This window comes from Paenarthrobacter sp. NPDC092416 (assembly GCF_044755025.1).
GTDB lineage: Bacteria > Actinomycetota > Actinomycetes > Actinomycetales > Micrococcaceae > Arthrobacter.
Genome location: NZ_JBIVQG010000006.1, coordinates 224,754 through 280,818, shown reverse-complemented (window position 1 = coordinate 280,818; position 56,065 = coordinate 224,754). Strand labels below are relative to the sequence as shown.

At 63.3% G+C, this 56,065-nt stretch carries 53 protein-coding genes and 1 pseudogene (2 of these 54 only partly in view); 28 read left to right on the top strand and 26 right to left on the bottom strand.

Translation table 11 applies throughout. The features are described 5' to 3' along the window. A protein-coding gene (locus ACIQC5_RS13795; RefSeq protein WP_400283140.1) for a sulfatase crosses the window boundary here: on the bottom strand, positions 1-1,273 show its 5' portion. It extends 74 nt beyond the left edge of the window; the window shows 1,273 of its 1,347 coding nt (coding positions 1-1,273); the start codon lies at positions 1,271-1,273; the stop codon falls past the left edge of the window. 5 nt (positions 1,274-1,278) lie between these two features. Beyond that, complete coding sequence (locus tag ACIQC5_RS13790; RefSeq protein ID WP_400283138.1) at positions 1,279-2,325, bottom strand: hydroxyacid dehydrogenase; 1,047 nt, start codon at positions 2,323-2,325, stop codon at positions 1,279-1,281. A 131-nt stretch (positions 2,326-2,456) separates the two neighbouring features. Here ACIQC5_RS13790 and ACIQC5_RS13785 point away from each other — a divergent pair, with 131 nt between their 5' ends. Further along, the gene (locus tag ACIQC5_RS13785; RefSeq protein ID WP_400283135.1) at positions 2,457-3,629 is read left to right on the top strand and encodes an ROK family protein; all 1,173 of its coding nucleotides are present in this window, start codon (positions 2,457-2,459) and stop codon (positions 3,627-3,629) included. 70 nt (positions 3,630-3,699) lie between these two features. Here ACIQC5_RS13785 and ACIQC5_RS13780 read toward each other — a convergent pair whose 3' ends face one another. Continuing rightward, entirely contained in the window at positions 3,700-5,718 is a 2,019-nt protein-coding gene (locus ACIQC5_RS13780; protein ID WP_400283133.1) for a hypothetical protein, read from the bottom strand. A gap of 165 nt (positions 5,719-5,883) precedes the next feature. Beyond that, the gene (locus tag ACIQC5_RS13775) at positions 5,884-6,816 is read right to left on the bottom strand and encodes an NAD-dependent epimerase/dehydratase family protein (protein ID WP_400283130.1); all 933 of its coding nucleotides are present in this window, start codon (positions 6,814-6,816) and stop codon (positions 5,884-5,886) included. A 139-nt stretch (positions 6,817-6,955) separates the two neighbouring features. Here ACIQC5_RS13775 and ACIQC5_RS13770 point away from each other — a divergent pair, with 139 nt between their 5' ends. The 7 genes from ACIQC5_RS13770 (at position 6,956) to ACIQC5_RS13740 (ending at position 13,737) form a co-directional block, all read left to right on the top strand. Beyond that, positions 6,956-7,678, top strand: a complete 723-nt coding sequence (locus ACIQC5_RS13770) for a TetR/AcrR family transcriptional regulator (RefSeq protein ID WP_400283128.1) — start codon at positions 6,956-6,958, stop codon at positions 7,676-7,678. Positions 7,679-7,701: 23 nt separating this feature from the next. After that, complete coding sequence (locus ACIQC5_RS13765; protein WP_400283126.1) at positions 7,702-8,502, top strand: oxygenase MpaB family protein; 801 nt, start codon at positions 7,702-7,704, stop codon at positions 8,500-8,502. Next, positions 8,495-9,391 carry a DUF817 domain-containing protein gene (locus tag ACIQC5_RS13760; RefSeq protein WP_400283123.1) on the top strand — a complete coding sequence of 299 codons (897 nt, stop codon included), beginning with the start codon at positions 8,495-8,497 and terminating at the stop codon, positions 9,389-9,391. The genes ACIQC5_RS13765 and ACIQC5_RS13760 overlap by 8 nt, the downstream gene beginning before the upstream one ends. Before the next feature lie 254 nt (positions 9,392-9,645). After that, positions 9,646-11,508, top strand: a complete 1,863-nt coding sequence (gene dnaK, locus ACIQC5_RS13755; protein ID WP_400283120.1) for a molecular chaperone DnaK — start codon at positions 9,646-9,648, stop codon at positions 11,506-11,508. A gap of 2 nt (positions 11,509-11,510) precedes the next feature. Next, positions 11,511-12,149, top strand: a complete 639-nt coding sequence (locus tag ACIQC5_RS13750) for a nucleotide exchange factor GrpE (RefSeq protein WP_400283117.1) — start codon at positions 11,511-11,513, stop codon at positions 12,147-12,149. Between the two features lie 177 nt (positions 12,150-12,326). Further along, positions 12,327-13,304 (top strand): DnaJ C-terminal domain-containing protein, encoded by a 978-nt coding sequence (locus ACIQC5_RS13745; RefSeq protein ID WP_400283115.1) that lies wholly within the window; start codon positions 12,327-12,329, stop codon positions 13,302-13,304. Positions 13,305-13,314: 10 nt separating this feature from the next. Next, on the top strand, positions 13,315-13,737 hold the full coding sequence (locus tag ACIQC5_RS13740; protein WP_400283112.1) for a heat shock protein transcriptional repressor HspR: 423 nt from the start codon (positions 13,315-13,317) through the stop codon (positions 13,735-13,737). Between the two features lie 155 nt (positions 13,738-13,892). On the opposite strand, the gene ACIQC5_RS13735 is transcribed toward ACIQC5_RS13740, so the two are convergent. After that, positions 13,893-14,453 carry a hypothetical protein gene (locus tag ACIQC5_RS13735; protein WP_400283109.1) on the bottom strand — a complete coding sequence of 187 codons (561 nt, stop codon included), beginning with the start codon at positions 14,451-14,453 and terminating at the stop codon, positions 13,893-13,895. Beyond that, a complete protein-coding gene (locus ACIQC5_RS13730; RefSeq protein ID WP_400283107.1) occupies positions 14,428-15,270 on the bottom strand; it encodes a hypothetical protein in 843 nt (280 codons plus the stop codon). The genes ACIQC5_RS13735 and ACIQC5_RS13730 overlap by 26 nt, the downstream gene beginning before the upstream one ends. A gap of 213 nt (positions 15,271-15,483) precedes the next feature. Here ACIQC5_RS13730 and ACIQC5_RS13725 point away from each other — a divergent pair. After that, positions 15,484-15,652 (top strand): annotated as a pseudogene (locus ACIQC5_RS13725) (DnaJ C-terminal domain-containing protein); the annotation flags it as partial. 62 nt (positions 15,653-15,714) lie between these two features. On the opposite strand, the gene ACIQC5_RS13720 reads toward ACIQC5_RS13725, so the two are convergent. Then, positions 15,715-16,113 (bottom strand): YybH family protein, encoded by a 399-nt coding sequence (locus ACIQC5_RS13720; protein ID WP_400283104.1) that lies wholly within the window; start codon positions 16,111-16,113, stop codon positions 15,715-15,717. A gap of 185 nt (positions 16,114-16,298) precedes the next feature. Here ACIQC5_RS13720 and ACIQC5_RS13715 point away from each other — a divergent pair, with 185 nt between their 5' ends. From ACIQC5_RS13715 to ACIQC5_RS13665, 11 genes are all read left to right on the top strand, one after another. Further along, positions 16,299-16,577: a DUF3040 domain-containing protein gene (locus ACIQC5_RS13715; protein ID WP_400283101.1), complete on the top strand. Its 279-nt coding sequence runs from the start codon at positions 16,299-16,301 to the stop codon at positions 16,575-16,577. Between the two features lie 48 nt (positions 16,578-16,625). Continuing rightward, entirely contained in the window at positions 16,626-16,952 is a 327-nt protein-coding gene (locus tag ACIQC5_RS13710) for an ArsR/SmtB family transcription factor (protein WP_400283098.1), read from the top strand. Beyond that, positions 16,949-17,683 (top strand): cation transporter, encoded by a 735-nt coding sequence (locus tag ACIQC5_RS13705; RefSeq protein WP_400283096.1) that lies wholly within the window; start codon positions 16,949-16,951, stop codon positions 17,681-17,683. Before ACIQC5_RS13710 ends, ACIQC5_RS13705 begins: the two co-directional genes overlap by 4 nt. After that, complete coding sequence (locus ACIQC5_RS13700) at positions 17,683-18,015, top strand: hypothetical protein (protein WP_400283093.1); 333 nt, start codon at positions 17,683-17,685, stop codon at positions 18,013-18,015. Before ACIQC5_RS13705 ends, ACIQC5_RS13700 begins: the two co-directional genes overlap by 1 nt. Positions 18,016-18,249: 234 nt before the next feature. Beyond that, positions 18,250-19,299 (top strand): iron ABC transporter substrate-binding protein, encoded by a 1,050-nt coding sequence (locus ACIQC5_RS13695; protein WP_400283090.1) that lies wholly within the window; start codon positions 18,250-18,252, stop codon positions 19,297-19,299. 4 nt (positions 19,300-19,303) lie between these two features. Continuing rightward, positions 19,304-20,902 (top strand): ABC transporter permease, encoded by a 1,599-nt coding sequence (locus ACIQC5_RS13690; protein WP_400283087.1) that lies wholly within the window; start codon positions 19,304-19,306, stop codon positions 20,900-20,902. Then, the gene (locus ACIQC5_RS13685) at positions 20,899-22,065 is read left to right on the top strand and encodes an ABC transporter ATP-binding protein (protein WP_400283085.1); all 1,167 of its coding nucleotides are present in this window, start codon (positions 20,899-20,901) and stop codon (positions 22,063-22,065) included. The genes ACIQC5_RS13690 and ACIQC5_RS13685 overlap by 4 nt, the downstream gene beginning before the upstream one ends. A 73-nt stretch (positions 22,066-22,138) precedes the next feature. After that, the gene (locus ACIQC5_RS13680) at positions 22,139-24,745 is read left to right on the top strand and encodes an AMP-binding protein (RefSeq protein WP_400283082.1); all 2,607 of its coding nucleotides are present in this window, start codon (positions 22,139-22,141) and stop codon (positions 24,743-24,745) included. A 186-nt stretch (positions 24,746-24,931) separates the two neighbouring features. Next, positions 24,932-25,402: a hypothetical protein gene (locus ACIQC5_RS13675; protein WP_400283079.1), complete on the top strand. Its 471-nt coding sequence runs from the start codon at positions 24,932-24,934 to the stop codon at positions 25,400-25,402. A 188-nt stretch (positions 25,403-25,590) separates the two neighbouring features. Next, positions 25,591-26,637, top strand: coding sequence for a LacI family DNA-binding transcriptional regulator (locus ACIQC5_RS13670; RefSeq protein ID WP_400283076.1), 1,047 nt, complete (start codon positions 25,591-25,593; stop codon positions 26,635-26,637). 31 nt (positions 26,638-26,668) lie between these two features. Then, complete coding sequence (locus ACIQC5_RS13665; RefSeq protein WP_400283073.1) at positions 26,669-27,667, top strand: aldo/keto reductase family protein; 999 nt, start codon at positions 26,669-26,671, stop codon at positions 27,665-27,667. 206 nt (positions 27,668-27,873) lie between these two features. On the opposite strand, the gene ACIQC5_RS13660 is transcribed toward ACIQC5_RS13665, so the two are convergent. From ACIQC5_RS13660 to ACIQC5_RS13600, 13 genes are all read right to left on the bottom strand, one after another. Beyond that, positions 27,874-28,683 carry an aspartate dehydrogenase domain-containing protein gene (locus ACIQC5_RS13660; protein ID WP_400283071.1) on the bottom strand — a complete coding sequence of 270 codons (810 nt, stop codon included), beginning with the start codon at positions 28,681-28,683 and terminating at the stop codon, positions 27,874-27,876. Positions 28,684-28,760: 77 nt separating this feature from the next. Next, complete coding sequence (locus ACIQC5_RS13655) at positions 28,761-29,333, bottom strand: MarR family winged helix-turn-helix transcriptional regulator (protein ID WP_400283068.1); 573 nt, start codon at positions 29,331-29,333, stop codon at positions 28,761-28,763. A 191-nt stretch (positions 29,334-29,524) separates the two neighbouring features. Beyond that, positions 29,525-30,661: a Rieske 2Fe-2S domain-containing protein gene (locus tag ACIQC5_RS13650; RefSeq protein ID WP_400283065.1), complete on the bottom strand. Its 1,137-nt coding sequence runs from the start codon at positions 30,659-30,661 to the stop codon at positions 29,525-29,527. 3 nt (positions 30,662-30,664) lie between these two features. Then, positions 30,665-30,886 (bottom strand): recombinase-like helix-turn-helix domain-containing protein, encoded by a 222-nt coding sequence (locus ACIQC5_RS13645; RefSeq protein ID WP_400283062.1) that lies wholly within the window; start codon positions 30,884-30,886, stop codon positions 30,665-30,667. Further along, a complete protein-coding gene (locus tag ACIQC5_RS13640; RefSeq protein ID WP_400283059.1) occupies positions 30,879-31,514 on the bottom strand; it encodes an alpha/beta fold hydrolase in 636 nt (211 codons plus the stop codon). Before ACIQC5_RS13640 ends, ACIQC5_RS13645 begins: the two co-directional genes overlap by 8 nt. Then, positions 31,515-33,221, bottom strand: coding sequence for a thiamine pyrophosphate-binding protein (locus ACIQC5_RS13635; RefSeq protein WP_400283056.1), 1,707 nt, complete (start codon positions 33,219-33,221; stop codon positions 31,515-31,517). A 30-nt stretch (positions 33,222-33,251) separates the two neighbouring features. Then, a complete protein-coding gene (locus tag ACIQC5_RS13630) occupies positions 33,252-34,127 on the bottom strand; it encodes an SDR family oxidoreductase (RefSeq protein ID WP_400283053.1) in 876 nt (291 codons plus the stop codon). A gap of 46 nt (positions 34,128-34,173) precedes the next feature. Further along, entirely contained in the window at positions 34,174-34,917 is a 744-nt protein-coding gene (locus tag ACIQC5_RS13625) for an SDR family oxidoreductase (protein ID WP_400283050.1), read from the bottom strand. Next, on the bottom strand, positions 34,914-35,759 hold the full coding sequence (locus ACIQC5_RS13620; RefSeq protein WP_400283047.1) for an alpha/beta fold hydrolase: 846 nt from the start codon (positions 35,757-35,759) through the stop codon (positions 34,914-34,916). Before ACIQC5_RS13620 ends, ACIQC5_RS13625 begins: the two co-directional genes overlap by 4 nt. After that, complete coding sequence (locus tag ACIQC5_RS13615) at positions 35,743-36,729, bottom strand: VOC family protein (RefSeq protein WP_400283044.1); 987 nt, start codon at positions 36,727-36,729, stop codon at positions 35,743-35,745. Before ACIQC5_RS13615 ends, ACIQC5_RS13620 begins: the two co-directional genes overlap by 17 nt. A 43-nt stretch (positions 36,730-36,772) precedes the next feature. Continuing rightward, positions 36,773-37,735 carry a PDR/VanB family oxidoreductase gene (locus tag ACIQC5_RS13610; RefSeq protein WP_400283041.1) on the bottom strand — a complete coding sequence of 321 codons (963 nt, stop codon included), beginning with the start codon at positions 37,733-37,735 and terminating at the stop codon, positions 36,773-36,775. A 20-nt stretch (positions 37,736-37,755) separates the two neighbouring features. Then, a complete protein-coding gene (locus ACIQC5_RS13605) occupies positions 37,756-39,360 on the bottom strand; it encodes an aldehyde dehydrogenase (RefSeq protein ID WP_400283039.1) in 1,605 nt (534 codons plus the stop codon). Positions 39,361-39,417: 57 nt separating this feature from the next. After that, entirely contained in the window at positions 39,418-39,774 is a 357-nt protein-coding gene (locus ACIQC5_RS13600; protein WP_400283036.1) for a hypothetical protein, read from the bottom strand. 361 nt (positions 39,775-40,135) lie between these two features. Here ACIQC5_RS13600 and ACIQC5_RS13595 point away from each other — a divergent pair, with 361 nt between their 5' ends. Then, complete coding sequence (locus tag ACIQC5_RS13595) at positions 40,136-41,515, top strand: MFS transporter (protein WP_400283033.1); 1,380 nt, start codon at positions 40,136-40,138, stop codon at positions 41,513-41,515. Between the two features lie 176 nt (positions 41,516-41,691). On the opposite strand, the gene ACIQC5_RS13590 is transcribed toward ACIQC5_RS13595, so the two are convergent. Genes ACIQC5_RS13590 through ACIQC5_RS13580 form a run of 3 tightly spaced genes read right to left on the bottom strand, consistent with a single transcriptional unit; the run spans position 41,692 to position 45,013 of the window. Continuing rightward, complete coding sequence (locus ACIQC5_RS13590; protein WP_400283030.1) at positions 41,692-43,293, bottom strand: amidohydrolase; 1,602 nt, start codon at positions 43,291-43,293, stop codon at positions 41,692-41,694. After that, on the bottom strand, positions 43,290-44,801 hold the full coding sequence (locus tag ACIQC5_RS13585; RefSeq protein ID WP_400283028.1) for a sodium:solute symporter: 1,512 nt from the start codon (positions 44,799-44,801) through the stop codon (positions 43,290-43,292). Before ACIQC5_RS13585 ends, ACIQC5_RS13590 begins: the two co-directional genes overlap by 4 nt. Beyond that, positions 44,798-45,013, bottom strand: a complete 216-nt coding sequence (locus ACIQC5_RS13580) for a hypothetical protein (protein ID WP_400283025.1) — start codon at positions 45,011-45,013, stop codon at positions 44,798-44,800. The genes ACIQC5_RS13585 and ACIQC5_RS13580 overlap by 4 nt, the downstream gene beginning before the upstream one ends. Before the next feature lie 165 nt (positions 45,014-45,178). On the opposite strand from ACIQC5_RS13580, the gene ACIQC5_RS13575 reads away from it, so the two are divergent. After that, positions 45,179-46,165, top strand: a complete 987-nt coding sequence (locus tag ACIQC5_RS13575) for a LacI family DNA-binding transcriptional regulator (protein ID WP_400283022.1) — start codon at positions 45,179-45,181, stop codon at positions 46,163-46,165. A gap of 7 nt (positions 46,166-46,172) precedes the next feature. Here the strand turns inward: ACIQC5_RS13575 and ACIQC5_RS13570 are convergent, their stop codons facing one another. Beyond that, positions 46,173-46,808, bottom strand: coding sequence for a TetR/AcrR family transcriptional regulator (locus ACIQC5_RS13570; RefSeq protein ID WP_400283019.1), 636 nt, complete (start codon positions 46,806-46,808; stop codon positions 46,173-46,175). Between the two features lie 113 nt (positions 46,809-46,921). On the opposite strand from ACIQC5_RS13570, the gene ACIQC5_RS13565 reads away from it, so the two are divergent. Continuing rightward, a complete protein-coding gene (locus ACIQC5_RS13565) occupies positions 46,922-47,965 on the top strand; it encodes an agmatine/peptidylarginine deiminase (RefSeq protein ID WP_400283016.1) in 1,044 nt (347 codons plus the stop codon). Further along, positions 47,965-49,683, top strand: coding sequence for an amidase (locus ACIQC5_RS13560; RefSeq protein ID WP_400283014.1), 1,719 nt, complete (start codon positions 47,965-47,967; stop codon positions 49,681-49,683). The genes ACIQC5_RS13565 and ACIQC5_RS13560 overlap by 1 nt, the downstream gene beginning before the upstream one ends. Positions 49,684-49,797: 114 nt before the next feature. Here the strand turns inward: ACIQC5_RS13560 and ACIQC5_RS13555 are convergent, their stop codons facing one another. Further along, positions 49,798-50,424 carry a hypothetical protein gene (locus tag ACIQC5_RS13555; RefSeq protein WP_400283011.1) on the bottom strand — a complete coding sequence of 209 codons (627 nt, stop codon included), beginning with the start codon at positions 50,422-50,424 and terminating at the stop codon, positions 49,798-49,800. Positions 50,425-50,524: 100 nt separating this feature from the next. Between ACIQC5_RS13555 and ACIQC5_RS13550 the strand changes: the two genes are divergently transcribed. The 4 genes from ACIQC5_RS13550 to ACIQC5_RS13535 all read left to right on the top strand — a co-directional run bounded on the left by ACIQC5_RS13550 (position 50,525) and on the right by ACIQC5_RS13535 (position 54,095). Continuing rightward, complete coding sequence (locus ACIQC5_RS13550; RefSeq protein WP_400283008.1) at positions 50,525-50,887, top strand: hypothetical protein; 363 nt, start codon at positions 50,525-50,527, stop codon at positions 50,885-50,887. Positions 50,888-51,304: 417 nt separating this feature from the next. After that, on the top strand, positions 51,305-52,105 hold the full coding sequence (locus ACIQC5_RS13545; RefSeq protein ID WP_400283005.1) for a GNAT family N-acetyltransferase: 801 nt from the start codon (positions 51,305-51,307) through the stop codon (positions 52,103-52,105). Between the two features lie 149 nt (positions 52,106-52,254). After that, a complete protein-coding gene (locus ACIQC5_RS13540) occupies positions 52,255-52,920 on the top strand; it encodes a GntR family transcriptional regulator (RefSeq protein WP_400283003.1) in 666 nt (221 codons plus the stop codon). Next, positions 52,917-54,095 carry an MFS transporter gene (locus ACIQC5_RS13535; RefSeq protein WP_400283000.1) on the top strand — a complete coding sequence of 393 codons (1,179 nt, stop codon included), beginning with the start codon at positions 52,917-52,919 and terminating at the stop codon, positions 54,093-54,095. Before ACIQC5_RS13540 ends, ACIQC5_RS13535 begins: the two co-directional genes overlap by 4 nt. A 59-nt stretch (positions 54,096-54,154) precedes the next feature. On the opposite strand, the gene ACIQC5_RS13530 is transcribed toward ACIQC5_RS13535, so the two are convergent. Then, positions 54,155-56,065, bottom strand: the 3' portion of a protein-coding gene (locus tag ACIQC5_RS13530; RefSeq protein ID WP_400282997.1) for an SNF2-related protein. It continues 1,647 nt past the right edge of the window; 1,911 of the gene's 3,558 nt are visible here — the last part of the coding sequence; its start codon lies off the right edge, out of view; it ends in the stop codon at positions 54,155-54,157.

Below are 56,065 nucleotides of genomic sequence, written 5' to 3'. Positions count from 1 at the left end.
TGAGGAGGGGATCGCCGCATTCCCGCATCCAGTCGAAGAGGGCAGCCGAAAGATCCAGGAAGATCTCCGACTGGTCCGGATTACCGGCGATGTTGTCCAGTTCCTCGGGGTCAGTTGTGAGGTCGTAGAGTTCCACCGCGGGGCTGGTGCCGATGGTTGGCCCGCCCAGGTCTGCCGGCAGGCTGCGGTGGATCCACGATTGTGTGGGATCCATGGCGCGTGGTGCGTTGGAGAAGTTGACGATCAGTTTGTGCGTGGATGTTCGCGCTGACCGTTTGGGGTCGTAGTACGTGTGGTAGGTGAGCTGGCTGAAACAGTGGCTGCGTGGCGCTTCATCTGTTTCGACCGCAGGCCGCAGGCTGGTGCCGGCCAGGCCGTCGGGAAGCGGCAGCCCGGCCAGATCCAGCAAGGTGGGCAGGACGTCCACGTGACTGACGATGTCCGCCACGCGTCTCCCGGCCCACGCCGTGTTGCTGGGATGGCGAACCATCAGCGCAACGCCCAGCCCGGCGTCGTACAGTGTGCATTTGGCGCGGGGGAGCGCAAGGCCGTGATCGGTGGTGAACACCACCAGCGTCTCGTCCCGCAAGCCGAGGGAATCGAGTTCGGCGAGGATGCTGCCGACGCCCTGATCCATGTGCTTCACGGCGCCCTGCAGCTCGGCGATTTCCTCGCGTGCGCCGTCGTCGTCAACCAAGTGGGCAGGCACGGTGTGTCCCAAAGAGACGTCCGGCTCCACGCCGTCGGCCAGGAAGCCCATGACCCCGGGACGGTCGCGCTCGGACGGTACGCGGTGCGGTTCGGTGAAGCCTACCTGCAGGTAGAAGGGCCGATCGCTGCCGGACATGCGACGCAGCGCGTCGGTTGCGCGACTCACGACGACGTCCCGGGCACCTCCCGTGCGGGCGCGGTCAAACCCGAGCCGGCTGGCCACCACGTCATCGGCCAAAACCCGCGATTCGTGGTGCACACCAACCAGTTCGGTTTGGTAGCCGACAGCTCTCAACCTGGAGGCAATGTGCAGGGACGGCTCCTTGAGATCCCAGCCAAAGGGCTCGTGAGTCAGACCCAAGACCCCATTGGTCTGGGGATACGTGCCGGTGAAGAGAGAGGCACGGGCCGGACTGCAGTGCGGGGCAGTTGCGAAGGCCTGCTCGAAAAGCGAGGATTCGTCAGCCAAGGCATCCAGGTTCGGGGTGGAGACGGTTTCCACTCCGTACGTGCCCAGGAACCGGCCGAGGTCGTGGCAGTGGATCAGGAGGATGTTGCGCATGCTGGCTATCCCATCCTTTCGAGGTCGGTCCGGGAGAGGGCATGTTCCATGGGGTCGCCGCTGATGAAGCGGCGGAGTTCGTCCACTATGATTCCGCCGGCCCGGCGCCTGGAATCCACGGTGGCTCCTCCAAGGTGGGGCGTGAGGAGCGCGTTCGGCAGGGAGCGCCAGGGGTCGTCGGCAGGCAAAGGTTCTTCGTCGAAGACATCCAGCGCAGCATCGATCCGGCCTGAATGAACCTCTTTGTAGAGGGCTTCCATGTCCACGATCGTGGAGCGGGCCGTGTTGATCAACGCGGCACCGTCCGCCAGCAGTGAGAGTTCGGCGGCGCCGATAAGTCCTTCAGTTTCCTTGGTGGCCGGGGCATGGACGGCTACCACATCGCTCGTGGCCATTACATCGTGGAGGGTGGCGGCGCTTGCCGAGAGCGGATCGCCCTTAAGTAGGTACGGATCGTAAACACGGATAACTGCACCAAGTGCCCTGCAGGCGTCGATGTAGCGGCGACCTGTGCGGGATGCGCCCACCACGCCGATCCGGGCACCTGAGATTTCGCGGGCCCGTGGGACGTTCCTGGCGTCTACCCAGGTGACGCCGGTGCGGAGACGGTGATCGAGTTGGTGGACGCGGCGCAGCAGATTCAGTGTGAACGTGAGCGAGAGTTCAGCGACCGCCGGAGCCATCGCTGCGCCGGCCTGGGTGATGGGGATGCCAGTGGCCCAGAAAGCGTCGCTGACCAGCGCGTGCAGAGATGACGCGGCGTGGACAACGCACTTGAGATGCGGAGCGAGGGCGAGGTGCTCGGCGTCGAGCCGCGGGAATCCCCAAGCGGTGATGAACGCATCCTTATCCGCGGCGGCAGCGGCGAAGGCTTCCAAGGTCTGGAGTTCGGCCGGGGCGATTTCAGTGATCTCGCCGAGGTCGTTCAGTGCCTCCCGGATTTCGGGGGAGATGAAGGCCGCCCGTTCCGTGTCCGGGATGCTCAGCAGAATCCTCAGCCGGGGTGTGGTGGGTGGCGAAGGTGTCGATGCAACGCCGTTGTTGTTGTTCATGGGTCGAGATTGCCAGCTGTACTTACTTTTGTCAATGACTAAAGTAAGTACAATGGAAGTGGGAAAGCATCCGGCTGTGGATGCCAGAATGGGGGAGGTCCCATGCGGCGCAACAAGAGGAGCCACGAGCAATGAAGCCACGCGCAGGCAGCAAGGCCCTGATCCGTGAGATCAATGAGGCGCTGGTGCTGGATATCGTCCGCACGCAAGCGCCTGTGTCCCGGGCCAGGATCGCCGTCCAGACCGGGCTGAGCGCGGCCAGTGTGACCGGCATTGCGGGCAAGCTCGTCCACGCCGGATTGCTGGTCGAAACGGAGATCGTGCACGGTACGGGAGGTCGGCCTGCCCGCCTTCTCGAGCTCGGCCGCGAAGGTGTGTTCGCGGCAGGGGTGAGGCTGTCCGCTACAGAGGCGCACGCTGTCGTCGTGGATCTGCGCGGTGAAGCCGTGGCCACGCACAGCGAGCCATTGGCGTCGACTGACCCTGGCGACGCCGCCGCTGCCGCCGCCCGAGCAGTCCGCGCTGCCGCCGGTGGCATGGCGCCGAGGCTGATCGGCATCGGGGTGGCCCTCTCCGGCGTGGTGGACCAAGCCAGCGGCCTTGTGCGGCACAGCGGGGCCATGGACTGGACGGATGTTGCGTTCCAAGGGCTCCTTGAAGACGTCGCTGACCAGCCGGTCATCATCGACAGCTACGTCAACGCCTACGCGCGCGGGCTGCTCTTCGACGGCTCCTTCAAGGGCCGCGAGCTGATCATCTTCAGCGTCGGCACCAGCCTGGGCGCCGCCGTCGTGGTTGAGGGTCGCATCCAGCGCGGCTTCAATGGCTCCGCGGGAGGCTTCGCCCACTCGCGCGCCATCACCGGACCCGAGCCCGCCAGGCCGTGCCACTGCGGCGCCGAAGACTGCTTTGAAACCCGCGGCAGCCTCTGGGGCATGCAGCGGGAACTGGAGCGCAACGGCCACAACCGGGAGGTAAATCCCGACGCCGATTCCAGCCTGATTGCCGACGCCGCCCTCCACTTGGGTATCGGCATGGCGAACACCGCGAAAGTCCTTGGGCCTGAACAAGTTGTGGTCGGCTTCGCTCCAGAAGCCGACCTGGGGAGCTTTGCTGAGCAGACCAAACAGGCGTTTCTGTGTCAGTACGACCACGCGAATACTCCGCCTCCATTGTTTGATACTGCCGTTGCCCACCCCGTTGCGTTAGCCAGGGGAGCTGCGTGCTCGGTGCTGGCAGGACTGTTTACAGCCAGGGAGTCGCAGCCAAGCGACACCGAGGCGGGCGAATCTTTGCCAGCGTGACTGGTCAGCGGTTGTTGTCGTTCTGAGCTTTCGCTCAAAACGACAACAACCGTCAGGTGCAGGGGGTGGGTCAGGCCTTCTGCCTCATGGTTTGCATGAATCCTTTGTCATCAATCCGGACCAGGTTGGGGCCCTGCAGCGTGTACAGGAAGCCATCCTCGTCAGCGGTGATGTGCGGCCCGCTGTACCAGCCGCCGTTGATGCCGGGCACCACAACGGACACTGCGAAGGTGATCGGATCGATGCGGAAAACGGTGGTGTCCGAGACGCCGTAGACGGTCCCGCGGCTGACCTGAAGGGCCCCGAAGTCCGTGCACACGCTGCTCAGATCGCCTTGGTGAACCACTTGGCGGGTGTCCAGGTCAATGACGAAAAGGCCGGCAGCCCGCCGGGACATGCCATAGAGGTACTTTCCCTGGATGGCCAGCGCGGCGATGCCGGCAGTCTGACCGGGGTCAAGGCGCCACAGTTCCTGATTGGCTACCGGATCCCAAGCGACTACAGTGCTCCGCGGACCATCGGAGTAGATGTTGTCCCCGCCGAGGTAGGCCACGCCGTCCTTGGTGGCCACGGCGCGGACCATCTGAAGTGAGTCGATCGGGTTGACCTTGGTGGTGACCTGCGTTGTGACGGGGTTGTAGGCGGCGAAGCATCCGCCACCGCCGGTGTCATTCTGGGCGCCCGCGATCACCAGACCGTTGACGGCGTCCCAGCACACGTCCAGTGGGCGGTTTTGCCCGGCGGGGAGAGCAGCTACTTGGTAGGGGAGCTGGCCGGTTGAAGGATCGTAGGAGTAGATACCCCGGGAGTTGTATTGTCCCGTGAAGAGAACCCCGCCAACCACCACCGCGTCCTTGGCCTCGCCCGTGGCCCGGAGGTAAGACACCTGTTCCGTGGCCAGTTGGTGCCGGGCAATGGTTCCGGTACCACCCACGTAAACGTCGCCGGCGCCCGCTGCGAGGCCCATGCAAAGTTGCGGCCCGCCAGGTGCCCCTGCCTGCGTCAGGTCATACTTGGCCGCGGTCTTCGTCACGGGATCCACCTCAATGACGTCGTAGGAGGACACCGTCAATGCCTTGCCGTTGTAGACGTCCAGGCCCCACATTGCGCCGACGTCCTCCGTGAGGATTTGCGTGATCTTCTTGGTGGTCATGTTGTAGGACCAGACGCCAGGTTCCTTGACGAAGAAGACCTGATTCCCCAGCTGACGGAACATCACGCCGGTCTTGGCGATGATGGTGTACTTGGAGGGATCGGCCAGGTTGATCAACACCGACTTGCCGGGGCCCTTCACGCCGACACCCAGTTGCCCGTCCAACACGCTCAGGGAGGTGACGGAAACGCCTGTTGCTACCTCTGCCGGGAGAATGTTGGTGGATGTCTTGGTGGCTCGGTCGAACGCGAACAGCCGGCCCGGGCTTGAGCCGTTGCCACCACCCAAAGTGCTGCCTGTGCCGAAGTACACGGTGGTGTCGGTGGCGGCCACAGCCTGCGCAATCGTGGCTCCCGGATCCGGAACGCCCCAGCTGGTCACGGCATTCGTGGCGGGATCGTATTCCCATAGGGACGGTGCATTGGTGGTCAATCCGCCACCGGCAGCGTAGACCTTGCCGTCAGGAGCCACGGTCAGGGCACGGATGTCCCGGTCGCCGGTTTCGCCTACTCCCACCGCCGGCTGGTTGGGAGTGCTCAGGTCCCAACGGTAGATATTCGGTTTTCCGTCAATTCCATCGCGGAGCACGCCGGCGTAAAGGTAGCGGCCCGTGGGGTCAGCAGCCAGGGCTTGGATGCTGTAACCCGAGCCAAGGTCTGTCCGCGAGGTGATGGTGCGGGTTGGGAGGTGGAAGCCGATGATCCGCACAGGGTTCAGGTTGCGGGATCCGATGTAGACGGTGTCGCCAACCAGCAGCGAACTCATAAGCGAGAACTGAACTACTGCGGGTCCGAGGTCTGTGATCTGCGGGCCGATTGCGGTCTGTGGCCTGGCTGCCTGGGCCGCGCCTGAGGACATTGCTGACAGTGCTACGGCAAGCCCGCCGATGCCCCCGGTCTGCAGCAATTGACGACGATTGATGGCGAATGTGGACATGGAAGATCTCCTCATTGAGTGTCCCGTTGGGGGGGTGTTTCCAAGAGTGGCTTAGTGCAGTCCGGGACGTTCCGGAGACGTCCTGTGCACTGCCCCCAGCGTTTCAGCCAGTGACGGGGAAATCCATGATTCGAACATTTTCAGACATTCGCACGCCGCTGTAACCTATTTCGGCTGCCGGACGGCGTCCCTCCACCACGCCACCGACGCCGCCGCAGCGTCTTGCAAAGGGGTTGGGTCCAGGCCCAGGAGCCTCTGGCTTTCCGAGGAATCCATGACGAAGGGCCGCTCGAACTGGTACAGCAATTCGGCCAGTTCCCGCATGTCGACGGAGAAGACACCAAGAGCCCGGAGCATCCACCCCGGGATGGCACTCACCTTGGGTGCGGAAACGCCGGCGGCTGCCGCGAACGCCGCGGCAAGCTCGCGCTGAGTCACGGCAGGTCCGGTGGGCGCATGCAGCACTTTGTTCCAGAGCTTGGGATTCTGCGCAGCGGCGATCATGGCGGCCACCAGGTCAGGGACGTACGTGAAGGAGTGCGGCTGGGCGGTGCTCCCGACAACCTGCAGTGGCTTCCCCGCCAGGATCGGCGACACCATCCGCTCGCCGCCATGCGCCATCTTCACCCGGGGGCCGAAGAAATCTCCCGCAACCACGCTCACAGTGTCCGCCGCATGGGCCTGGCGTGCCTTCAGCAACCCGGTCCGAACGCCGCGCTTGCCACCCGACGCCTCGCGCGGACCCGCCTCGGTCATCACAAGGTCAGGCTCGCTGTAGGAGTAGAGGCTTTCGGGAAAGACGACGACGGCGCCCGCGGCTGCCGCTGCATCCATCACCACTTGCTCGGCCCGGGGGAGTTCGGCCGCCCACGCAGCGGCGCGGTAAGCCGAGCCGTGGATGCAATGGAAGACTGCCTCGGCGTGATCGAAGGCTTTGCTGAGTTGGGCGGGATCCGAGACGTCCACCCGCAGGCGTTCAACAAGCGGGTGGTCCGGTCCGCTCCCGGAGCGGGTCAGGATGCGGACTTGGTGTCCCTGTTCGGCGAGTTGCTCTGCGACGGTCCAGCCGACGGGGCCTGCTCCTGTGACGACGTACATGGGGTGCTCGCTTCCTGATCATTTTGGCTTCTAAAGGAGAGCACTGCTCTCTCAATTCAGAATGATCCGTTGATCATCAAAAGTCAAGAGCACTGCTCTCATTTGTTGACGGCGCTCTCTGTTGTGGCAAGCTGGGTCCATGACCTCCGCCGAAACCAAGGCCAAACCGCCCACTCCCCGCGAGCGTGCACGGACCCGGACCATCGCCGACATCGTGCGCTTGGGGCGCGAACATTTAGCCGTCCACGGAGCCGCCGCATTGTCGCTGCGTGCCGTCGCCAGAGACCTGGGCGTGGTGTCCTCGGCTGTTTATCGCTACGTGGAGAATCGTGATGAGCTCCTGACGCTGCTCCTGATTGATGCCTACAACGAACTGGGCGACGAGGTGGACGCTGCCGTTGATGCCCTCCCCGCAGAAGACTTCGCCGGCCAATTCAGGGCACTCGGTAACGCGGTCCGGTGGTGGGCCCTCCGCGAGCCTGCCAGTTACGCATTGCTCTTCGGTAGCCCGGTGCCCGGGTATCAGGCCCCCGGCGAGCGGACCACGGGTCCCGGAACGCGGGTCATTTTGAAGCTCGTGAGCATCTTCGACGCCGCCTATCGCGCAGGCGCCCTGACCGCGGAAGTGCCGCCCGCCGTCGTACTTCCGCCAAAGTTGGCCGAAGACATGGTGAACATCCGCACCCAACTGGGCCTCGCTGTGCCTGATGCGTCGTTGGCGCGCGGTGTGCTGGTGTGGACGTCGGTGTTCGGGGCGATCAGCTTCGAAGTGTTCGGGCAATACGGTGCTGACACCTTCGCCGCGCGAGACGAACTCTTCGCCCACCAGCTGGGCGTACTCCAGGGCGTCGTGGGGCTCTAAGCCGCGGACGGTAAAGTATCAGGATGGCTCGAGGACTGGCGGATATCGGTGCGGAGGGCGTCCTGCTCGCCGGTGCCGGTCGTGCCATCCTGCTGCAGATTGCCGATCCCAAGGTGGGGCATGGTGTGGCCGAGCATAGCAATTTCGCCGAGCGGCCCATGGATCGGCTGCGCGCAACCATGACGTATGTCTACGCGGTTGTCTATGGCTCGGAGGAGCAACTGACCGCGGTTCGCCGGGCCGTGAACCGTGCCCACGCGCCGGTTCGCCGCGCCGCTGAGGGTGCATCCAACGGCTACAACGCGTTTGACGCCGAGTCCCAGCTTTGGGTGGTGGCCACCCTCTACGACACCGCCGTCACCGTCTACGAACAAATCCATGGCCCGCTCGACGGCGATACCGCCGATCGCATCTACCGTGAGTACGCGAAAATCGGCACCGCGCTGCAACTTCCTCCGCAGCTGTGGCCAGCGAACCGGGCAGCCTTTGCCGAGTACTGGACGTCCTCTGTTCAACGGCTGCAGCCGGATGAAAAAGCGAGGAGGGTTGCCCAGGACCTCCTCTATCCCGTGGGTGGTCCGGCGCTCATGCGGCTGGCCATGCCTCTTGCCCGTTTCCTTACTGCGGGGCTGCTTCCTGATCACCTGCGCGAAGGCTTCGGCTTTACGTGGAGTCCCCGCCATGCCCGGAGTTTCGGTCGGACCATGCGGCTCGTAGGGCTGGTTTATCCGCGATTGCCGCAGCGGATCCGGCACTGGCCCAAGGACTACTACCTTCGCCAGCTGGAGCCGGCGGTTACGAAGCCCGGGGTGAAGCATGCGTAGCTCCACGTCCGTTGAGCAGGCAATCGACCGCCTCGCCCACCGCTACCTGGACCGCGCCCGCGGTGGCCGCCTGCGTTCCGGGCTCACTGAGTTCGTGGTGTTTGGGCTCAAGCAGGCGTGGGCATGCGTCTTCGGTGCCGCGCTGTTGGCTGTGATCATCGGGGTGCGCCTCTGGTATCCGGCCGATGCCGGGCTTGCCAGCAACGACTTCCTGACCATCGCCGCCGTGGTCATCCAGATCCTGATGATCTCCTTCAAGCTGGAGACGTTCCGGGAGCTGCGGGTGATCCTGCTGTTCCACGTGGTGGGTACCGTCATGGAGCTGTTCAAGACGGACGTGGGTTCCTGGATGTACGACGCCGAAGGGGTGCTGAGGATCGGCGCCGTTCCGCTGTTCAGCGGATTCATGTACGCCGCCGTGGGGTCCTACATGGTGAGGGTTTACCGGCTCTTCGACCTCCGTTTCGATCGTTACCCCCACCGCTGGATCACGGCCATTGTTGCCGGTGCGATCTATGTAAATTTCTTCTCGCACCACTTCATCGCCGACGCGCGCTGGGTGCTGCTTGCCGCCGTCGTACTGGTTTACGGAAGGTGTGTGATGCACTTCCGGGTGTTCCGGCGCCGCTTCCGCATGCCCATCCTGCTGTCGTTCTTCCTGGTGGCGTTGTTCATTTGGCTCGCTGAGAACATCGGCACGTGGTCCCGCGCCTGGCTGTATCCGAACCAACTGGACGGCTGGCACGCGGTGTCGATCGACAAGCTGCTGGCGTGGTTCCTGCTGATGATCATCTCCGTGGTGCTGGTGGCCTGGGTCTACAAACCGGAGCCGCTGGATGCCCCTGCAGATGCCACCAGGACCGTTGAGGACGATCAGATCCCCGCGTGACCACAACCTGGCAGTTCACGCTGGGCGAAACCAGCCCAAAAACCTCGTGATTCCGGGGATGTCCGAGCCTCAAAACGCAAAGTTGAGCGTACTTCACTCAACTTTGGATTGACTTTGTTCCGAGGCTGAGTACAGTTGAGTGCAGAACGCTCAACTAGCCGATTGTTGAGTGGCCTCCCGATGAAACCAGCCGCCCAGCGGAGAGCTTTGACGGGTGCAATCTTCAACATCGGCCATTGAAAGGAAAACAAGATATGTCACGTGCAGTAGGTATCGACCTCGGAACCACCAACTCCGTGGTCTCTGTTCTCGAAGGTGGCGAGCCCACCGTTATCGCCAACGCAGAAGGCGGCCGCACCACGCCGTCGGTCGTTGCGTTCTCCAAGTCCGGCGAAGTCCTGGTTGGCGAAATCGCCAAGCGCCAGGCCGTCAACAACATCGACCGCACCATCGCTTCCGTCAAGCGCCACATGGGCACCGACTGGACTGTCGCCATCGATGACAAGAAGTACACGCCGCAGGAAATCTCCGCGCGTATCCTCATGAAGCTTAAGAACGACGCCGAGAGCTACTTGGGTGAAAAGGTCACCGACGCTGTGATCACCGTTCCGGCCTACTTCAACGACGCCGAGCGCCAGTCCACCAAGGAAGCCGGCGAAATCGCAGGCCTCAACGTACTCCGCATTGTCAACGAGCCCACCGCGGCTGCACTGGCCTACGGCCTGGACAAGGGCAAGGAAGACGAACTCATCCTGGTCTTCGACCTCGGTGGCGGAACCTTCGACGTCTCCCTCCTCGAGGTTGGCAAGGACGAAGACAACTTCTCCACCATCCAGGTCCGCGCAACCGCCGGTGACAACCGCCTCGGTGGCGACGATTGGGACAACCGCGTTGTCGAGTGGCTCCTGAGCCAGCTCAAGATCAAGGGCATCGACCTCTCCAAGGACAAGATCGCCCTCCAGCGTCTGCGTGAAGCTGCGGAGCAGGCCAAGAAGGAACTGTCCTCCTCCACCAGCACCAACATCTCCCTCCAGTACCTCTCCGTCACCCCCGACGGCCCGGTCCACCTGGATGAGCAGCTCACCCGTGCCAAGTTCCAGGACCTCACCAAGGATCTGCTGGACCGCACCAAGAAGCCGTTCCACGACGTTATCGCCGAAGCCGGCATCAAGGTTTCTGACATCGACCACATCGTCCTCGTCGGTGGCTCCACCCGTATGCCTGCTGTCTCCGAGCTCGTCAAGGAACTCGCTGGCGGCAAGGAGCCCAACAAGGGCGTCAACCCGGACGAGGTTGTGGCCGTTGGCGCAGCACTGCAGGCCGGCGTCCTGAAGGGCGAGCGCAAGGACGTTCTCCTCATCGACGTCACCCCGCTGTCCCTCGGTATCGAAACCAAGGGTGGCGTCATGACGCACCTGATCGAGCGCAACACCGCAATCCCCACCAAGCGTTCGGAGACCTTCACTACCGCTGACGACAACCAGCCGTCCGTGGCCATCCAGGTCTTCCAGGGCGAGCGTGAATTCACCCGCGACAACAAGCCGCTGGGCACGTTCGAACTGACCGGCATCGCTCCGGCACCGCGCGGCGTTCCGCAGGTCGAGGTCACTTTCGACATCGACGCCAACGGCATCGTCCACGTGTCCGCCAAGGACAAGGGCACCGGCAAGGAACAGTCCATGACCATCACCGGTGGCACTGCACTCTCCAAGGAAGACATCGACCGCATGGTCCGTGAAGCCGAGGAGCACGCCGCAGAGGACAAGGCCCGCCGCGAAGCTACGGACACGCGCAACTCCGCTGAGCAGCTGGCTTACTCGGTTGAGAAGCTGATCGCCGAAAACGACGACAAGCTGCCGGAAGAGGTCAAGACCGAGGTGAAGGCCGACGTCGACGCCCTCAAGTCTGCCCTCGAAGGCACCGACGACGCCGCCGTGAAGACTGCGTTCGAGAAGCTGCAGGCTTCCCAGACCAAGCTCGGCGAAGCCATCTACTCGCAGGCTGCTGCAGCTGACGCTCCGGGTGCCGGTGCTGAAGGCGCTCCCGCTGGTGACAAGGCTGACGACGAGGACATCGTCGACGCCGAGATCATCGACGAAGACGAAGCGAAGAAGTAGCCATGCCTCACCACGGCAACGACGCAGAACACTCTGAAGGCAACGAGCAGCGTAAGCCGGTGATTCGGGACAACCGCAAGGTTGACCCGGAGACCGGAGCTGCACGGCACGCCGAAGGCGCAGCTGCGGCTCCCACCGACGGCGACGCCCTCTCCCAGGCTGAGGAAATCCTCAACGGGGTAGAGGTGCCGGCTGAGGAGTCGGTAGCTCCCGGTGCCGCGGCAGAAGCCGAGGCGGCTGAACTCCGCAACGACCTCCTTCGCCTGCAGGCTGAGTACGTCAACTACCGCAAGCGCGTCGAACGCGACCGTGCCGTCGCAGGGGAAATGGCCGTCATCGGCGTCCTGAACTCCCTGCTCCCGGTACTGGACGACGTCGACGCCGCACGCCAGCACGGTGACCTCGAAGACGGCCCCTTCGCCGCCATCGCCGCCAAGCTGGAGAATGCGCTGAAAACGTACGGACTGGAACGCATCGCGGAAACGGGTGTCGAATTCGACCCCACCATCCACGAGGCACTCATCCAGCAGCCGGGCGAGGACATCGAGGTTGACACGGTCAGCCAGGTGCTGCGCTCCGGATACCGCTCGGGTGAGCGTGTCCTGCGTGCAGCCCAGGTCATCGTGGCTGTCCCGGCGTAGTCTCGCCTTCCGCCTTCGCGGATGAGGGGGCCCCGCCCCTACGCGTGGCGGCTCTAGTCCTACGGACTTAGCCGCCACGCTCCGGTAGGCCCGAAGCCACTCCCGGGCCCCCTCATCCGCTACGGCTAACAGGTAGTCTCGCCGTACGCTCTTGTTTGTTTTAGAAAGGAAACGCTCTTGGCCAGCCAGGACTGGGTTGAAAAGGATTTTTACGCGATCCTTGGTATCGCCAAGGACGCGTCCGACGCGGATATTAAGAAGGCTTACCGCAAGCTTGCCCGGCAGTACCACCCCGATACGAATTCCGGGGATGCTGCTGCGGAGAAGCGGTTCAAGGACATTTCCGAGGCCTATTCCGTGCTGTCCAGCGCTGAGGATCGTCAGCAGTATGACGCTATCCGGGCCATGGGTGGCGCTCGGTTCGCTCCCGGGGCCGGTGGTGGTCGTGGGGGAGCCGGGGCCAACGGTGGTTTCGAAGACCTCTTCGGCGGCTTGTTTGGTGGCGGAGCCCGTCAGCCTGCCGGCGCGGGCGGCATCCCTCCGGAGTTCGCGGACCTCTTTGGTGGCGGATTCGGTGGTGGCCAGCCCGGTTACCAGCAGCGGGCGCCGCAGAAGGGCTCGGACCGGACCGCCACAACGTCCATTTCGTTCGCCGGTTCCATCAAGGGGACCACGGTCAGCCTGCGTGAAAGCAACGGCCACGTGATCGACGTCAAGATTCCCGCCGGCATCAAGGACGGGCAGAAAGTCCGCCAGCGCGGCAAGGGCAACGTAGGCCCGGCCGGCAACGGCGACCTCATCATCACAGTCGCCGTGAAGCCGCACGATTTCTTCCACCGCGACGGCGAGAACATCCGCATCCACGTGCCGGTCACGTTCTCCGAGGCGGCGCTCGGCGCCACCATCGAGGTTCCAACGCTCGACGGCGACACCGTCAAGGTGCGCGTCCCGGCCGGGACACCGTCCGGCCGTACGCTCCGGGTCAAGGGCCGGGGCGTGAAGACGTCCAAGGCGACCGGTGACCTGCTGGTGACTATCGACGTCGTGGTCCCCCAGAACCTGAACAAGGAAGCGGAGGAGGCCGTGAAGGCGTTTGCCGAAGCGACCGCCGACGCCGACCCGCGACGCGACCTGGCCGCGAAGGCCCGGTTGTAAGGAGGCGGTCATGGGCATCGACGTCAACCAGCCGATCTTCGTCATCTCCGTGGCTGCGGAGCTTGCCGACATGCATCCGCAGACGTTGCGCCAGTACGACCGCCTGGGCATCGTCTCGCCGAGCCGCGCGCCCGGCAAGTCTCGCCGTTACTCCCAGAACGACGTCGACAGACTGCGGGAGGTCCAGCGCCTCTCCCAATCCGGCGTCTCGCTCGAGGGCATCAAACGCATCCTGGACCTCGAAAACCAGGTCGCCGCGCTGCAGTACCGCGTGGCGGAGTTGACGGAAGAACTGACCCGCCGCCGCACGCCCGTGGACGCGCGCATTTTCGCTGCGGGAGCAGCCGGCGACGTCGTCAGCCTGGCCCGCGGGCAGCGTCCCCGCGCGCGGTCGCAGGCTGTTGTGGTGTGGAGGCCGCGGCCAGGGGACTGAGCGGCTAACCCCCATAGGCGGTATGGTGCGTCTTGACACACGAACGTGGGTGCGGTTCTATGGATTTAGCCCACCTCCTGCCGGGGGGTTGGGAAGTTAAAGCCAGGATCCCCGCCGAATGACGGGACCTGGCTTTCGCGCTTAATGCTCGTTCCTCAGATATCGTGTCGGCTGATGGGACTCGAGAAGAGATTCAGCCACTTGTCATTGCCGGCTTCGGAGTCTCCCATGGCCCCAAGTATCTGGTCCGGAATCCACAGCATGGGTTCCACCGATGGAAGCTCGACTTCCACGCGCAACGATGCGGGCATTGCCCTGCTACCGCGCAGCTTATCGACCAGACGCAGGTCCCGTTCGTTAAGGGAGCGGGTGCGGGATTCCAAGAACACAGAGCTCACCCCCAAACTCCCGAGCTCGGCGAAGAGGCGCTCCATGCACTTGGCCCGTGCCCGTTCTTGTCGCCGCGGATCCAACGGCGCTGCGACGACAACAATGTGAGTCGCGTCCACAGTACGCAGAAGATTCATCGAGAGCTTCTTGGCTCTGGTGTCCATGTCCCGCCAATGCAGCTTCGGGCCGTTGGTTAGCATTGAGCGAAGCTCTTGCCGCACTGAGTCGCAGTAAGAAGGATCAGCCACCGCGGCTGCGAGCATGTAGAGCGGCTCTTTGACGTTGACGGTGCGCATGCTCTCATCCACCCAGGCGTGGAGTTTCACGTTGGGGTCCTTTCCCTGCAGCCGACTGTTTGTGGGCGAAAGGGCCCGTGAGTGTGTAGATGTTCACTGTCATTGTCCCCGTGTCGGAAAGGGCTGACGTCCGCTTCTCTTTGTCGATGCGTAGCAGTCCGAGGTCAGCAAGTACACCAAAACCCCGTTCAGCCGTGTCAGCTGACCACCCGTACCATTCGGGGAATTTCTCTGTCGCAACTTCGAATCCTGGCTTCTCGTGCAAAGCGACGAGCAGCATCGCCGTCTCGGGCAATTTCAGCTGCTGGAACCAATGGTCGGTCCAGAATGTATTGTCGAGCGGCAAGAATCGGTCAGCGTTCCCTTTGCCTGGTCGTGTGTACGGTCCACCATGACCGTCAGGGCGCAGGATTGTCACCTTCACGAGTCGTTTCTTCCCAACACGTGCGCGCGTGATGAGCTTCCTGTCTTCCAAACGACGCAGGATCTTGCTGACTGCCGCGCGGGCGGAGGCCTTGTCGGCGGCAGCTGTTGTATCGAAGGCCCGCGCCCAGGCGCCAATCGGCAGTGAAGTGCTCCAATCATGGTGATCCTTGCCGCCGCTGCTGATCATGGCGTGAAGCAGAAGGAACGCCCGAAGACCTCGGAGGTCGCCGTTCCGCACGAATTCGCTCAAAGGTCCTGAGCGGTCTTTGATCCTCCGATCGGGGTTCTGCACAAAGGCCTTGAGAATCGGAGCAGCCGAACGGCCGGTGCGCTCCAACAACTCGGCGCGCGTTTGATCCGGCGTCGCCGACGGAACGTCCTCCTCAACTAACGAGACCGCCAGACCTTTTGTACTTTCCATGCCGCAACTCTGACAGATCATCCCGCGGCTCACAAGCACACAACCCCAAGGTCAATTGCCGCCACAGCGGGTGACGTGAGATAACCCTGTAATACCCATTGCGATGACCATGTGAGAGTACCTGTCAGACCCATATCCGGATACCTCACCAGCGCCAGCCCGTGGGTGCCAGCGCCCTGGCTGAAAGCACCTTGAAGCAAGCGGCAAGGCCAGTTCGCAGAGGCGCCGCTCGGCGCCACCCTCGAAGTTCCAACGCTCGACTGTGACACCGTCAAGGTGCGCGTCTCGGCCAGGACGCCGTCGGGTCGTAGGTTCCGGGTTAAGGGCCCGGGTCGTGAAGGCGTTCAGGGCGACCGGTGACCTGCTAGTGACTATCGACGTCGTGGGCCGCGGCCAGGGGAGACCCGGTAGCCTATTGCGGCGAAACTGTGGATTGGTGCCGTGTCACCCGGTAACGGTATCTGCGTGCCGATGCGCCACTTTCCATTCGCCACCCTCACGGCGATACACCTGGGTGGCGCGGAGGACATACGTTCGCGGTTCGCCGTTGACGGAGGTTGAGGTGTGCTCCAAGCCAACTGTGTAGGCCATGTCGCCCACGACGTCATGTGCCTGCAACTCGAATTCGTACGATGTGCAATTGGAGAAGCTCTTCCCCAGTTCAGCGAAGAGTGTGTTCAGGGCGTGCTGCCCCAGAGCATTCCGCCACGCACCCAGAACACTCACGGGTTCGCTGCGGGACCAGAGAGCCCGGCGTGGGGCCGGGTCGCCGTTGTGGAGGGCCAGTTCTGCGTGGCGCAGTTCGGACGTGACCCAGGCAAGGAAATCGTCACGATCGGTCATACCCTTAGTATGCTCTCGGCCGGAGGAAGGTTGAACCGGGTTCGACGCATCCTTGTGGAAAGAGTTTGCTGTGGGGCAGATAATGAAGGCATGGCACGGTTCTTGCGGTCCGTGCGGTGGTTGGAGCTTCGGCCAACAAGGCCGATGCGGTGTTCCGGCCCTAATGCAGGTGAGGAAAGATTCCGATGGCCTTGTCGGAAGAAGAGCGCAGGCGTCTTGAGCAGCTCGAACACGAGCTCGCCATCGCCGATCCGGATCTCGACCTTGAATTGAAGTTGGGAAAACCCCGCGGTATGGGCGTCCGGACTGTTTTGAGTGTTCTAGCGGCAGTAGCTGGCTTCGCAATGATTATCACCGGGATCATGAGTCAGGTCATCATCCTTGGCGTGATTGGATTTCTGCTCATGAGCGCAGGCGCCACGTGGTTCCTCAGTGGCCTCTGGGCGCGCAGAGGGTTCAAATGACGCATGCCTTCGATTGCTTGAGTACACCGTCGGATGTACTCTGGGTGCATGCAAACCCTCACCCATGCCCCGGTGCTTGCCAGGTTCGGGTACGCCGTCTCGGATCCCACCAGGGCCAGAATTCTGCTCTCGCTCTCCGAAGCGCCAGCCTATCCATCTGAGCTCGCGGATGCCTTGGGCGTATCCCGGCAAAGCATGTCCAATCACCTGACGTGCCTTCGCGGTTGCGGTCTCGTGGTGGCGGTGCCGGACGGGCGCCGGACCAGGTACGAGCTCGCTGATGCGAAGCTGGGCCACGCCATTACAGACTTGCTCGGCGTTGTCTTGGCCGTTGATCCAGCGTGCTGCTCACCTGACGGGGAATGCCTGGCATGACGATGTTGACGCTTGGGCTGAGTCCCGTTCGGCGGACCATTTTGACCCGACGCATCCGGCTGTTCGCTGCCGCAACCATCACCTACAACGTCATCGAAGCCGTCGCCGCACTCTGGGCGGGAGGCATCGCAGACTCGTCTGCCTTGATTGGATTCGGCCTGGACTCCGTGATCGAGGTGGCGTCTGCCGTCGCCCTTTCCTGGCAGTTTTCGGCCAAGGAACCGGAACGTCGTGAACACCTGACGCTGCGGATCATCGCCGTATCCTTCTTCGCGCTGGCCGCCTTCGTTGCTGTGGATGCGATTCGTTCCGTGACCGGCGGGGGCGAAGCCCGGCACTCCACACCAGGCATCGTGATCGCCGCACTGAGTCTGGCCATCATGCCGGTCCTGTCCTGGATGCAGCGGCGGACCGGCCGGGAACTCGGGTCCAAGACGGCTGTAGCCGACTCCAAACAGACCTTGCTGTGCACTTACCTCTCAGCGGTCCTGCTGCTGGGCCTGGTTCTTAACAGCACGTTGGGTTGGTGGTGGGCCGACGCCGGAGCAGCCCTCGTTATTGCCGCGATCGCCGTCCGCGAGGGCGTCAACGCGTGGCGAGGCGATATCTGCTGCACCGTTCCCCACGCAGAAGAGATTGCTGCCGAACCAAATGCCGATGCCTGCTGCGCGGAATGCGGTCCGGCCGAGGGGCAGCGGCATGGTTCATTGCCTTTGGCGTCCAAGGACTGATGGTGGACCGCTACGAACTCCAAGTCATTGAGGGCTGTCCGAACACGGACCGCGCGATGGAGCTCTTCCGGCGCATCTTGGCCGAGGAGGGGCAGAACGCGCCCGTGAGGCTCCGGGTCCTGACCTCGGATACTGAAGCTTCCGAGCTGGGGTTCCGTGGCTCGCCTTCATTCGTTGAAAATGGCCGGGATCTCTTCCCTTCAGACGTTCAGCCTGCGTTGAGCTGCCGTGTTTACTTGTCCGCGAACGGCATGAAGGGGCTGCCATCCCCGGAGGTCCTGAGGCAGGCCTTGCGCGCCGGATTGAACCCAGGCACACCAACAGGCCGGTAGCTGGAGGCCACAAAGATCGTGGTGGCGCGCTCCATTGTTCAGGGCCCCGGAACCCGGTCTACGCAGGAACCTGGCTGAACCCAGACCAGGACCCCAAGGACGAATCTTGGCACGTAACAAACATGATGCCCGTCACGTGAAGCCATACGGCGTTGGCAGCTTAGGCATGGCTAACCTAAAGTTCTCGGTGGAGATAGTCCCCAATTTTTTCGATCTTCCAAGAAAGTAGCCCTCATGAAGCTCCGCAAGAACGCGCTGGCCGGAATCGCACTGGCAGCCACCGCAGCCCTCGGCCTCGCGGCCTGTGGTTCCAACGCCGGCACCGCGCCCGCTGCAAGCGAATCCGCCGCTTCGGGCGATGGCATCACGGTGTACAACGCCCAGCATGACTCCCTGACCAAGGAATGGGTGGACGCCTTCACCAAGGAGACCGGCATCAAGGTCACCATCCGCCAGGGCTCGGACACCGAACTGTCCAACCAGATTGTCCAGGAAGGCGCAGCCTCCCCGGCCGACGTTTTCCTCACCGAGAACTCTCCTGCAATGGCGCAGGTCGAGAACGCCGGTTTGTTCGCGGACGTCGACAAGGCCACTCTTGACCAGGTTCCTGCGGAGTTCCGTCCGTCCACGGGCAAATGGACCGGCATCGCTGCCCGCTCCACCGTCCTGGTCTACGACAAGGCCAAGCTGACCGAAGACCAGTTGCCCAAGTCGATGCTTGACCTGGCCAACCCCGAATGGAAGGGCAAGTGGGCAGCTTCGCCGTCCGGCGCTGACTTCCAGGCGATCGTTGCCGCTCTGCTCGAACTCAAGGGCGAAGCCGCCACTGAAGCCTGGCTCAACGGCATGAAGGAGAACTTCAAGGCCTACAAGGGCAACAGCACGGCCATGAAGGCAGTCAATGCCGGTGAAGTCGATGCCGCACTGATCTACCACTACTACTACTACGGCGACCAGGCCAAGACCGGCGAGAACTCCAAGAACGTCACGCCGTACTTCTTCAAGAACCAGGACCCGGGCGCATTCCTGTCCGTTTCCGGCGGTGGTGTCCTGAAGTCCTCCAAGAAGGCAGCCGACGCCCAGGCCTTCCTGAAGTTCGTCACCGGTAAGCAGGGCCAGGAGGTCCTCAAGAACGGCACGTCGTTCGAGTACGCCATCGCCTCGCAGGTTGAGGCCAACTCCAAGCTTGTTCCGATCAAGGAACTGCAGGCTCCCGCCGTGGATCCGGCCAAGCTGAACTCCACCAAGGTCACCGAGCTGATGACCAAGGCAGGACTGCTGTAGTTCTGTGACCACTGATCTATCGGCTCCCGGCTCGCAAAGCAAAGGGAGCACGGCGACGGCGGGCAAGGGCAAACGCCCTCGCCCGCCTTTCGGCGTTTCTACTGTGGCGATCCTGGCCATCTTGATCGCAGTGTTTTCCCTCGTCCCGCTGGGCTACGTCGTCTACATGACGGCAGCAACAGGCTGGGATACCGCCGTCGAACTTATTGTCAGGCCCCGCGTTGGTGAGCTCCTGCTGAACACCATCATGCTGGTGGTCTTCACGGTACCGCTGTGCCTGATTCTGGGTGTTGGCGGTGCTTGGCTGGTGGAGCGCACCCAGCTTCGGGGACACCGCTGGTGGGCAGTGGCATTGGCAGCGCCCTTGGCCATCCCGGCCTTCGTCAATAGCTATTCCTGGGTTTCGGCCGTACCTTCTTTGGAGGGAATCTGGTCCGGTGTGCTGATTGCCACGCTCTCGTATTTCCCGCTCGTCTACATTCCGGCGGCCGCCACCTTGGGCCGTCTTGACCCCGCGATCGAGCAGTCAGCAGCCTCCCTGGGACTCGGCCCGTGGGCTGTCTTCTTCCGTGTGGTCCTGCCGCAGCTTCGCATTGCCATGTCGGGTGGCGCGCTCTTGGTGGCCCTGCACCTGTTGTCGGAGTACGGCGCCTTCGCCATGATCCGCTTCGATACGTTCACGACGGCGATCATGGTCCAGTTCCAGTCGACGTTCAACGGCACCGCCGGCAACATGTTGGCCAGTGTCCTGGTCCTTCTGTGCCTCATCCTGCTGATGGCCGAAGTGAAGAGTCGAGGCACGGCCCGCTATGCCCGCATCGGGTCCGGCGCGCAGGCCAAAGCCACGCGCCTCGCCCTCGGCGGATATCAATTGCCCGCGCATCTCGGACTCTTGGCGCTGTCCGTCCTGGCATTCGGCCTCCCGGTCTGGGTGGTTCTGCGCTGGGTCGTGGCAGGCGGCGCTGGCGTCTGGGCTGCCGACGAATTCATTCCGGCGCTGCTGCAGACCTTGATGTACGGGACCATAGGTGCAGCCGTTACAACGTTGGTCGCCTTTCCGATGGCCTACCTCGCTGTTCGACGTCCGAGTTGGTTCAGCAAAATGCTTGAGCTCTCAAACTACGTGACGAGTTCCCTGCCCGGCATCGTGGTTGGCCTGGCCTTTGTGACCGTCAGCATCCGGGTTGTTCCGGGTGTCTATCAAACTGCAGCGGTGTTGATTGCCGCCTACGTCCTGCTCTTCCTGCCCCGGGCTTTGGTCAACCTCCGTTCCGGACTGGCCCAAGCCCCCAAAGAACTCGACGAAGCGGCCCAGTCCTTGGGCAAGGCACCCATCGTGTCCTTCATCAAAGTGACTTTGCGTCTCACGGCCCCGGCAGCCGCTGGGGGAGCGGCCCTGGTGTTCCTGGCCATCGTCAACGAACTCACCGCCACGTTGCTGCTTTCGCCGAACGGGACCCGTACCCTAGCCACCGAGTTCTGGAACAAAAGCAGCGAGATCGACTACGCAGGCGCAGCGCCCTACGCCTTGCTCATGATTCTCATCTCCGCCCCCATGACTTACCTGCTCTTCCAACAGTCCAAGAAAGTAGCCGGACAGTGACCGAACAATCCCCTTCCAGGCTCCCGGTGCCCAGTGTTGCCCCGTCAGTTGCGTCCACCATCAATTCGCATCTCTCGGTGGTCGGCGTTACCAAAAACTTCGGCTCACAGGCTGTGTTGAAGGGCGTTGACCTGTCCGTGGAGAAGGGCGGAACAACCGCCATTGTGGGTCCTTCGGGTTCCGGTAAGACAACGCTGCTGCGGGTCATTGCCGGATTCGAGGATCCGGCCAGCGGCTCGATCCACTTGAGTGGCTCACATGTGAGCGGTGATGTAACCAGGGTTCCTGCGCACAAGCGTCACATCGGTTACGTCGCCCAGGACGGCGCATTGTTCCCGCACTTGACGGTCGGGCAGAACATCGCATTCGGTTTGGACGCCGGAAAGCTCGACGGTGGCCGACGCGCCGTTCGTGCGCGGGTCCAGGAATTGCTGGAGATGGTGTCGTTGGATGCTGCGATGGCCCAGCGCCGCCCTCACGAACTGTCCGGAGGCCAGCAGCAACGGGTCGCTTTGGCCAGGGCGCTGGCACGCGAACCCGAACTGATGCTGCTGGACGAACCCTTCTCGGCCCTGGACGCCGGGCTTCGGGTTGCTACCCGCAGGGCAGTTGCCAAAGTACTCAACGAAGCAGGCGTAACCACCATCCTGGTTACCCACGATCAAGGCGAAGCGCTGTCTTTCGCTGACCAAGTGGCGATCATGCGCGGGGGACGCTTGGCCCAGATCGGCAACCCCTTCGTCGTTTATACCCGCCCCGCAGACCGCGCCACGGCAGAATTCCTGGGCGAAGCCGTCATCCTGGATGCATGGATGGAAGGATCCCTCGCCACATGCTCGCTGGGCGGCATTCCGGTGCGGCGGCCTCCGGTGCAAGGGAAAGTGCAACTCATGCTTCGCCCCGAGCAGATCAGGATCGCGCCCGACGGTCCAATCCGCGGCGTCGTGGTGGACACCGACTATTTCGGACCGGAGACTACAGTCCGGATCAAGCTCGGTCCCTACACAGCACCGGACGGCAGCAGCGGAAAAAACGGCCACCGGTACCCGGGCGGCGGCGAAGTTATCACCATCCGGCATTGGAACGCCTCCATTACGAAGCCGGGCACCGAGCTGTGCCTTCGTGTTGTTGGTGAAGCTGTGGCATTTCCGGTGGGCGAGTAGCAACGACGACTTTTTCATGTCATCTGCATAATCCATTTGAGTTAGGTTAGGTTTACCTTCTAGCCTTTCTGGCGTGACTATTCAGCCAGATTTGGCCGGAATTTCGTTCGCCGCCAATCTGGCCACCTTCGGAGACCGGACCGCCATCAGGGTCAACCACCGCTCAGTGAGCTATCGCGAACTCGCGCGCCGTGTGGAAGACATGGCCCTTTCTTTCGGGCCGGCCCGTCGCCTCATTGCGCTGGAGGCCGAGAACACGCTGTCTTCGCTAACGGTCTATCTCGCCGCGTTTGCCTCCGGGCATCCTTTGCTGATCCTTCCCACTGGCGGTGGCCACGCCGTGGAGGCTCTCATCTCTGCCTATGACCCGGACATCGTGGCCCGCGCAGCCCAGGGCGAATCAGTGCTGGAAGTGCGGCACCAGGAACCGAGGCATGACTTGCACCCGGAACTCGCTCTATTGGTGAGTACCTCCGGGTCCACCGGATCGCCAAAACTCGTTCGTCTCTCTGCCGCATCCGTCCAAGCCAACGCGGCTGCCATTGCCGAGTACCTCCATTTGCGTCCCAGCGACACCGCGGCAACCACGCTTCCTCTCTCGTACTGCTACGGGATGAGCGTGGTCAACAGCCACCTGCTGGTGGGCGCCTCTCTGGCCTTGACCGATCTTTCGGTAGTGGACCCGTGCTTCTGGGATATGGTCCGCTCTGAGGACGTGACGTCGTTTGCCGCCGTTCCTTACACGTTTGATCTCCTGGATCGAGTGGGATTTGAGCGCATGGACCTTCCGAGCCTGCGCTACATCACGCAGGCCGGAGGTCGTCTGGCCCCGGACCGTGTCCGTTCTTATGCCGAATTGGGCCAGGAGCGCGGCTGGGACCTTTTTGTCATGTACGGGCAGACGGAGGCCACTGCCCGCATGGCCTACTTGCCTCCCGACCAGGCAGCAGAGAATCCGCACGCCATCGGAGTACCCGTACCCGGAGGATCATTCCGGCTGGAACCGGTTCCGGGCTTGGATGACTGCGAGCTTGTGTACACCGGACCCAACGTCATGCTCGGCTACGCTGAACGGTCTGAGGACCTGGCTCTTGGCCGGGTAGTCACCGAACTGCACACGGGCGATCTTGCCAAGTGCGGCCCCGGGGGACTTTATGAAATCGTGGGCCGACGGAGCCGTTTCGTGAAGATCGTTGGGCTTCGGATTGATCTGGGACGAGTCGAGCGACTTCTTGCGGATCTGGGGTTGACCGCCGCCGCTGCGGCTGGCTCCGACGACATCGTAGTGGCAGCAGTCGAAGGCGATCATGATCTTGCACTCGTGGCCAAGACCTTGGCGCAGGATTTGGGTGTGCCACGGGCCGCCGTGCAACTGCATTCTGTGCCTGAGATCCCGCGGCTCGGCAGCGGGAAACCTGACTATCCCGCGGTCTTGGCCATGTACGTTGTGCCGGATCCCGCTCGGCAACTGCAGGCTTCGGCAGCGGACGCCACGGGTACAGAACCGTCGACGGATACCGCGAGGGAGATCTTCGAGGACGTCTTGGAACGCCAAGACGTCAACGACTCCGACACGTTTGTTTCCTTGGGTGGTGACTCGCTGTCTTACGTGGCTGCTTCCGTCCGCTTGGAGCGCGCGCTCGGATACCTTCCCCGAGGCTGGCATCTGATGCCCGTTTGCGAGCTCACACCAGCTCCCCTGTCTGCTGATCATCCCTCCCGCCCAGCTACCAACGTGAAGGAGAGGGTCAGTAAATGGCAGGGACGGCTGTTCGCCCGCATGGAGACGGGTATTGTGCTGCGCGCTGTGGCGATCGTCTTCATTGTCTCGACGCACTTCAAGTTCTTCTCCTGGGAGGGAACAGCGCACGTGTTGATGGCGCTGGCAGGCTATAACTTTGCCCGCTTCCAGTTGTCCGGCGCCCGAAAGGAACGGTTGCTGAGGCAATTGCGCGCCGTGGCCCGAATTGTGCTTCCAAGCGTCGCCGTGATCGCCGTCGCGTTCGCACTCACGGACGATTATGGCTGGCAAAACGTGTTCCTGCTGAACTCGCTTTTAGGACCGCAAGGGTGGACGGACATGTCCCGCTTCTGGTTCATTGAAGTGCTGGTCCACACTTTGCTTGGCTTGTCGTTGCTGCTTGCAATACCGGCCTTCCACCGTGCCCAGCGCAGGTGGCCGTGGGGCTTCCCTCTGGCACTGGCCGGCGTGGATCTGCTGCAGCGCTTCGACGTCATTGAACTGCCCTACCCCGGACAAGGGCCCGTGCTGTGGCTCTTTGCCCTGGGCTGGGCGGCCGCAGCCTCCAGCAGTGTCCGGCAGCGCGCCGTCGTGACTGTTTTGGCTTTGCTGACGATTCCCGGTTCGTTTTCGGACGAGTACCGCAGCGCAACCATCCTGGTTGGGTTCCTCATTCTGCTCTGGATCCCCACGCTGCCCGTGCCCCGCGGACTGCATCGGATCACAGCGCTGCTGGCCACGTCGTCGCTGTACGTGTATGTGACTCACTGGCTGGTTTACCCGTTGCTGGTGGATGGGGACAAAGGGTTCGCCGTCCTTGCCTCGCTGGCCGTGGGCGTGGCCTACTGGGCTACGGCGACGCGCGCCATGGCAAGCGCCGAGCGTTGGCTTCGTGGCCGCCGTCGAAGAAGGCCGCGGTCGCCGGAAACGGTCGGCTGACCTCCCATGGATGTCCACGCGCTTGAGGCGCCAGGGTGAGGACGCCGGTTTGCATTCCTGCGGCGCGGCAGCGAAGGAACCGCTGCGGGAGGTCGACCGTGCATTGCGCTCGAATCGCCTCACTTCCTGTGCCGGGACGGCCGGGTGCATAGGGCACCCTGAAAGCGCCGCTGATATGTTTACACCATGCTGAAGCAGCCGCGGTCCACCCGAAAGCTCCGCGTCGCTGCGGGATTGCTCCTGGCACAGGGTGTCCTTATGGAGGGCCTTGTAGTCGTTGGGCTCGTTGTGCTTCTGGCCACCGGTGTCACCCAAGACGTCATAACTGAGAACGCTGAGATATTCGCGTTGCCATATCTGCAAGACAGTCTCTATCTCATGATGGCCATGAGCGGAGTGTTTGCCATACTCCGTGTGATTGGCGGCGTTGCACTCTGGAGAGACCGCTTGTGGGGACTTGCGCTCTCACTCATCAATTGCATAGTCACGCTGGTCCTGATGATCTTCCTGCTGCCTGCCGGAATAGCCGATGGGTTGCTGTCGGGGGCTGCGCTCGTGCTCATCCTCCAAGGGTGGCTCGGGAAAGATCAGAATGGGCAAACCCGATCCATCAGCGACATGCACCAGCGATCTGAACGCCATTCCACCGTCCGGTAGGGGCTCTTGGCCTGATCCGAGAGGAGAACGGCCGTGTCGTGATGCGTCCCCGCTGCTTTCAAGCCTATGGCCCGGTTGGATGCGGTGGGTGGGGCCCTTTTCTCATGAGTCCAAACAGCAGCGACTGCATCATTTCAGTGCTTCGCAAGCGCTTGCGTTAACGAGAGGCATTCACTACCGTGGCTCTCATGTCATCAACAGTCGATGCAGTCGCCGAACTCGCTGGAGTCTCAGTTTCAACCGTTTCAAGGGCGCTGCGCAACGTTCCAGGCGTTTCGCTGGAAACACGCAAGCGCGTGCAGGATATCGCTCGGGATATCGGTTACGTTCCGTCGCTGGCCGGCTCCCGCTTGGCCACTGGCAGAACGGGGGCAATCGCGATCGTCACTCCCAATCTGTCCAAGTGGTTCTTTGGGCAGGTGCTGGCGTCGGCGGGCCGCGTGCTTCGCGAGGCTGGTTTTGACGTGCTGTTGTACGAAGTGGCGGACACGCGTGCGCGTGAGCGTTTTTTCGCTGGATCCAGCCTCACTGGACGGGCCGACGGAGTTCTGATCTTCGCATTGCAGCCGACTCCGGAGGAGCTCGCCACCCTTGCGGCGCAGAACCTGCCGGTTTCCGTCCTGGGGTCTGAAGCGCCAGGCGGCTCAGGTGTGAGGGTGGACGACCAGACAGCCGGCCGTGCCGCCGTAAGGCACTTGCTAAACCTGGGGCATGAACGCATCGCGTTCATCGGGATCCGTCAGGCGGCGGACAGCACGCTTGGGGGTGTCCCACCGGCCAGCCGCTTGAGGGGCTACCGCGATGCCCTTGCCGAAGCAGGTTTTGACCGAGTTCAAGAGCATGAGGTCCACGAGGAGAATTCCGCGAATGGCGGATCGGCGGCCATGGCCCGGCTGCTTTGCGCGGAGGTACCTCCCACTGCGGTGTTCGTTGCTTCCGACGAGATGGCCTTCGGGGTGCTGCGCACGCTCAAGGCGGCCGGAATCGAGGTTCCAGGCGACATGTCCGTCATTGGATTCGATAACCACGAGCTGGCCGAGATCCTTGACCTCACCACCATGGACCATTCGGTCGCCCTGCAGGGGTCCGAAACCGCGCGCCGCCTGCTGGCTTTGATCACGTCCGACGCCGGTGCGGAGCCGGATCTTGTGCTGACCGCGCAGCTCATTGTTCGCGGCAGTACGGCGCCGCCACGTCCGTTGCGAGGTCGGCAAACAGCCACCCCACTCGCCTAAGCAGCCCACCTATCGAACAGGATTTGAACCCATGGAATATCGCAAGCTCGGTGCCTCCGGCATGTACATCAGCGAACTGGCTTACGGCAACTGGGTCACGCACGGCGAGCAGATCGATCAGGATGCCGCAACGTCCTGCGTGCGCCAGGCATTGGATCTGGGAATCACCACGTTCGACACTGCCGATGCCTACGCCGGGACTCGTGCTGAGTCGGCGTTGGGCGAGGCCCTTCGGGGCGTTCGCCGCGAAGGCCTTGAGATCTTCACCAAGGTCTATTTCCCCACGGGAGAGGGAAAGAATGATCGAGGGCTCTCGCGCAAACATGTGATGGAGTCAATCGACAGCTCGTTGCGCAGGCTTGGCACGGACTACGTTGACCTGTATCAGGCTCACCGCTACGACTATGAAACTCCGCTCGAGGAGACGATGCAGGCCTTCGCCGACATCGTCCGCGCGGGCAAGGCTCTCTATATCGGGGTGTCCGAGTGGACTCCGGACGAGATTCGCGCCGGGGCCAAACTGGCCAACGAGCTCGGTGTTGGACTGATTTCGAACCAGCCCCAGTACTCAATGCTGTGGCGTGTCGTCGAAGAGGAAGTCGTTCCTACCAGCGAAGAGTTGGGCCTGGGGCAGATCTGTTGGTCTCCCTTGGCTCAGGGAGTCCTGACGGGAAAGTACGTTCCCGGCCAGAGTGCGCCCAATGCTTCACGCTTCACCACCGAGGACGGATCCCTGAAGGACGACCACAAGTTCATGCGTCCGGGAGTATTGGAGAGAGTCCAGGCTCTGCAACCACTTGCCAAGGAGGCCGGGCTATCCATGGCCGCCCTCGCGGTGGCTTGGGTGTTGCAGAACAGCAACGTATCCGCGGCGATCGTCGGGGCATCACGGCCGGAGCAGTTGGTAGACAACGCCACGGCTTCGGGCGTCAAGCTGGATTCCGAACTCATGGCCCGAATTGACGAGGTCTTGGAACCCGTCGTCGAGCGTGATCCCGGAAAAGTCGAGTCCTTCCTGGCCCGCCCCTGACACGCCTCAAACCTCCGTGCGGCCGCTCGCCCCAGTGGAGGCCGAAAACCTTGACGCCCGGTCCCGCCACAGTCTGGGGCATGCTGACGACGGCGGCCGGCTACCCGCAGTGGAACGCAACACTGAAGCAGACCGCAGAAGGCGCAGGCAAAAGCACCTCCGCGTGAGGTTGACGAGTGACTAAGGCGCCATTCGCCGTCGTACGTCTAGACCAGTCCGCCGCGCTCGCCGAGGGCTGCTTCCAAGGACCGAAGTACGGCAAATGGAACGATCCCGCTGGTCCGAGGGTTGTCCGGGCTTGGATTGTTGCGGATTTCGAACTTGTACTCGCCGCTGGGACCCGACGCTTCTATGACATGGGATGTCAGCGTGGCGGCCGGGTCCGCGGTGAGCCGTACCTGGACGCTGTCCCAGTTCCCTACGGCCTCGGCCACAGCGGCAGCGACATTGAGCGAACGGGGAAAAAGTTGTGCGGCATCCTTGGCTGAACCGAGGAAGACCTGCAAGGGGCCGTCGGTCTCGCGGATGCGTTGTACCTCTGTTGTGTCCATCCAGCTTTGCACCAGGGTTTCCGGAAGCTTGGTGGTGGACACCAGCACCGAGGTGAACGCTGCCTCACGGGCGCCCGCCCCCAGCAGGTCGAGGCCGCCCACCGCGCCCGAGGTCATGAACAACCGGCCGGGCCCGCAGGCATGCAGCCGTTCCGCCAGGTCGTGGTCTGCGAGAGCGCCGATGGACGTTATGAGGAAATCGACGCCGGCGCTGAGAATCGTTTCGGCGTAGTCGGCAACGGCCTGCTGCCCGGCACACTCGACAATCAGGTCACAGCGCTCCAGGGCCATCTCCAGCGTCAGGTTGGGGCCAGGATGTTCGACGGCGGAGCCTCCCGTTGCGGCGGCCCTGCGGCTGATGATGCCAGCCAGCTCGGCGCCGAAGACCTTACCCGCGGCAATGTCCTCGGCTACACGTGCGCCGATCGCGCCATATCCGATAATGCCAATGCGGTGCGACGTCATTACTGTCATTCCTGTTTCACTTTCTGGTGTCAGCGCCGACACCGATGTTTGTGTTCCGGAAGCATGCAGCCGATGAATCAGGCAGGATCTCCCGTGGCTTTAGTGGTTTCCTCGCCGATGGTGAGCGAAGGGTGCCCGGCCTCGAACTGGTCGATCGACGCGGAAACCTTCTTCAGGAGCAGGCTGAGCTGACTGATCTCTTTGGAGGTCAGTCCTTCAAGCATTTGGTGTTGCGTGTCAAGGTGCTCGGCGAAGATGGAATCGATGACCTTCTTGCCGTGTGGGGTGAGCTGGGCGTAGACCACGCGCCGATCCGTCTTGGTTCGTACGCGTTCGATCAGGTTCTGCTCTTCCATGCGGTCAAGTCGGAACGTGATCCCGCCTGTGGTCAGCATGGACGAACTGGCGAGTTCCCCGGCCGTCTTGCGATGCGGCTCACCGGAGCGGCGCAGGTTGGCGAGCACGTCAAAGGATGCCAGTGTGAGTCCATGCTTCTCAAAGACCGCGTTCTCAATGGCGCGCTGCTTGATGATGATTCGCGCCACGCGACCGAAAACGCCGATGGTTCCGGCATCCAACTCCGGCCGCTCCCGTGCCCAGTCGTCGAGAATACTGTCTACTGCATCGGTTGTTTCTGGTTGTTTCCCCACTGTGATTCGCTCTCATGTCCGGTTGACCGTTGACCAAACTAACTTAACGCTGACTTTCCCAGCCTAAGAAAGGTTGGTGGGAAGAATCTTTCAAGTCAGCCCAAGCGTAACCCCTTGCCGTGCCAACACAGGGAAGTGGGTCCACCGGAATTTCAATGGACCCACTTCTCCAGAGGGAACGCTGCCTTCAGTTATAGAGCGTCAAGCTTGGCCGCTTGCTCCTGTGCATCGGCCTGGTAGATCCTGCGGATCCTGGCCACGCCCAAGTCATGCTGGTAGAGGTTCTCTTCGCGATCGGCGTCGGCGGCCAAGGCCTCAAGAACTTCACGGTCCTGTTCCAGGACAACCCAGTGCTTTTCCTCCAACGTTGCCTTGTACATGAATCGCCAAACGTCCCGCTCCCAGCCGGAAACGCGCCGTGTGCGCCAATGGAAGACGGCGGAGGTCTGCGCGTCAATCGGGGTGGACATTCCGACGATGCCAAACACGCCACCGGGGCCGGCCGACTCCGCATACGGAATCTCCAAGTCCACGTAGTCCATGTCTTCCCGGCAGAACTCCACCCAGTCGAAATTGACCCCGCGCTGGTCCGTCTTCTCGAAGAAGAAGCCCCGGTCCGTTTCCCGAATACGGAATCGTGCAGTGGTATCGCCTCCGGACATTGAGTGTGACTCCCGGTGGAGGAAGGCTCCGTGCATCGGATCCAGAACGTTGTCCATGTAAAAGCGCCATGGACCCCTCCACTCGGCATAGTTGGAGAACCAGGAGACCGCGGGATCGGACAAACGATCCGGCAGTTTGAACGGCGGCACCTCGGAATCGTCAGTGAGCGGCATGAAAGCGAAGACCATGTCCGCTGCCTCGACTACGGCAAGCGAGACTGTCGCCGTCTTGCCTTCCAAAGCGCACCCGGGCATGCCCGGTACCGAAACCACCTTCCCTGTTCCATCCACCTGCACACCGTGATATTTGCAGGCAATGCGGTCGCCAAGGTGCTGGCCGACGGACAGGGGAGCGCTGCGGTGTGGGCAACGGTCCTCAAGCATGCGGACCTGGCCCAACGCGTCGCGGAACAGCAGCCAGTCGACGTTCAGGCGCTTGACCTTGACCATGGACCCGGTCCCCACAAAGCGCGAGGGAATGATCGGATACCAGCGGTCCCGGAGGCCCGTTGCGGCCAGCTCTGCGGCATCCAGCTGGTGTCGAACGCCCACTGCGTACTTCTTCTTTCCAACCGGCCGCGATGCCGGGCTGGGTGTTGGGCCGGGCGCCGGGTTTGGCGCTGGGGGCGTTGCCTGTTCAGTGGTTGTCTCTGTTGTGGGTGCCATGGCTTATTCTCCTAGTCGTCGCATTTCGGCAAGGAATCGGGGTTCATCCCAGGGGGCGCCATCGGGCGCATTGAGTCCCAGGTTGTTGAGGCCCACAATGACTCCAGTGAGGTGGTGTGTGCCTTGGCTGAATATTTCGGCCAAGGCACCGGAGAGCTTCTTCTCGTAAGGACTAACCGGTTTCCCCAGCCGCGATTGGGCCGGATCCAGATACAGTTCAGACATTTCCATCCTCTTCGGGTCGGGTGAAGGCATGGAGGCCCTCAGCGATGTTGATAAAAGACTTGGCCCACTCGTTGAACGAAGCCGGACGGTTGCGGTGGGCCGGCACATGGCAGTTGTCGATGATCACAAACACCCCGTTCTTGATTCCGCCCGCCACACTCTGCGGTTTCGAGATGTCGGTATCAAACGCAGGAGCGGCCGCGATCACAAGAGTCGGTGCGCGAACGTCGCGTAGCAGGGATGCGTAGGCTACATCTGCCGGGTCGACCTCCGGGTCTCCCAGAATGAGGCTCTTGACCAATTCCGGTCGGCTTGCACCCAACGCGATCGCCCCGAGCGCCGAAGAACCCGTAGCGATCACATGAACCGGGCCGGTCTCGGCCTCGACCAGGGCAGATGCCGCCGATGCTGCCCATTCCCGGCTTTCTGCCGCGCTGGCCGGTTGACCACCAAGGTGGTTGCTGCCGTCCCAAGCCCAAGCCCCGAAATCCAGGAGTTGGTCAGAGAACCAGGAATCGGCATCCGCTGAACCATGCAGGCAAACTACAGAATGACTGGCTTTGGGATGTTCCAGGCCGGAGCTGCGTGCTGGACCGGGGCCACGTTCACTGGATGTTGTGGTTTCCACCTAGACCTCCATGCTTGCTGGTTGCGGAATATGGACCGGCGGAACGAACGGGCCCGGTTGAGGGAGCAGGGCAGTGACATCCACTTCAATGACGGCCGGACCTCGGAGGGCGAGCGCCTGTTCCAAGGCGACGTCGAATGTCCCAGGGCTCTCCACCCTCCAGAACGGCAGGTTGACTGAACGGGAGAGGAGTTCGAAGTCGGGCGTCCAAAGATCCACGCCTGCACGCCCAAAGCCGTTGGCCTCCTGCAGGTTGCGGAGAACGCCGTAGCCGCCGTCGTTGAAGAGCAGGACCACGCACCAAGCGTCGGTACCGGCCAGTGAGGCGAGTTCTCCAAGATGGACTGCCAGGCCGCCGTCGCCGACTATTACCGCGGTGGGGACATCCGGCCGGCCGCAGGCGGCACCGATCCCCATTGCCAGTCCTTGGCCAATGCCGCCGCCGACGGGAAAGATGTTCGTTTCCCGTGAATAGATGGGGAGCAGCCGGTTTCCCCACTGGCTGGAAGGGATGGTCACGTCGCGGGCAATAACGGAGTCTCGGGGGAATCGTCGGCGCACGCTTTCGCAAATCTCTGCATAACCGCCGATGTAGCTGGTGAGCTTGTCCCGCACGGCCGCCCGCGTCTCACGGACCCTGTCTACCCATTCCCCAGCGGCGGGCGTTCCATGTTCCTGCAAAGAGTGCTCCGGAAAGCCAAGGTGGCTGTTGATGTGGTCCAGGATGGTCCGCGCGTCTCCCACGAGTCCAATGTCGGCGGGATAGGCGCGACCGATCGCGTCGGCCTCGAGGTCGAGTTGTACGTGGGGAGTGGGTAGCGCCAGGTGATAGTGCTTGGTTTCGTTGGAGCGGAAGTGTGTTCCGATGCTCAGGAACAGGTCGGCCTCGGCGAGAAGTGCGCCAACATCCGGCGTTGAGGCGAAGTTGCCGATCACCAGGGGGTGGTCCTCCGGGACGATTCCACGGCCGGAATTGCTGGTCAGCAATCCAGCGCCCAAGCCCTGGACGAGGGCGCCCAAGGCCTCACCGGCACCAGCAGCGCCACCGCCAACCCAGATCAGCGGACGTTCAGCCTTGGCCAAAAGCGCAACCGCCTCGGCGAGGGCATCAGGATCCGCCGTAGGAGGGGTCCGCACACCGACTTCGATGGCCCGCTGCTGATCAGGACGGGCCAGATACTGCAGATCGATGGGCCATTCGATGCTTGACGGCGTATGGGGGAGTGCCTGCAGATGCGCAATCGCCTCCTCAAGATCAGCCTCAACGTCCTTGCAGTTGAAAATCGTGCGGGCATAACCGGACACGGCGTCGAGCATCTGCAACTGGCGGGGAACTTCGTGGATGACACCGCGATTCCCGCCAAGGAATTCGCTGTCGATCTGTCCCGTGATGTGCAGGACCCGGCTTCCGGCCGTCAACGCTTCCACCATGGAGCCTGCGGCGTTGCCCGCTCCTGTGCCGGTGCTGGTCAGCGCCACACCAAACTTTCCGGTGGCGCGAGCGTAGGCGTCGGCCGCGTTGACGGCCGCGGCTTCGTGGCGCATCGGGACGAACCTGAGTTCCCTGTCCACGGCTTCCACGAGCGGCAGGTTGTGGATACTGATGACGCCGAATGCGGTGTCCACTCCGTGCCGGCGCATCACCCGGACCAGTACGTCGCCGCCGGTTGGCCCCTTGGGACTTTCGGTTGATTCTTGCTGTGCCATCGACTTCTCTTTCGTATCTTGAGTTGTTGGTCAGACGTACCGGTTGACGCCGCCGCCGACTTCCACGGAGGTTCCGGTGGTGTAGCCGCTCAACGGGGAAAGCAGGGTGACGATGTGGAACGCAACCTCCTCCGCAGTACCGAACCTGCCCAAGCCGATGCCCCGGTCCTTGGCGATCTCGGCGCTCCATGCTTCGTATCCAAGGTCCGTGCCGGCATTCTCGAACCGGCGCCGCCATTGGCCCGTGTCGATCAGGCCGAGCAATACCGAGTTCACCCGGATCCCGTCCACAGCCAGGTCCTCCGCGATTGAGTGGGTCAGGTTGAGAAGTCCGGCCCGCGCAGCTGACGTGGCGGCAAGGCGAAGTTCCGGTTGCCTGGAAAGGATCGCGTTCACGTTCACTATGGAGGCGGAACTTTGGGCAGAGGGCGACGACGGCGCGTGGCCGGTTGCCGTTGCTTGGCCGGCCGTTGCTCGGCCGGCCGTTGCGGCAACGGCCCGTGCTGCCGCCCTTGCGAGGGCGGGACGAGCGGAGCGGATGATGTTCCACGCACCGAAAATCTTGAGTTCGAATTCGTCGCGCACCTGCTGATCGCTGGTGTCCTCCAAAGTGGCCATCAGGGAGCGCCCAGCATTGCAGACCAGCCCGTCCACCGCGCCGAACCGCTTCAGCGTACTGTCGATGAAGGCGTCCGTGGCGTTCTGGTTGGTGACGTCGCATGCGGCGAGGTGAAGGAATTCGGGGTCCGCCCCGAATTCCTTAAAGGCGTTGGTCAGCCTGTCCAGATCCCGGGCACAAGCCGCTACGCGTGCGCCTTCACCGAGCAGGATCCGTGCTGTGGCAAGTCCTACTCCGGAGCTGGCTCCGGTCACCACAACTGTCCGGTCTCTTAATTGCAGGTCCATGGGCACTCCTTTTTGTCGTTCAAGCCTGGTCTGGTGATAAGCCGCGTCATGGGCTCATGACGAAGCCGCCATCGACCACGATGTTTTGGCCGGTGATAAAGGCAGCCGCATCAGAGATCAGGAACTCCACCACGCCAGCCACATCGTCGGGAACGGGGTCCCGCTTCAACACTCGGGTGTCCTCGTACAGTTGGAATCGCGTGGCCGGGACCGTTGCGGTTGCCTCCACACGGGTCAGGCCCGGTGAGACGGCGTTGACCCTCACGCCGGCCGGTCCGGCATCCCGTGCCATGGTCCTCGTCATTGAAAGAACCGCGCCTTTGGATCCTACGTAGTGCACCAAACGGGGAGAGCCGTAGAGGGCGGCGTCCGAAGCAATGTTCACTATGGAACCGGAAGTGCTCTGCGCCAGCTGTGGGTAGAAGTACTTACTCATCAGCCAGGTTCCGTATGCGTTGACGGTCATGACTTTATGGAAAGAGGATTCGTCGAGTTCCCAGAACGCGTCTCCGCCTACGCCGTCGGCAAGTGCGGCATTGTTGACCAAAGCATCGGCACCGCCAAGGTTGCTGACTGCCTCAGCCAAGGCAGCTACGGAGGTCTTGTCGGCGATGTCAGTGATGACGGCGCTGGCTTTCAAACCCTGGGAGCGCAGCGACTCCAGCGCAGCTGCGGCCAGCTCCGGATTCTTCTCTGCAAGCACTACATGGGCGCCGTTCGCTGCCAGCCGTTCGGCAATGCTGAACCCGAGTCCTCTGCCGGACCCGCTTACTACCACAATCGGGGTCATTTCTTGTCTCCCCAGAAATCGAGAATGGTCTCGGCCATCATTTCCGGTTGCTCCTGCAAGGCTGCGTGCCCCGCATCCTCAAGGATCTCGAAGCGGGCGCCAGGAACGAGCTTGGCCACGAACCGGGACTCTTCCACTCCGGTGACGAAGTCGTCCCTCCCCACCACCACCAGGCACGGAACGTTCAGGGCGGTCAGCACCACGGTGTTGTTGGTTCGGGCCATCATTCGCGCGGCGGCCGAGTAGCCAGGCAGCCGGACCGAGGCCATATCGGCGCGGACGGCCTCGGCGATCTGAACAGTAGTGACCGGTGATACGAGGCGGCGGAATCGTCGGGCGGCAAATGCCGTGGGCCCTGCGTCCTTCAGTTCCCGGATGCGCTTGAGCATTCTGTCGGCGGACTCCCGCGTGATGCATGAGCCCCGCGTGCTGCTGGCCAACACCAGTGAACTGACCAGTTCGGGATGCCGAGCCGCAAGTTGGGCGCCGATCACGCCTCCCCACGAGGTGCCGAAAACATGGACAGGGCCAATGCCGAGTTCTGATAGCAACGCTGCGGCAATGTCGGCGTGGTCCTCCTCCACCGATGCGTCGGTGGACTGCCCATAACCCGGGGCATCCCAAGCAAAGGTGCGGTAACCGTGGTTGCTCAGCCGTTCCGCGAGCAAGCCGCAGGAGTTCGCACTGCCGCCGATTCCATGCATCATCAAAACCGGTGTTCCGGATCCACGGATTTCAACCGATACGCCTGTGGAAGACATCCAGCGCTCAGCGGGAGCAGGACTATCCTGCGTCCGGTTCACTACGGCAGTCCCGGACACGTCGCTAGTGGGCTTCAACATGGAGTGCCTCCGCGGTCAGGAAGTAGTCGTCGGAGTCCGGCCGCACCAAGTCGCGGTAGCCGCGGTCCGCGATGCCGGCCATCGCGCTGCGGACGGAAACGGTTGGCGGACCGGCAGTTCCCCATTGATCGGAGAGTTCGGGCGTGCGCTTCCATGTGCGGCACAGCCAGCTGTCCTCATCCACCTGCGCAACTTCGGAGGTGTACTCGCACACGAGGTTGTTGGGGTCGGTGAAGTAGGAGAAGGTGTTGTCTCCTGGCCCATGCCGGCCCGGACCCCATTGCGGGGCGATGCCGTGTGATTTGAGGCTGCCGATGCCGCGCATGAAGTGGTCAATGCTCTGCATCTCGTAGGCCACATGGTTGACCGAGGTCCAGGGAGCTTGGTTGAAAGCAATGACGTGGTGCTCGGAGTTGCAGCGAAGGAAGGCCATCTGATGCTCGGACCAGTCTGAAACACGCATGCCAAGCACTTGGGTGTAGAAGTCTGTGGCACGATCGATGTCCACGGTGTTCAGCACCACGTGGGCGATCTTCTTGGGCAGAGCGCGTCGGCCGGCCGGCTCTTGGGACACCACCGCGTGGACGTTGGCAGAGAGCTCCAAGAGCCGGCCCTCAGGGTCGACCAGTTGCAAGCCGTAGCCGGCCGCTGCGTCGTCCAGTGGGCCGGGTTCCCGGAAGAGTGGGATCCCCAAGGCCGCGAGTTTCACTGCAGCCAGGTCCACATCCTGGGGAGTGGCGAGAGCGAACGAAATTGAGCCAAGTCCGTTCTGTTCCGCTTGCTCCAAACGCAGGATGTGGTGGTCGGATCCGGTTCCCCGCAGCCAGAACCTGTTTCCGTCCTCTTCGACGGTGGAGAGCCCCCAGACTTCGTGGTAAAAATCCTTGGCGGCCACAGTCTTGGGGACTTTGAGGGAAACCGACCGCAGGGATCGGAGCTTGCAGACCGGCTCAGAGGCGAAGAATGCCATGGCAAACCTTCCAGGTGGTAGGGAAAAAGAGACTTTCAGGGGTTCAGAGGTTCAGAACGAGTTGCGTTGAGCGGCAGCGGGAAACGCAAACGAACATCGACTTGTTCTCGGCCTGTTCAGCGGGGCTGAGGAGGAAGTCCCTGTGGTCGACGTCGCCTTCCACCACGCCAACTTCGCACGTACCGCAGATTCCCTCGGTACAGGAACTCGGAACGTCGATGCCTGCTTGGTTCAGCGCATCCAGCACCGAAATGGTGGGACCAACAACAATCCGCTGGCCGCTGCTTTGGCAAACGACCTCGAAGCCGGTGTCTTCTCCTGCCGGGGCTGCTGCAGGTACAGGCGCCTTGAAGCGTTCCAGGCGTAGCCGCGAAGGGTCTTCCATGGCCGATTCCACGGCTTTCATCAAAGGTTCAGGTCCGCATACGTAGACCAGCGCGCTGGAGGGAAGGGATCCCACAGCTCCAGCGATGTCAGGAAAATTTCCGTTGGCTTCGTCATCCGCATGGATCGTCACCCGTTCCTGCGGCATCTGCGAAATCTCCGCCAAGAAAGCCATGGTGGCCCTGGACCGTCCGGTGTAGAGGAGCGACCAGTCCGCACCCTCTTTTTCCAATTGCCGGACCATCGCGATGATGGGCGTAATCCCCACGCCTCCGGCGACCAGCACGTAGCCACTCGCTTTCTCCAAGGCGAAATTGGTGCGGGGTCCCTCCACCTCCAGCAGTGAACCGACAGGGAGGTCATCGTGGACGAACCTGCTGCCGCCACGGGAATCGGGTGTGCGAAGCACCGCAACTGTCCACGATGAGGAACTATCCGGGTCTGAGCACAGTGAGTACTCCCTGGTGAGTCCGTTGGGCAATCTAAGGCTCAAGTGCGCACCGGGTACCCATTGCGGAAGTGGAGTGCCGGCCGGATCGGTCAACGTCAGGCTGGTGACGCCGTCGGCCTCCCAGCGCTTCTGCTGGACGCGCAAGGTGCGGACTGCGGGGCTGCTGCTCACGGAACTGCCTTTCATGGTCATCAAACTGCGGGTTGGCTGCCGGCCCAACCAAGAGGGGTGCCGGACAGGTCAAGGTAGATGCTCTTTTGGCGCATGTAGGAACGAATGCCCTCACGGCCCTTCTCGACGCCGAGCCCGCTCTCCTTGTTTCCGCTGAAGGGCGTGGAGATGCTGAATTGTTTGTACGTGTTGATCCACACCGTTCCGGCCTGGATGGCTTTGGCGGTGCGCCATGCGCGGCGATAATCGTTGGTCCAGATTCCGCAGGCCAGCCCGAACACGGTGTCGTTTGCTTCGCTGACAAGGCTGGACTCGTCGTCGAACGGCAGGATGACAGCCACTGGCCCGAAGATCTCTTCCTGGCAAATGGCGTCGGAATTCCTGACGCCGCTCAATATGGTGGGGAGGTAGTAGGCGCCGGCCTGCAGGTGCTCGTCTGCCGGCGGACCCCCACCGCACAAAACCTGTGCGCCGTCCCGGCGTGCGTCGTCCACCATGGCGGCGACGGTATCCCGGTGTGCGTGGGTAATCATGGGCCCCACCTGCGTGCTCGGGTCGGTACCCGGCCCCACCCGGAGATTCTTTGCCCCCTCAACAAGCCTGCTGAGCACGTCCTCGAAGATCGAGCGCTGAATGAAGACCCGTGAACCGGCAATGCAACTCTGGCCGGTGGAGGAAAAGATACCGTAGAGGATGCCTGCCACCGCTTGGTCAAGATCTGCGTCCGGGAAAACGATGGTGGGAGACTTGCCGCCGAGTTCCAAGGTGATCGGCATGATTTTGTCTGCGGCAACGCGGCCCAGGGTCCTGCCAGTGGACGTGCCGCCTGTGAAGGAAATCTTGCCTACCTGAGGGTGGCGCGCCAAGGCGTCGCCCACTGTCCTTCCAGGGCCCGGCAGGACTGAGAGCAGACCGGGCGGCAGGCCGGCGTCGTCACAAATGCGAGCCAGCAACAGCGAAACCCAAGGCGCCCAAACGGGAGGCTTGATGACCACTGCGTTGCCCGCAGCGAGGGCCGGAGCCACCTTTTGAGCGTCGCTGGCGATGGGGGAGTTCCACGGGGTGATGGCGCCCACCACGCCCACAGGCTCGTAGGTGGAAATGCTGACATAGTTGCCGCGCGCCGGCGTGAGCGCATCCTCCAAGGTCTCCAATGCAGCTGCGGTAAACCGGAAGGTACCAGCGGCGCTCACTGCCAGGGCACGGGTTTCGGAGAGCGTCTTTCCTGTGTCCAGGGTTTGCAATGCGGCGATCGTGTCGGCGTTGGCCAGGATGGCATCGCTGATCCGATGCAGCACTGCCGCGCGCTCGTGGGGGAGCATTTCAGCCCAGCCACTGCGTCGGACGGCCTCCATGCCGGCCTGGACTGCGTGGTCGACGTCGTCCACGGTGGCGCCATGCAGCGTTGCGAAGATCCTCCCTGTGGCGGGATCCACAGATTCGATCAGGTCCCCGTTGCCCTGCCGCCACTGGCCGCCGACGTAGATTTCATCGGGCGTCGCCGGAGCTGGAGGCGCCGGAACTGGAGGCGCCGGAACCGGCGTCGCCGGAGCTGGAGGCGCCGGAACCGGCGTCGCCGGAACTGGGGGAGCTGCCAGGGAAACGGATGTGCCTTCGGGTTTCATGTTCGATTTCCGTCCATCGTGATGCAGTAAAGGGTGGTGGTCACGTCGTTTGTCCGGTCAGTGGCTACGGAGCAATGAAGTGACGTGGGCGCGGAGTTCCACGAACCGGGGATCCTGTTTGGTGGTGATCTGGTCCCGCGGCCTCGGAAGATCCACTTCCACCGTTTCTGCCACCGTGCTCGGGGGAGCGGAGAGGGCGATGACGTGGTCGGCCAAGTAGATGCTTTCGTCAATGTCGTGCGTGACCACCAGAACGGTGACACCCAGCTTGGCGTGGATATCCAGAAGCAGGTCCTCAGGATCGGTCCTGGTCTGGGCTGCACCACTGCCCGGGCCGGCCGGTTGACCGCAAGCCACAAGTGTCAAGCCCATGGCGCTCGCAAGTGCAAGCGATGCAAGGAGAGTCTTCGGCATCCGTGCTTTTCCTGTCGGGTCGAGGTTGGCCAAGCACAAGGGACTAGTCCAACGTGACTTGATGAGAAATTTCTTAGTACCAATTATCTTAGTACTAAGATCTTCTGGTCTGAACGATTCTTGCCGATTTTGTGACGTAGGTCAACACCTTGTTGTCCTGCTGAACCACCGCTCGCTCGGGGTGAGAAGGGGAAGCTTGCTGCCGTGCCGTGCCGTGCCGGGCCGCTGCCGCTGCCAGGTCGCGCCGGGCCGTGACGCCCTTGGCGAAGGAAAGCCCGAGCGAAAGGAATAAGGGAGGTACTGCCGGACCCTGTATCAACGGACTCTCCCACGCCGAGGCCAGGTGCGGTGTCCTTGATAAGTGACCTCAACCAGCATCCCCTCGGACCAAGCCGAGACCCGTGCGCAGCCCCGTTCCAGCCGATTCGCCTTGGCGGTGTCCATGCTCGGCTTTTTCGTCATCACGCTCGACGCATTGATCGTCAACGTTGCTCTGGCCTCCATCGGCTCCCAACTTGGCGGCGGCACGGCCGGGCAGCAATGGATCGTAGATGGCTACACGCTCATGTTTGCGTCACTGCTGCTGTTTGCTGGCAACCTCTCGGACCGGATCGGAGCCAAGCGTGCTTTCACTCTGGGGCTGTTGCTCTTCGTCGTAGCTTCGGCTGCCTGCGCCCTCGCCCCGGCCTTGCGGGTGCTGATCGCGGCCAGGTTCGTGCAGGGCGCTGCTGCGTCACTGATGCTGCCGCCTGCGATGGCGTTGATCCGCGAGGCCTTTCCGGACGCAATCCAACGCTCCCGGGCAATCGGTGTTTGGGCCTTGGGCGGAGCGGTTGCTGCTGCTGCAGGCCCTGCGCTCGGTGGTCTGCTGACCACGATCGATTGGCGGCTGGTGTTCCTGATCAACGTCCCGGTGGGCGTGGTCGCCGTCGTACTGCTGGCGAAGGTCCCAGCGTCGCCGGTGAGGCCGGCGACGTTTGACTGGATCGGCCAAATAGCCGCCCTGGTCGGAGTGGGGGCGCTGATTTTCGGGCTGATAGAGGGAGGGGTCCTGGGCTTCGGGGCACCGCAAGTGTTGCTCTCCCTGGCAGGTGCCGTCCTGGCGATCGCGGTGTTCCTCATCGCCCAGGCCCGGGGACGGAATCCAATGATGCCTCTGGATCTGTTCCGGTCCTCCGGGCTGAGGATCGCGCTGTCCGTGGGGTTCAGCTTCATGGTGGGCTGGTACGGAATGGTGTTTGTCATCAGCCTGTTCCTGCAGCAGCACCTGGGTCTCCCACCGCTGCTTGCGGGCCTGGCGTTCCTGCCGGCATCCGTGCTCATCGCGTTGAGCAACGTTGCCGCCGGGCGCATGGCTGCCCACAGGGGACCGCGCTTTCCCGCCGTCCTTGGGCAGTTGCTGATGGTTGCCGGGCTGGTGGGGATGCTCCTGGCCGCTCCGATGGGCTCACTGCTGGCCGTGACCATCCTGCTTGTGCCCATCGGAGTCGGCGGCGCCTTGGCCATGCCCCCGGTCACCGCGCATGTCCTGGACAGTGTCCCGGCTCAACGCTCAGGCACGGCCAGCGCCGTGTTCAACACCTTCAGGCAACTCGGCGGGGCCGTGGGGGTGGCGGTGTTCGGCGCACTGTTGGTGGGCCCTGCCGGGTTCGTGCGTGGCATGCAGACGAGCTTGCTGATCGCTGCCTTGCTGCTCCTGGCCACGGCGGTTGCGAGTGTCTTCATCCGCCGGATCCACTGACTGGGCGAGCCAGCCAGCGTGCGCTCCTTCCCAGTTACCTCCGAGCCGGCCGCGGAAAGCCCGGGCAAAGCCGAGCAATGCCGGGCAAAGCCGGGGCTGGCGCCGCGTAGTTCCGGGCATTCCGGAGGTGCTGGGCGAAGTAACTGGGAAGGAGCGTCAGCAGAACAAGCACATACCTAGGGCAGGACGCCGTCCACGAGCGTTGCCAGCACAGCTGTGCCAGCAAGCTCCTCCGGTGTCACGGCTAAGGGATCGCGGGCAAAGACGGTGAGATCCGCCCTTTTGCCCACGGAAATCGAACCCCATTCCGAGTTCAGCCCGGCAGCTGCGGCGGCATGGCTCGTGTAACCCTCCAGGGCCATGAGAGCGGTGAGGGCCTGTTCGGGTTGCACGGGTGCAATACCGGGGCTCTCCACCGGCCGGCGCAGGATGGAATCGGCCATCATGGCCCTGGGGTCGTAGGGCGTGATGGGCCAGTCCGAGCCCAGGGCCACGGTGACTCCGGCGTCGCGGAGGTCTCGGCACCTCCACCCTCGCGCGGCGCGCTCGGGACCTAGCCGCACTGACCAGTTGTCGCTCCGGTCCGCGCGGGTGTGGTGCGTGCCGTGGACGGGCTGCATGCTCGCGGCCACACCGAGCTCGGCGAATCGGGTGACCAGATCGTCAGGAATGGTCTCGATGTGTTCCACCCTGTGGGCGGCCAAGTGGCGCGCATCGCCGGATGCCTCGAGGGCTTCGAGGACGTAGCGAACGCCTTGGTCGCCAATGGCATGCGTGGCCGTCGGAATGCCGCGCTCCACAAAGTACCTCAACGCTTTCTGGAAGTCCTCTGGGTCGGTCCACACCGATTCATGGTTCTCGCCGTAGGCGTCCGGCTGCTCCAGCCAGGCCGAGCCGTTGTCGATGGTGCCGTCAATGAAGAACTTGACCCCTTCCACACGCCAACGCCTTCCACCCGTGCCCTGCAGCGCGGCCGCCTCTTCGAGCTCGTTCAGCGACGCTCCGGCGTTGACCATTGGGGAGAAACGCAGCCTCAGTGGAAGCTCGCCGAGTGTCTCCAGCTGGGTGACCAGTTCGGCGGAACCTTCGGCGAAGTCCATCACGTGCGTGGACGTGATGCCGACGGCGGCCATCCCGGCCAGCAGGGTCCCGAGCCTTTCGGCCCGGACGTCGAAGCTTTCCTGCGGGATCACCTTGGTCACGTGGTCCATTGCGCTGAACTCGACGATGTAGCCTGTGGGCCGGCCGGCGTCGTCGACGTCGATCACGGACTCATCCGGAAACTCAACGCTGCCGCTGATCCCGGCGGCGTCCAAGGCGGCGGAGTTCACGATTGCCGAGTGGCCGTCCCGCATCCGCAGGAACATCGGCACGCTACCGGTGGCGGGATCGAAAATCCTGCCGTTGAACCCGGTTTCGGTGAACAGGTTTGGATCGAGCCCCCAGCCGATGACCCATTCGCCGGGCTTGGCTGCAGCGGCCGCGTCACCGATAGTCCGTTGAACCTTTGCCAGGGGTCCGAGGTCCGTCAATTGCACGCCGCGCGCCAGCTCGAGGCCGAAAACCACGTGCGTGTGGCTGTCATTCAGGCCGGGAACGATTGTCGCGTCGCCGAAGTCATGGACCATCGTGCCGGTTCCGCGGAACGGCTCAACGTCCGCGGGACTCCCGACGGCGGCAATCCGGCCGTCGCGGATCGCAAGGGCGGTGGCGCCTGGCTTGTGCGGATCCAGGGTGTGGATGGTGCCCGCAAGGACGATGGCGTCTGCGGCGGTCATCTCAGTGCTCCTTGGCTCACGGGTTCGGTCTTCCCCTTCTTCAGTCCTGCGAACAGTGCGTCGACGCGGGACTGTTCTGCCGCCGTCGCCGGTTTCGCCATGGAGACCACAACGTAGACGGCAAGGTTGACGATCAGTCCGGCGACGCCGGACGTCAGGCCGCCGAGCCAGGGAATGGACAGCGGGCTGGGGTACATGACTTCCAGGACGGCGGCCACCAGGATCCCGGAAACCATGGCGGCGTTGGCTGCGGCAGCTGTTCCGCGCCGCCAGAAGATCCCGAGCAGGAGGGTGGGCGCCAGTTGGCAGATGGCTTGGTAGGACACGAAGGCTACGGCAATGAGGCCGGAGACCTGGTTGGCCAGAAGGAGTGCAATTCCGGCTGAGGCCACGGTGATGATGGCTACCGCGATCTTTGCGCCCTTTGCCGATTCAATACGCTGGTGGCTGCGGACGCCGACGACGTCGTTGGCCAACTGGGTGCCGACGGCCTGAAGGTTGGCGCCGACGTTGCCCATGGTGGCGGCCACTACGCACCCGCCGGCCAGGGCAATCATTCCCACGCCGCCCACCCCGGCGAGGATGAACCACACTGTATCCGGAGCCTCGGACACTCCTGGAACGCTGGATGCCAGCAGGCACACCGTGGTGAGTGCGGCGGAGAACAGGAACATGATGGGTGCTGCCTGCACAGCGGATTTCTGTACCGTTCGCGGGGTCTTGACGCTGAACATCCGGACAAACAAATCCGGCCAGCACCAGGCGCCCATCATTCCCGTAAACATCAGGGAGAACAGGTAGAACGGGCCTGCCTGGCTGTCGAGGCCCGGCAATTGAAGGAGAGCCGGGGCGACCTCGCCGAAGCCATGGCCGTTGGTCAACAGCCACACCAGGAGTCCGACGATCATGAGGAAGCCGATGCCGTAGGCGAAGATCCCTTGGACCATGTCGCTGACGATCAGTCCACGGGTGCCAAGCTTTACGGTCCAGATCTGGCGTGCGGCGATGAAAAGGACGCCGATCACCACTGCCAGGTAGGGGGAGACCTGGCCAAAGGAGAGGGTCGAAAAGACCAGGCCCAGGGACTGCATGCCCAGGACAACCCACGGAATCGAAGCAGCGACTCCAATAATGGCTGCGATCACGCGCACTGAACGCGAGTTGTAGCGCAAGCCCAGCAGATCTGCCTGGGTACGGAGATCGTGGATACGTCCCCATTTGTTCACGGGCGTGCCAAGGAAGAACATCAGCACCACGCTGAGCAGCGAGTAGGACAGGGAATAGAAGCCAATGGAACCAGCGCTGGCCGTCAGTCCGGCGAACGAAACGAACATGGTGCCGGCCAGCCACGTGTTGAGGAAGGCCATGGTGCCGAACCAGGAACTGAACGAGCGGCCGCCGGTGGCGTATTCGCTCATGGACGAGTCGCCGCGCCGGCCCCGGTTCATGACAATAACCACCAGCACGGTGAACAACAGGATGGCGCCGTAGCCGATCAACATGTTCATGGCGCCTCCTCCTCGTCGATGTCCCGCGTCATCCACAGCCCGAAGAGTGACAGCGTGACCACGGCGTTGGCTATGAGGAAGTACCAAATGGAGGATTGGCCGTCGCTGAAGAGCCAGTGCACGGGCGGGGCAAGTAGGAGCAGGATGTCGATCACGAAGATCGTCCTGCGGAGGTGGCTTCGGCGGTCCGAAGTCAGGACAGCTTGGGACATTGGGGGGATCCGTTCCTCCGGGCGTCGTTGGCCGGATGTAAGCGAAGGAGACAATTTGCGGGAACGTTCCCGCAAATAAAAGTGTGAGACGTCACACGGGTAATGTCAAGAGGTTCCCGAAGATCCGGGAAGCGCGGCAGCGGGGGCGCCGCCTAGGATGAGGTCATGGCGAGAACCCGGGCAACAATCATGGACATTGCGCGTGAGCTGGGCCTGTCCAAGACCACCGTCTCCAGTGCCCTGGGCGGCTCAGGCCGTATCTCAGATGAGAAGCGCGAGCTGATCCAGCAAACCGCGGACCGCCTGGGCTATGTCACCAATCGCGCAGCCCGCAGCCTGCGCGTGAATCGGATCGGCACCATCGGCCTCCACATTCCGCCGGTTGCCCGCAGCTTGGCGTTCTACATGGACTTTGCTTTCGGCGTCACCGAGGGTGCAGCCGCCGCTGACTACGACGTCACGCTGTTCGCACGCGAGCTGACGCCGCGGATGGCCTTCCAGGTGGACGGAGTGATCGCCATTGACCCCGCACCGGGGGAGCCGCTGGTGGCAGCTTTGCTTGCCAGTGGCATCCCGACGGTGAGTGTCGGCCGATACTCCGGGCCTGGCGAGGAGCGGGTGCAGGGAACGTTGGAGGCCCATCACGCAGAGTTGCAAACTGAGGTGCTGGAGCATCTGCTGGCGCGCGGACGACGCCGGCCGGCGCTGCTCGCGGTTGACGACGCCATCGCGTCCTCCTGGGCCGTCGATACCCGCAACACGTTCACTGACTGGTGCCTCAGCAACGGGCTTGAGCCGCGCGTGCACGAGGTTGGAGCCGGTTCCAGCCCGCGCGACCTGGTAGCTGCGATCAAGCAAGCCGTGGAAGTTGGCGGCGCGGACGCGCTGGTGTGCGGTGCGCAGGGGCAGGCCGCGCAGAGCCAGATCGTCCTGGAATCCCAAGGCTTCGCACTCGGCAAGGATCTGGATGTCGTTTCGTTTGCCGGTGCGGCTGCGTTGGAAACGGGCAATCCGCTCATCAGCTCAATCGACCTCGCGCCGCGTGCTTACGGCAAAGCGGCCACCGAACTGCTGGACGCGATCATCAAGGAGCCTGACGCATCGCCCGTGCATCGGTGGTTCGAGGGCGCAAGCGTACACTTGGCGCGCTGACGTCGCCCTATGATCCTGGGGTGGGAACGAGTGAGCCGCGGGCTGCGCCGACCATCCCCTCCACTGCGCGGGCAAGGTGCGTGCCGCGGTCGTTGACGCCATCCCAGCGAACCAGGGCTTGGGCGTTCAGGCCATCCACCATTCCGAGGATCTGCCAGGCGACGGCGGCGGGGTCGGAAACGTCGAAAGCGCCCTTCGACACGCCGTCCTCCACTACTCCCTGAAAGACGGCTTGCCAGGCGTCCATCTGTTCGCGGACCGAGGCGGCCAAGGCCTCGTTGCGACGACCCAGGGTCCAGGCTTCCACCCAGATTGCGGTGACATCGAGCCTGCTGTTGTCGAGCAGGGTGTCTACCAGCTTCCCGAGTCGCTCCGAGGGTCCGGGCAGCTGACTCAGCAACCCTGCGATTTCCTGGGTTTCCGCTGCAACAATCGTGGCGAACGTGCTTGAAACCAGTGCGTCCATGTTCGGCTCGTAGTGGGCCACGAGGCCTGAGGCTACACCCACGCGGGCGGCAACATTGCGCAACGTAAGGGCCGTCAGGCCGGCCTCGAGTGCGATCTCTCGGGCGGCTTCAGTGATTTCTGCGGCGCGCTCGGCCGGGGACTTCCGGGCTGCGCGCTTCTGTGGAGTGCTTGACATTACAGAACAGTCTAGATTACCTTTTCATCATTGTTGATCGCACGATCAACAAGCGAGCACACCAAGCGAATGCATCAGCGCGTGAGCAAGCGTGAGAAATAAAGGAGTCCCCCATGGCTTGGAGAATGCCTGCCGAAACCGCACCGCATGAGCGCACCTGGATGGCGTTCCCCCGCACCGGCCTGACGCTCGGCGACGACGCCGCCTCGGCCGAAGAGGCCTACGCGGCCTGGACCGCCGTCGCCCATGCAGTGGCCGAATTCGAACCGGTCACCATGGTGGTGGACCCCAGCGAGCGCGAGCGCGCTGCCCGGATGCTGGGCAGCGAAATCGAACGGATCGAGGCGCCCCTGGACGAGTTCTGGATGCGCGACGTCGGACCCACCTTTGTGTTGGACAACGAACGTCCCGGCGTGCTCGGCGCAGTGGACTGGATCTTCAACGGCTGGGGTGCCCCGGCATGGTCCGAATGGCAGAAGAGCGCCGGAATGGCCCGCTTCGTGGCTGAAAGGTCCGGCTCGGAGCTGGTCAGCTCGCTGCTGGTCAACGAGGGCGGCGCCATCCATGTGGACGGCGAAGGCACGGTGTTGATCACCGAAACCGTGCAGCTGGACCCGAGCCGGAACCCGTACGCGGACAAGGCGGGCGTGGAAGCGGAACTTGCCCGCACCATCGGTGCCACCAAGGTCATTTGGGTGCCCCGCGGCCTGACCCGCGACTACGAGGATATGGGCACCCGCGGCCACATCGACATGGTGGCCACCCTGCCCACTCCGGGTCGCATCCTGTTGCACTCACAGACCAACCCGGAGCACCCTGACTACGAGGTCAGCCGCACTCTTCAGGCGTTCCTGGAAACGCAGGCGGACGCGGCGGGCAAGCCGTTCGAGATCGTGCCTCTGCCTGCTCCGGAAACGTTGCGCGACGAGGAAGGGTTTGTGGACTGGAGCTACGTCAATCACCTGGTTGTCAACGGCGGAGTGATCGCCTGCGGCTACGGCGAAGAACGCGCCGATGCACTCGCCGCAGAGATCCTGGCCGAGGCTTACCCCGGCCGGCGTGTGGTCACCGTGGACGCCCGGCCTATCCTGGCTCGCGGCGGCGGCATCCACTGCATCACCCAGCAGCAGCCCAAACTCGCAGGAGGTGCGGCGTAATGGCTCGCTTCGACGTCGTCGAGGCCTCCATCGCGCAACTGCGCGAGGCCCTGGAGGCAGGCGAGGTGACCAGCGTGGAACTCACCCAGGCCTACCTGGACCGCATCGATGCCTATGACCGCAACGGTATCAAGCTCAACGCGCTGGTGGTCATGAACCCCCAGGCGTTGGCCGACGCCCGCGCCTCGGATGACCGCCGCGCGCAGGGTGCTACGAGGGGTCCGCTGGACGGTATCCCGTACACGGCCAAGGACAGCTACCTGGCCAAGGGGCTCACGGCAGCTGCGGGTTCGCCGGCCTTTGAGCACTTGGTTGCCCAACGGGATGCTTTCACTATCGAGCGACTGCGGGATGCCGGTGCGGTGCTGATCGGACTCACGAACATGCCGCCAATGGCCAACGGCGGAATGCAGCGCGGCGTGTATGGACGGGCCGAAAGCCCGTACAACGCCGATTTCCTGACAGCTGCTTTCGGTTCCGGTTCCTCCAACGGTTCCGGCACTGCGACGGCGGCGAGTTTCGCAGCCTTCGGCCTCGGTGAGGAGACCTGGTCAAGTGGCCGCGCACCGGCGTCGAACAATGCTTTGTGTGCGTACACGCCCTCGCGCGGCGTCATCTCGGTGCGCGGAAACTGGCCGCTGGTTCCCACCATGGACGTGGTGGTGCCGCACACGCGCACCATGGCGGACATGCTTGAGCTGCTCGACGTGATCGTTGCCGACGACGCCGAGCAACGCGGCGATTTCTGGCGTGCCCAGCCGTGGGTCCAGATCCCGAAATCGTCCGAGGTCCGGCCGGAGTCGTACTTGGCGCTCGGCGTGGAAACGGCCGACGGCGGAAGGCTGGCGTTAGCGGGCAAGCGTTTCGGAGTGCCCCGCATGTACGTCAACGCCGACCCGGACGCCGGCTCCAGCGCGCAGCCGGGCATCGGCGGACCCACCGGGCAGCGCATCGAGACGAGGGCTTCGGTGATTGACCTTTGGGAGGCCGCGAAGCGTGACCTTGAGGCCGCAGGCGCCGAGGTAGTGCTGGTGGACTTCCCCGTTGTCTCCAATTACGAAGGCGACCGCCCGGGAGCGCCCACCATCGCGACCCGCGGCCTGGTCACCACCGAGTACCTCAAGCGTGAAATCGAGGACCTCTCAGCCTGGGCATGGGACGACTTCCTGCGCGCCAACGGCGATCCCGCCCTCAACAGGCTTGCCGACGTGGACGGCGCAGCGATCTTCCCGCACCCGAAGGGCGCCCTCGCAGACCGCTACTCCGGTTTCGACGACCACATCTCCGCGTATCCCCGGCAGGTCCGTGAGTACGGCGTGTCCCGGTTCACTGAGATTCCGGAGCTGGAAAGCGGAGTGCGCGGTCTGGAGGAGACCCGGCGCGTTGACCTTGAGGAATGGATGGACGGACTCGGACTGGACGCTGTCCTCTTCCCTGCAGCGGCCGACGTCGGACCCGCCGACATGGACGTCAACCCGGCTTCCGCGGACCTCGGCTGGCGCAACGGCGTGTGGGTGGCCAACGGCAACCTCGTCCCCAGGCACCTCGGCATTCCCACCGTCACCGTGCCGATGGGAACCATGGCGGACATCGGCATGCCTGTGGGGCTTACCTTCGCGGGCCGTGCCTACGACGACACAGCATTGCTGACACTGGCGGCTGCGTTCGAAGCCACAGGTTCACGCCGCACGGCACCACCCAGGACCCCGGCGCTCTAGTCGTTTGCGCCACAGCAGCGGGGAAGACACTTGGAGTGTCCTTCCCGCAGCTGTTTGGTTGCCTACTTTGTTTCCCGCTTTAACGGGGTCGGCTGCATAGCCGGGTTTGACTGCTTAGCGGGGTTCGACGGCGGCCAGCGGCACCGGGCTCTCCTGGCCGGGCCACGTGCCGTTGAGGGAGAGGTCCGCAGGCGCTGCGGTCACGTCCACCACCCGGGCCACGCTCAGCCGAAGCTCGCCGGCGTCGATGATCGTTACCCCATTGCCCGAAACCGGCGCCGACGCGCTCACAGTGGGGATACCGCCGTCGGCCGTTCCGCTTCCCTTAACACTGACCGTGCTGGGCCTCGGCTCCAGCTTGCCGTCGGCGTCGACAAATTGTTCCGCCTCATCCTGGCCGGTGAGGATCGCGGTGGCGAGGGCTTTGACGTAGACGGGGTCGGCGCAGGCATCGTAGACCCAGCGCTTGCCCAGGACCGAGTGCTCCATGGTGCCGATGAGCCACTCCTCAGCGCCGGCCAGTGCGAAGCCGCGGTAGCTTAGCGGGACCTGGTAGACGGTGTCGCCGGCGGCCACCACGTGCGTCTCCAGGCCGACCTCGCCGGCGGGATCGTCAAAGCGGTAGGCGCCAATGAGCTCCGGGTCTGAGCCGGTGGCGTCGAACCATGGTTGCGTCGGCAGGTAGTCAGCGATGAGTTCGAGCTTGGACGGGGTCAGGGTTGCTTTGTGAATGATCGCCATACGCTCCAGCCTAGGCCAGCGGGCCGAATGCGCCCTGCCGGTGCACGTCGGTGCCTCCGGTCTGCTTACAATCGAAGGGACACCGACCATTGAGGGAATCATGAAGAAACTCACCACTGTCCTGATCGCTGCCGGGCTGCTTGCCTCGGCTTCCGCGTGCTCCGCGCCGCAGCTGACCACCGAAGAAACCTGTGACCGGGTGGGTGTCGCCGTGGCCAGCCTCCCCAGCAACGCGAGCAAGACCGCAACGACGCGCGTCGCGAACGCCATCCGCCCCATCGAACCGGTGGCCTCTGAAGATATGAAGCCGGTGGTGAAGGCCATCCTTGAGTACTCGGATGAACTCGTGAAGGAAGAGCCCGCGGATGCCAAGGCCAAGTCAGAGCGCGAGGACAAGATGACCGAGCTCGCTGCTGCCTATCAGGAAGCCGGCACAAAGTACGGCGAGCTCTGCCGCGGCTAGTGAGGCCCGAAGCCTGGCACTGACCAGCGCTGCTGAACCACCACGAAGGGGACCGGATGATCTGGTCCCCTTCGTGCATCCCGGATCTTCTCTCACGTCCCGTCGGGTTTGGCTGGACGCTCTTTCACGTCCCGTCGGGTTTGGTTGGACGCTCTTTCACGTCCCGTCGGGTTTGGTTGGACGCTCTTTCACGTCCCGTCGGGTTTGGCCGGACGCGCTCTCACGTCCCGTCGGGTTTGGTTGGACGCGCTCTCACGTCCCGTCGGGTTTGGTCGGACGCGCTCTCACGTCCCGTCGGGTTTGGTTGGACGCGCTCTCACGTCCCGCGCACGACGGCGACCGGGCCGCCGTCGTGATTCTTGCCGGTGACGGAGGTGCTGAGGCGACCGTCTGGGCAACAGGAAGTAGGCTCTCGGAATGAGCGAATCTGAAAACAGAGCACGTTTCCTCGCCGCCTATGACGAGCAGCTACGCACCGACGCGGAGACGCCGAGCGCACACAAGGTCACCCAGCACGGGCCCCTGCGTCTGGTGACCTTCATGAAGGGGCGCGGCTTCGTCACGTACAGGGATCTGGGCGGTGCAGACAAGCAAACGGTCCGCAAACTCGTTGCCGAGGCGATCGCCTACTTCGAAAACGAGCCTGGGATCAACCGCGTCGAATGGAAAAGCCGTAGCCACGACCACGCTCCCGGATTGCATGAGGCCCTGTTGGAGAACGGCTTCGCCGAGGATTCCCCGGAATCGATCATGGTGGGCGAGGCTCAGGCGTTGAGCGGTCACGTTGCGCTGCCCGACGGGGTGTCGTTGCGGCAGGTTTTTGACGAACCTGACGTGCGGGCCATGAGTGCAATGCAGGACGAAGTATTTGGCGAACCCGCTTCAGGCGAAATGGCTGATGCCTTGCTTCGCCGGCTTTCACTCGATGACGGAATGCAGTTGTGGGTGGCTGAGGCGGAAGGTCGGATCGTCAGTGCCGGGCGCTTGGAGCCCGTTCCGGGGACCGCCTTCGCGGGGATATGGGGCGGCGCGACCCTCGAAGAGTGGCGTGGCCGCGGAATCTACCGGGCGTTGACGGCCCGACGCGCCCAGGCAGCACTCGACATGGGCAAGACGCTCATCCACAGCGACTCCACCGAGTACTCACGTCCAATCCTCGAACGCTACGGACTGCTGAAAGTCTCGACGACGACGCCGTACCGCTGGGCGCGGCACTGACCCAGGGAGAGCTGCCCAAACGGACAAAACGGTGAGAAGCCTCGCCCTCTTTTCATGATCAGCAAGAGGGCGAGCTCTTGGCCCTATTTGTCTCCGGCCTCTAAATTCTGTATAGATGTATACAAGTACACTTCCGGCGGAGGGCGGACATGGCACATCCACAACCACGGAACACGGGCGCGCATCTGGTCTACAGCGAGCTCAAAAGGCGCATCCTCAGCCTTGAGCTCAGACCGGGTCAACGCATCTACGAGCCTGCAATGGCCACCGAATTGCAGGTCAGTCGCACGCCCCTCAGGGAAGCCATTCGCCGCCTGATTTCGGAGAGCCTTCTTGAGCAGCAACCCACCGGGGGAGTGCTGGTACCGGTGCTGGATGAGAAGGTGATTTCGGAGCTGTACGACGTCCGCGCTGCCCTGGAGTCCCTGATGGCCCGGGAAGCGTGCGCAAACGCGACGGCCCAGGACATCGAGAAGCTGCAGGGCATCCTTGAACGCAACGCTGCCATGGTCGGGTTCGCGGATGAAGCCATGAAGTACGGCGTGACATTGCACGCCACGATCGCCAATATTGCGGGAAACACATGGGCCCAGCGCTTCCATGACCAGATTGCCAGCCAAGTGGTGCGCTATCGGCACTTCACGAACAACTCTCCCGACCGCCGCGAACAGGCACTGGCAGACCATCGCATCCTGGTCGAGGCGATAGCTTCCAAGAAGCCGGACAAAGCAGCGAAGATCGCGTTTGACCACGTCATCGCTGCCCGGGATGAAACGCTGCGCGCCATCTCCGGCATTGGGCTCGTCGCCGAATGATCGGCGATCTCGGACCGCGCTCGTCCTCCGCACTCCTGATCCATTCGGCCCTCATCCAGGCCGTGACTTTCCTTGTTCGGCCAGCGACCACTTACCGTGCCTTGGAATTGGACGTCCCCGGCTTTGCACTCGGACTTCTGGCCGCCAGTTATGCCGTCTTCCCGTTGCTGCTCGCCCTGCCCATCGGCGGACTGGTGGACCGCCTCGGCGAGCGTCGGCTCATGGCCATCGGGTCCGCCGTCGTGCTGGGTTGTTCCGCGTTCCTTCTGCTCTGGGGGACGTCAGTCCCCGCGCTGGTGGCCGGCACGGCGCTGCTTGGCGCAGGTCAGCTGGCCTGTGTGGTGGGACAACAGGCAGTGGTCGCAAACAATGCTGCGTCGTCGCGTCTGGACTCTGCCTTCGGGTATCTGACGTTCGCAGCGTCGCTGGGCCAAGCCCTTGGTCCGTTGGCGATTTCCTTGGTGGGTGGTGCTTCGGTTCGCCCGGACACGCAGGCGATCTTCCTTCTCGCAACGGCCATGAGCTTGGTGCTGTTCCTGACCACCTTTGTTGTCTCGGGCCGAGTCAGTAGCCGGACAAGCAGGGCGAAGTCAGCAGGTGACCCCAAGGGCGGCACCATTGGATTGCTGCGAACACCGGGCGTGATCAGGGCGATGGCGACGAGCGCTACAGTCTTGGCCGTGGTGGACCTGACAGTGGTCTACCTCCCCGCCCTTGGCGCCGAACGCGGGCTGACGGCAGCCACCGTTGGCCTTATGCTGACCGTCCGCGCGGTGTTCTCGATGGTCTCGCGGATTGGACTGGGCAGCATTTCCCGCAGGCTGGGGCGGATGAAGCTGCTGGTCCTGAGTCTCGCAGTCTCCACCATCGCACTCGCGGTGGCGGCCATCCCCATGCCCGTGTGGTTGCTCTTCATAGTCATGGCGTTCTTGGGCCTCGGCCTGGGAATCGGGCAACCGCTGACCATGTCGTGGCTCTCAGCCCAGGCGCCGGAAGGCCAACGCGGACGCGCGCTCGCTTTGAGACTCGCCGGAAACCGGGTGGGCCAGGTTGTCCTGCCCAGCGCAATCGGTGTGGTGGCTGTCGGCCTAGGGGCGGCGGGGGTATTCCTTGCCTCAGCCGTCGCTGTGGGCGGAACCATGCTGTTGCTCCGCGGGGTGCGGTTGGACGACTGAAGCTCGACGCGTACAGCAGTTTGCATGACGTGAGTGCTCCCGGCGACCTGCCGTGGAACCTACTCCGCGAACAGCGCCGCCAGGTCCTCCGCCGTCAACGAGCCGCCGGCCAACGCGTCGCCTTCCATCACATCCGCGAACAGCTGCGACTTCTTGGCCTTCAACGCCATGACCTTTTCTTCGATGGTGTCCTTCGCGACCAGCCGGTACACCATCACATTCCGCGCCTGTCCAATGCGGTGCGTGCGGTCCACAGCCTGTGCCTCGGACGCCGGGTTCCACCACGGATCCAGCAGGAACACGTAATCCGCCTCAGTGAGGTTGAGTCCGAAGCCTCCGGCCTTCAGCGAGATCAGGAACACCGGAGCGGCACCGTTCTTGAATTCGCTGACCACGTCCCCGCGGTTCCGGGTGCTGCCGTCGAGGTAGCAGTACTCCACGCCCTCGGCATCCAAACGCTCCCGGACTTTGCCCAGGAAGCCGGTGAATTGGCTGAAAATCAGAGCCCGGTGGCCCTCCGAAACCAGGTCCTCCAGCTGTTCAAACAGCACATCGAGCTTGGAGGAGCGCACCCCGGACAACGAAGAATCCACCAACGAGGCATCCAAACTCAGCTGCCGCAGCAACGTCAACGACTGGAAAATCGTGAAGCGATTCTTGTTCACGTCATCGATCAGGCCCAGGATCTTCTGCCGTTCGCGCTGCAGATGCGTCTGGTAAACCTTCTGGTGCCGCGGGTTCAGGACCACCTCGAGGATCTGCTCCTGCTTGGGCGGAAGGTCCTTGATGACCTGCTCTTTGGTGCGGCGCATCATGAGCGGACGGACACGACGCCGGAGCTTGCCCAGCTGCGCCGAGTCGCCGTTCTTCTCTACTGGCTTTTGGTAATTCTCGGCGAACCGTTTGGGGCTCGGGAACAGCCCCGGCGCCACGATCGACGTCAGAGCCCAGAACTCCATGAGGTTGTTCTCCAGCGGCGTGCCCGTAATGGCCAGCTTGAACTTGGCCGGCAGCTTGCGCGCGCACTGATACGCCTTGGACTGGTGGTTCTTCACGAATTGCGCCTCGTCCAGCATCAGCCCCGCCCACAGGAACGACGCGTAGGCATCGTAATCAATGCGGAACAACGCATAGGACGTAATAACGACGTCGGCGCCCGCCAACGCTTCGATCGGCGCCATGCCGCTCTTGGCAAAAGTTTCACTGACGGTCCGCACCACGAGCCCAGGCGCGAATCGTTGTGCCTCTGCGGCCCAGTTGCTCACGACGCTCGTCGGTGCGACCACCAGGAAGGGAGCGCGGGGCGCGTCTTCGGATGCCTCGCCAGCCGCCTCGCCGCCAGCCTCGCCGCCAGCCTCGCCAGCCGCCTCGCCGCCAGCCTCGCCGCCAGCCTCGCCAGCCGCCTCGCCGCCAGCCTCGCCGGCCGCTGTATCAACAGCAGCAGCCGCCAACTCCTGCGCAGCGCAAATCAGCGCGATCGCCTGAACGGTCTTACCCAAGCCCATGTCATCGGCCAACACGCCCCCAAGGCTGTGCTTGTACAGGAAGCTGAGCCAGTTGAATCCCTCCAGCTGGTACGGACGCAGCTCAGCGTTAAGGCCGGCCGGCAACGGCAGCCCGGTCACGCCGTCGTCGAGCAATCCGCCCACGGCTTCGCGCCACGCGGCCGCCTGCTCGTCCACAATTCCGAGTTGCGCGAGCTCGTCCCAGAGCCCGGCCTGGAATCGGCTGATCTGGAGGGTGCCGTCCTTGTTGTCCGGGTTGTCCTGCAAGGAGCGCGCTTCGTCGATGAGCGCGCGCAACTGGTGGAGTTCAGGCAGGTCCAGTGAGAACCACGCGCCGCTGGGCAGCAGCATGCGGCTCTGTCCGGCCGCGAGGGCCGAGAACACGGCGGCGAACGAGACCGGCTCGCCCTCCAAAGTGATGACGATGCCGAGATCGAACCAGTCGCCGCTGGCTGTTTCCTTGGT

What these genes read in the sequence shown, in the direction of transcription:
- ACIQC5_RS13740 (WP_400283112.1), top strand. Translation starts at nt 13,315, where the DNA reads ATGGGCATCGACGTCAACCAGCCGATCTTCGTCATCTCCGTGGCTGCG.
- ACIQC5_RS13670 (WP_400283076.1), top strand. Translation starts at nt 25,591, where the DNA reads ATGTCATCAACAGTCGATGCAGTCGCCGAACTCGCTGGAGTCTCAGTT.
- ACIQC5_RS13660 (WP_400283071.1), bottom strand. Translation starts at nt 28,683, where the DNA reads ATGACGTCGCACCGCATTGGCATTATCGGATATGGCGCGATCGGCGCA.
- ACIQC5_RS13620 (WP_400283047.1), bottom strand. Translation starts at nt 35,759, where the DNA reads ATGTTGAAGCCCACTAGCGACGTGTCCGGGACTGCCGTAGTGAACCGG.
- ACIQC5_RS13760 (WP_400283123.1), top strand. Translation starts at nt 8,495, where the DNA reads ATGCGTAGCTCCACGTCCGTTGAGCAGGCAATCGACCGCCTCGCCCAC.
- ACIQC5_RS13600 (WP_400283036.1), bottom strand. Translation starts at nt 39,774, where the DNA reads ATGCCGAAGACTCTCCTTGCATCGCTTGCACTTGCGAGCGCCATGGGC.
- ACIQC5_RS13590 (WP_400283030.1), bottom strand. Translation starts at nt 43,293, where the DNA reads ATGACCGCCGCAGACGCCATCGTCCTTGCGGGCACCATCCACACCCTG.
- ACIQC5_RS13775 (WP_400283130.1), bottom strand. Translation starts at nt 6,816, where the DNA reads ATGTACGTCGTCACAGGAGCAGGCCCCGTCGGCTGGACCGTCGCAGAG.
- ACIQC5_RS13710 (WP_400283098.1), top strand. Translation starts at nt 16,626, where the DNA reads ATGCAAACCCTCACCCATGCCCCGGTGCTTGCCAGGTTCGGGTACGCC.
- ACIQC5_RS13570 (WP_400283019.1), bottom strand. Translation starts at nt 46,808, where the DNA reads ATGTCAAGCACTCCACAGAAGCGCGCAGCCCGGAAGTCCCCGGCCGAG.
- ACIQC5_RS13635 (WP_400283056.1), bottom strand. Translation starts at nt 33,221, where the DNA reads ATGGCACAGCAAGAATCAACCGAAAGTCCCAAGGGGCCAACCGGCGGC.
- ACIQC5_RS13565 (WP_400283016.1), top strand. Translation starts at nt 46,922, where the DNA reads ATGGCTTGGAGAATGCCTGCCGAAACCGCACCGCATGAGCGCACCTGG.
- ACIQC5_RS13545 (WP_400283005.1), top strand. Translation starts at nt 51,305, where the DNA reads ATGAGCGAATCTGAAAACAGAGCACGTTTCCTCGCCGCCTATGACGAG.
- dnaK (WP_400283120.1), top strand. Translation starts at nt 9,646, where the DNA reads ATGTCACGTGCAGTAGGTATCGACCTCGGAACCACCAACTCCGTGGTC.
- ACIQC5_RS13650 (WP_400283065.1), bottom strand. Translation starts at nt 30,661, where the DNA reads ATGGCACCCACAACAGAGACAACCACTGAACAGGCAACGCCCCCAGCG.
- ACIQC5_RS13720 (WP_400283104.1), bottom strand. Translation starts at nt 16,113, where the DNA reads ATGACCGATCGTGACGATTTCCTTGCCTGGGTCACGTCCGAACTGCGC.
- ACIQC5_RS13665 (WP_400283073.1), top strand. Translation starts at nt 26,669, where the DNA reads ATGGAATATCGCAAGCTCGGTGCCTCCGGCATGTACATCAGCGAACTG.
- ACIQC5_RS13575 (WP_400283022.1), top strand. Translation starts at nt 45,179, where the DNA reads ATGGCGAGAACCCGGGCAACAATCATGGACATTGCGCGTGAGCTGGGC.
- ACIQC5_RS13605 (WP_400283039.1), bottom strand. Translation starts at nt 39,360, where the DNA reads ATGAAACCCGAAGGCACATCCGTTTCCCTGGCAGCTCCCCCAGTTCCG.
- ACIQC5_RS13790 (WP_400283138.1), bottom strand. Translation starts at nt 2,325, where the DNA reads ATGAACAACAACAACGGCGTTGCATCGACACCTTCGCCACCCACCACA.
- ACIQC5_RS13770 (WP_400283128.1), top strand. Translation starts at nt 6,956, where the DNA reads ATGACCTCCGCCGAAACCAAGGCCAAACCGCCCACTCCCCGCGAGCGT.
- ACIQC5_RS13585 (WP_400283028.1), bottom strand. Translation starts at nt 44,801, where the DNA reads ATGAACATGTTGATCGGCTACGGCGCCATCCTGTTGTTCACCGTGCTG.
- ACIQC5_RS13730 (WP_400283107.1), bottom strand. Translation starts at nt 15,270, where the DNA reads ATGGAAAGTACAAAAGGTCTGGCGGTCTCGTTAGTTGAGGAGGACGTT.
- ACIQC5_RS13645 (WP_400283062.1), bottom strand. Translation starts at nt 30,886, where the DNA reads ATGTCTGAACTGTATCTGGATCCGGCCCAATCGCGGCTGGGGAAACCG.
- ACIQC5_RS13750 (WP_400283117.1), top strand. Translation starts at nt 11,511, where the DNA reads ATGCCTCACCACGGCAACGACGCAGAACACTCTGAAGGCAACGAGCAG.
- ACIQC5_RS13695 (WP_400283090.1), top strand. Translation starts at nt 18,250, where the DNA reads ATGAAGCTCCGCAAGAACGCGCTGGCCGGAATCGCACTGGCAGCCACC.
- ACIQC5_RS13560 (WP_400283014.1), top strand. Translation starts at nt 47,965, where the DNA reads ATGGCTCGCTTCGACGTCGTCGAGGCCTCCATCGCGCAACTGCGCGAG.
- ACIQC5_RS13715 (WP_400283101.1), top strand. Translation starts at nt 16,299, where the DNA reads ATGGCCTTGTCGGAAGAAGAGCGCAGGCGTCTTGAGCAGCTCGAACAC.
- ACIQC5_RS13615 (WP_400283044.1), bottom strand. Translation starts at nt 36,729, where the DNA reads ATGGCATTCTTCGCCTCTGAGCCGGTCTGCAAGCTCCGATCCCTGCGG.
- ACIQC5_RS13550 (WP_400283008.1), top strand. Translation starts at nt 50,525, where the DNA reads ATGAAGAAACTCACCACTGTCCTGATCGCTGCCGGGCTGCTTGCCTCG.
- ACIQC5_RS13705 (WP_400283096.1), top strand. Translation starts at nt 16,949, where the DNA reads ATGACGATGTTGACGCTTGGGCTGAGTCCCGTTCGGCGGACCATTTTG.
- ACIQC5_RS13785 (WP_400283135.1), top strand. Translation starts at nt 2,457, where the DNA reads ATGAAGCCACGCGCAGGCAGCAAGGCCCTGATCCGTGAGATCAATGAG.
- ACIQC5_RS13625 (WP_400283050.1), bottom strand. Translation starts at nt 34,917, where the DNA reads ATGACCCCGATTGTGGTAGTAAGCGGGTCCGGCAGAGGACTCGGGTTC.
- ACIQC5_RS13580 (WP_400283025.1), bottom strand. Translation starts at nt 45,013, where the DNA reads ATGTCCCAAGCTGTCCTGACTTCGGACCGCCGAAGCCACCTCCGCAGG.
- ACIQC5_RS13535 (WP_400283000.1), top strand. Translation starts at nt 52,917, where the DNA reads ATGATCGGCGATCTCGGACCGCGCTCGTCCTCCGCACTCCTGATCCAT.
- ACIQC5_RS13540 (WP_400283003.1), top strand. Translation starts at nt 52,255, where the DNA reads ATGGCACATCCACAACCACGGAACACGGGCGCGCATCTGGTCTACAGC.
- ACIQC5_RS13630 (WP_400283053.1), bottom strand. Translation starts at nt 34,127, where the DNA reads ATGGACCTGCAATTAAGAGACCGGACAGTTGTGGTGACCGGAGCCAGC.
- ACIQC5_RS13675 (WP_400283079.1), top strand. Translation starts at nt 24,932, where the DNA reads ATGCTGAAGCAGCCGCGGTCCACCCGAAAGCTCCGCGTCGCTGCGGGA.
- ACIQC5_RS13700 (WP_400283093.1), top strand. Translation starts at nt 17,683, where the DNA reads ATGGTGGACCGCTACGAACTCCAAGTCATTGAGGGCTGTCCGAACACG.
- ACIQC5_RS13780 (WP_400283133.1), bottom strand. Translation starts at nt 5,718, where the DNA reads ATGTCCACATTCGCCATCAATCGTCGTCAATTGCTGCAGACCGGGGGC.
- ACIQC5_RS13555 (WP_400283011.1), bottom strand. Translation starts at nt 50,424, where the DNA reads ATGGCGATCATTCACAAAGCAACCCTGACCCCGTCCAAGCTCGAACTC.
- ACIQC5_RS13765 (WP_400283126.1), top strand. Translation starts at nt 7,702, where the DNA reads ATGGCTCGAGGACTGGCGGATATCGGTGCGGAGGGCGTCCTGCTCGCC.